This is a genomic window from Pseudomonas sp. SB113, from assembly GCF_040754745.1.
GTDB classification, from domain to species: Bacteria; Pseudomonadota; Gammaproteobacteria; order Pseudomonadales; family Pseudomonadaceae; genus Aquipseudomonas; species Aquipseudomonas grimontii.
Window position 1 is genome coordinate 1 of the sequence record NZ_JBFMHW010000030.1, and the last position, 57,671, is coordinate 57,671.

45 protein-coding genes and 1 other RNA gene (1 of these 46 running past the window's edge) are annotated in these 57,671 nt (G+C 60.8%); 26 read left to right on the forward strand and 20 right to left on the reverse strand.

Annotation, left to right across the window (positions count from 1 at the left end; genetic code table 11):
• The first annotated feature begins 220 nt into the window (after positions 1 to 220).
• Positions 221 to 1,708, forward strand: a complete 1,488-nt coding sequence (prpD, locus tag AB1462_RS27390; protein WP_367248466.1) for a 2-methylcitrate dehydratase — start codon at positions 221 to 223, stop codon at positions 1,706 to 1,708.
• 139 nt (positions 1,709 to 1,847) lie between these two features.
• On the opposite strand, the gene AB1462_RS27395 is transcribed toward prpD, so the two are convergent.
• The 5 genes from AB1462_RS27395 to AB1462_RS27415 are packed head-to-tail and all read right to left on the reverse strand — an operon-like array spanning position 1,848 to position 7,318.
• Positions 1,848 to 2,576, reverse strand: a complete 729-nt coding sequence (locus tag AB1462_RS27395; RefSeq protein WP_367248468.1) for an alanyl-tRNA editing protein — start codon at positions 2,574 to 2,576, stop codon at positions 1,848 to 1,850.
• A gap of 2 nt (positions 2,577 to 2,578) precedes the next feature.
• Complete coding sequence (locus AB1462_RS27400; protein ID WP_259193745.1) at positions 2,579 to 3,571, reverse strand: serine O-acetyltransferase; 993 nt, start codon at positions 3,569 to 3,571, stop codon at positions 2,579 to 2,581.
• 37 nt (positions 3,572 to 3,608) lie between these two features.
• Positions 3,609 to 4,523 (reverse strand): PLP-dependent cysteine synthase family protein, encoded by a 915-nt coding sequence (locus tag AB1462_RS27405; RefSeq protein WP_090400349.1) that lies wholly within the window; start codon positions 4,521 to 4,523, stop codon positions 3,609 to 3,611.
• A 15-nt stretch (positions 4,524 to 4,538) separates the two neighbouring features.
• Complete coding sequence (gene moeB / locus AB1462_RS27410) at positions 4,539 to 6,401, reverse strand: molybdopterin-synthase adenylyltransferase MoeB (RefSeq protein ID WP_367248470.1); 1,863 nt, start codon at positions 6,399 to 6,401, stop codon at positions 4,539 to 4,541.
• Between the two features lie 23 nt (positions 6,402 to 6,424).
• Positions 6,425 to 7,318: an EamA family transporter gene (locus AB1462_RS27415; protein WP_167361139.1), complete on the reverse strand. Its 894-nt coding sequence runs from the start codon at positions 7,316 to 7,318 to the stop codon at positions 6,425 to 6,427.
• 160 nt (positions 7,319 to 7,478) lie between these two features.
• On the opposite strand from AB1462_RS27415, the gene AB1462_RS27420 reads away from it, so the two are divergent.
• On the forward strand, positions 7,479 to 8,903 hold the full coding sequence (locus tag AB1462_RS27420; RefSeq protein WP_367248472.1) for a PLP-dependent aminotransferase family protein: 1,425 nt from the start codon (positions 7,479 to 7,481) through the stop codon (positions 8,901 to 8,903).
• Between the two features lie 52 nt (positions 8,904 to 8,955).
• On the opposite strand, the gene AB1462_RS27425 is transcribed toward AB1462_RS27420, so the two are convergent.
• On the reverse strand, positions 8,956 to 9,774 hold the full coding sequence (locus tag AB1462_RS27425; RefSeq protein ID WP_003193298.1) for a pyruvate, water dikinase regulatory protein: 819 nt from the start codon (positions 9,772 to 9,774) through the stop codon (positions 8,956 to 8,958).
• 177 nt (positions 9,775 to 9,951) lie between these two features.
• Here AB1462_RS27425 and ppsA point away from each other — a divergent pair, with 177 nt between their 5' ends.
• The 8 genes from ppsA to AB1462_RS27465 all read left to right on the forward strand — a co-directional run bounded on the left by ppsA (position 9,952) and on the right by AB1462_RS27465 (position 18,049).
• Positions 9,952 to 12,327, forward strand: a complete 2,376-nt coding sequence (ppsA, locus tag AB1462_RS27430) for a phosphoenolpyruvate synthase (RefSeq protein WP_090400342.1) — start codon at positions 9,952 to 9,954, stop codon at positions 12,325 to 12,327.
• 106 nt (positions 12,328 to 12,433) lie between these two features.
• A complete protein-coding gene (locus AB1462_RS27435; RefSeq protein ID WP_090400341.1) occupies positions 12,434 to 13,423 on the forward strand; it encodes an alpha/beta fold hydrolase in 990 nt (329 codons plus the stop codon).
• A 188-nt stretch (positions 13,424 to 13,611) separates the two neighbouring features.
• Positions 13,612 to 14,103: a ribonuclease E activity regulator RraA gene (gene rraA / locus AB1462_RS27440; protein ID WP_027603684.1), complete on the forward strand. Its 492-nt coding sequence runs from the start codon at positions 13,612 to 13,614 to the stop codon at positions 14,101 to 14,103.
• Positions 14,104 to 14,128: 25 nt separating this feature from the next.
• A complete protein-coding gene (locus AB1462_RS27445) occupies positions 14,129 to 15,124 on the forward strand; it encodes a zinc transporter ZntB (protein ID WP_090400339.1) in 996 nt (331 codons plus the stop codon).
• Between the two features lie 86 nt (positions 15,125 to 15,210).
• Entirely contained in the window at positions 15,211 to 15,456 is a 246-nt protein-coding gene (locus AB1462_RS27450; RefSeq protein ID WP_015885347.1) for a hypothetical protein, read from the forward strand.
• A 2-nt stretch (positions 15,457 to 15,458) separates the two neighbouring features.
• Positions 15,459 to 16,283, forward strand: coding sequence for a mechanosensitive ion channel domain-containing protein (locus AB1462_RS27455; RefSeq protein WP_003175519.1), 825 nt, complete (start codon positions 15,459 to 15,461; stop codon positions 16,281 to 16,283).
• Between the two features lie 87 nt (positions 16,284 to 16,370).
• The gene (sigX, locus tag AB1462_RS27460) at positions 16,371 to 16,961 is read left to right on the forward strand and encodes an RNA polymerase sigma factor SigX (RefSeq protein ID WP_057009210.1); all 591 of its coding nucleotides are present in this window, start codon (positions 16,371 to 16,373) and stop codon (positions 16,959 to 16,961) included.
• Positions 16,962 to 17,068: 107 nt separating this feature from the next.
• Complete coding sequence (locus AB1462_RS27465; protein WP_090400337.1) at positions 17,069 to 18,049, forward strand: OmpA family protein; 981 nt, start codon at positions 17,069 to 17,071, stop codon at positions 18,047 to 18,049.
• 60 nt (positions 18,050 to 18,109) lie between these two features.
• Here AB1462_RS27465 and cobA read toward each other — a convergent pair whose 3' ends face one another.
• The 5 genes from cobA to AB1462_RS27490 form a co-directional block, all read right to left on the reverse strand.
• Positions 18,110 to 18,853 carry a uroporphyrinogen-III C-methyltransferase gene (gene cobA / locus AB1462_RS27470; RefSeq protein WP_259193739.1) on the reverse strand — a complete coding sequence of 248 codons (744 nt, stop codon included), beginning with the start codon at positions 18,851 to 18,853 and terminating at the stop codon, positions 18,110 to 18,112.
• 26 nt (positions 18,854 to 18,879) lie between these two features.
• Positions 18,880 to 20,550 carry a bifunctional protein-serine/threonine kinase/phosphatase gene (locus tag AB1462_RS27475; RefSeq protein WP_090409768.1) on the reverse strand — a complete coding sequence of 557 codons (1,671 nt, stop codon included), beginning with the start codon at positions 20,548 to 20,550 and terminating at the stop codon, positions 18,880 to 18,882.
• Complete coding sequence (locus tag AB1462_RS27480) at positions 20,550 to 21,761, reverse strand: NarK/NasA family nitrate transporter (protein WP_090400334.1); 1,212 nt, start codon at positions 21,759 to 21,761, stop codon at positions 20,550 to 20,552. Before AB1462_RS27480 ends, AB1462_RS27475 begins: the two co-directional genes overlap by 1 nt.
• A gap of 356 nt (positions 21,762 to 22,117) precedes the next feature.
• Positions 22,118 to 22,693, reverse strand: coding sequence for an ANTAR domain-containing response regulator (locus AB1462_RS27485; protein ID WP_027603690.1), 576 nt, complete (start codon positions 22,691 to 22,693; stop codon positions 22,118 to 22,120).
• A 13-nt stretch (positions 22,694 to 22,706) separates the two neighbouring features.
• Complete coding sequence (locus AB1462_RS27490; RefSeq protein ID WP_367248498.1) at positions 22,707 to 23,906, reverse strand: CmpA/NrtA family ABC transporter substrate-binding protein; 1,200 nt, start codon at positions 23,904 to 23,906, stop codon at positions 22,707 to 22,709.
• Between the two features lie 331 nt (positions 23,907 to 24,237).
• On the opposite strand from AB1462_RS27490, the gene sctC reads away from it, so the two are divergent.
• The 3 genes from sctC to AB1462_RS27505 all read left to right on the forward strand — a co-directional run bounded on the left by sctC (position 24,238) and on the right by AB1462_RS27505 (position 27,586).
• Positions 24,238 to 25,632 carry a type III secretion system outer membrane ring subunit SctC gene (gene sctC, locus AB1462_RS27495; RefSeq protein ID WP_367248500.1) on the forward strand — a complete coding sequence of 465 codons (1,395 nt, stop codon included), beginning with the start codon at positions 24,238 to 24,240 and terminating at the stop codon, positions 25,630 to 25,632.
• A gap of 280 nt (positions 25,633 to 25,912) precedes the next feature.
• On the forward strand, positions 25,913 to 26,311 hold the full coding sequence (locus AB1462_RS27500) for a winged helix-turn-helix domain-containing protein (protein WP_090400327.1): 399 nt from the start codon (positions 25,913 to 25,915) through the stop codon (positions 26,309 to 26,311).
• Between the two features lie 252 nt (positions 26,312 to 26,563).
• The gene (locus AB1462_RS27505; protein WP_367248476.1) at positions 26,564 to 27,586 is read left to right on the forward strand and encodes a quinone-dependent dihydroorotate dehydrogenase; all 1,023 of its coding nucleotides are present in this window, start codon (positions 26,564 to 26,566) and stop codon (positions 27,584 to 27,586) included.
• 159 nt (positions 27,587 to 27,745) lie between these two features.
• On the opposite strand, the gene AB1462_RS27510 is transcribed toward AB1462_RS27505, so the two are convergent.
• Positions 27,746 to 27,961, reverse strand: a complete 216-nt coding sequence (locus AB1462_RS27510; RefSeq protein ID WP_002553055.1) for a ribosome modulation factor — start codon at positions 27,959 to 27,961, stop codon at positions 27,746 to 27,748.
• A 532-nt stretch (positions 27,962 to 28,493) separates the two neighbouring features.
• Here AB1462_RS27510 and rlmKL point away from each other — a divergent pair.
• Both rlmKL and AB1462_RS27520 read left to right on the forward strand, forming a co-directional pair.
• Positions 28,494 to 30,758: a bifunctional 23S rRNA (guanine(2069)-N(7))-methyltransferase RlmK/23S rRNA (guanine(2445)-N(2))-methyltransferase RlmL gene (rlmKL, locus tag AB1462_RS27515; protein ID WP_090400323.1), complete on the forward strand. Its 2,265-nt coding sequence runs from the start codon at positions 28,494 to 28,496 to the stop codon at positions 30,756 to 30,758.
• Between the two features lie 140 nt (positions 30,759 to 30,898).
• Positions 30,899 to 33,298: a diguanylate cyclase gene (locus tag AB1462_RS27520; protein ID WP_367248477.1), complete on the forward strand. Its 2,400-nt coding sequence runs from the start codon at positions 30,899 to 30,901 to the stop codon at positions 33,296 to 33,298.
• A 64-nt stretch (positions 33,299 to 33,362) separates the two neighbouring features.
• Here AB1462_RS27520 and dacB read toward each other — a convergent pair whose 3' ends face one another.
• A complete protein-coding gene (dacB, locus tag AB1462_RS27525; RefSeq protein WP_090400319.1) occupies positions 33,363 to 34,823 on the reverse strand; it encodes a D-alanyl-D-alanine carboxypeptidase/D-alanyl-D-alanine-endopeptidase in 1,461 nt (486 codons plus the stop codon).
• A gap of 237 nt (positions 34,824 to 35,060) precedes the next feature.
• Here dacB and AB1462_RS27530 point away from each other — a divergent pair, with 237 nt between their 5' ends.
• A complete protein-coding gene (locus AB1462_RS27530) occupies positions 35,061 to 35,405 on the forward strand; it encodes a YggL family protein (protein ID WP_090400317.1) in 345 nt (114 codons plus the stop codon).
• Between the two features lie 67 nt (positions 35,406 to 35,472).
• Here the strand turns inward: AB1462_RS27530 and AB1462_RS27535 are convergent, their stop codons facing one another.
• Complete coding sequence (locus tag AB1462_RS27535) at positions 35,473 to 36,660, reverse strand: benzoate/H(+) symporter BenE family transporter (protein ID WP_259193734.1); 1,188 nt, start codon at positions 36,658 to 36,660, stop codon at positions 35,473 to 35,475.
• A 245-nt stretch (positions 36,661 to 36,905) separates the two neighbouring features.
• Here AB1462_RS27535 and AB1462_RS27540 point away from each other — a divergent pair, with 245 nt between their 5' ends.
• The gene (locus tag AB1462_RS27540) at positions 36,906 to 37,670 is read left to right on the forward strand and encodes a GntR family transcriptional regulator (protein ID WP_015885332.1); all 765 of its coding nucleotides are present in this window, start codon (positions 36,906 to 36,908) and stop codon (positions 37,668 to 37,670) included.
• 138 nt (positions 37,671 to 37,808) lie between these two features.
• Here the strand turns inward: AB1462_RS27540 and guaD are convergent, their stop codons facing one another.
• From guaD to xdhA, 4 genes are all read right to left on the reverse strand, one after another.
• Positions 37,809 to 39,113, reverse strand: coding sequence for a guanine deaminase (guaD, locus tag AB1462_RS27545; protein WP_367248480.1), 1,305 nt, complete (start codon positions 39,111 to 39,113; stop codon positions 37,809 to 37,811).
• A gap of 7 nt (positions 39,114 to 39,120) precedes the next feature.
• On the reverse strand, positions 39,121 to 39,963 hold the full coding sequence (gene xdhC, locus AB1462_RS27550; RefSeq protein ID WP_090400310.1) for a xanthine dehydrogenase accessory protein XdhC: 843 nt from the start codon (positions 39,961 to 39,963) through the stop codon (positions 39,121 to 39,123).
• A gap of 118 nt (positions 39,964 to 40,081) precedes the next feature.
• The gene (gene xdhB, locus AB1462_RS27555) at positions 40,082 to 42,481 is read right to left on the reverse strand and encodes a xanthine dehydrogenase molybdopterin binding subunit (RefSeq protein WP_367248482.1); all 2,400 of its coding nucleotides are present in this window, start codon (positions 42,479 to 42,481) and stop codon (positions 40,082 to 40,084) included.
• A complete protein-coding gene (xdhA, locus tag AB1462_RS27560) occupies positions 42,474 to 43,922 on the reverse strand; it encodes a xanthine dehydrogenase small subunit (RefSeq protein WP_367248484.1) in 1,449 nt (482 codons plus the stop codon). The genes xdhB and xdhA overlap by 8 nt, the downstream gene beginning before the upstream one ends.
• 281 nt (positions 43,923 to 44,203) lie before the next feature.
• On the opposite strand from xdhA, the gene AB1462_RS27565 reads away from it, so the two are divergent.
• The 8 genes from AB1462_RS27565 (at position 44,204) to AB1462_RS27600 (ending at position 55,377) form a co-directional block, all read left to right on the forward strand.
• Entirely contained in the window at positions 44,204 to 44,863 is a 660-nt protein-coding gene (locus AB1462_RS27565; RefSeq protein ID WP_090400304.1) for a GntR family transcriptional regulator, read from the forward strand.
• A 2-nt stretch (positions 44,864 to 44,865) separates the two neighbouring features.
• Positions 44,866 to 48,354 (forward strand): chromosome segregation protein SMC, encoded by a 3,489-nt coding sequence (smc, locus tag AB1462_RS27570; protein ID WP_367248486.1) that lies wholly within the window; start codon positions 44,866 to 44,868, stop codon positions 48,352 to 48,354.
• A 292-nt stretch (positions 48,355 to 48,646) separates the two neighbouring features.
• Positions 48,647 to 49,510, forward strand: coding sequence for a cell division protein ZipA (zipA, locus tag AB1462_RS27575; protein ID WP_090400300.1), 864 nt, complete (start codon positions 48,647 to 48,649; stop codon positions 49,508 to 49,510).
• An 86-nt stretch (positions 49,511 to 49,596) separates the two neighbouring features.
• Entirely contained in the window at positions 49,597 to 51,954 is a 2,358-nt protein-coding gene (ligA, locus tag AB1462_RS27580; RefSeq protein ID WP_367248488.1) for an NAD-dependent DNA ligase LigA, read from the forward strand.
• 132 nt (positions 51,955 to 52,086) lie between these two features.
• Positions 52,087 to 53,253, forward strand: a complete 1,167-nt coding sequence (locus AB1462_RS27585) for a putative zinc-binding peptidase (RefSeq protein ID WP_315338832.1) — start codon at positions 52,087 to 52,089, stop codon at positions 53,251 to 53,253.
• A gap of 146 nt (positions 53,254 to 53,399) precedes the next feature.
• An RNA gene (gene ffs, locus AB1462_RS27590) (signal recognition particle sRNA small type) lies at positions 53,400 to 53,496 on the forward strand.
• Positions 53,497 to 53,741: 245 nt separating this feature from the next.
• Positions 53,742 to 54,788: an N-acetylmuramidase family protein gene (locus AB1462_RS27595; RefSeq protein ID WP_090400294.1), complete on the forward strand. Its 1,047-nt coding sequence runs from the start codon at positions 53,742 to 53,744 to the stop codon at positions 54,786 to 54,788.
• A gap of 1 nt (position 54,789) precedes the next feature.
• Entirely contained in the window at positions 54,790 to 55,377 is a 588-nt protein-coding gene (locus AB1462_RS27600; protein WP_259193726.1) for a hypothetical protein, read from the forward strand.
• A 58-nt stretch (positions 55,378 to 55,435) separates the two neighbouring features.
• On the opposite strand, the gene AB1462_RS27605 is transcribed toward AB1462_RS27600, so the two are convergent.
• Both AB1462_RS27605 and AB1462_RS27610 read right to left on the reverse strand, forming a co-directional pair.
• A complete protein-coding gene (locus tag AB1462_RS27605) occupies positions 55,436 to 56,338 on the reverse strand; it encodes a DUF2167 domain-containing protein (protein WP_090400290.1) in 903 nt (300 codons plus the stop codon).
• 61 nt (positions 56,339 to 56,399) lie between these two features.
• Positions 56,400 to 57,263: a LysR substrate-binding domain-containing protein gene (locus tag AB1462_RS27610; protein ID WP_259193725.1), complete on the reverse strand. Its 864-nt coding sequence runs from the start codon at positions 57,261 to 57,263 to the stop codon at positions 56,400 to 56,402.
• 102 nt (positions 57,264 to 57,365) lie between these two features.
• Here AB1462_RS27610 and AB1462_RS27615 point away from each other — a divergent pair, with 102 nt between their 5' ends.
• Positions 57,366 to 57,671, forward strand: partial view of a DMT family transporter gene (locus AB1462_RS27615; protein ID WP_367248490.1) — the beginning only. 654 nt of this gene lie beyond the right edge of the window; the window shows 306 of its 960 coding nt (coding positions 1-306); the start codon lies at positions 57,366 to 57,368; its stop codon lies beyond the right edge, outside the window.

A 57,671-nucleotide genomic window follows, 5' to 3' on the forward strand; every position in this document is an offset into this window, starting at 1 on the left:
GCCTTGGCGAGGCTGCGTTGGCATTGTGTCAGACGCGCCGCAAACGCAGCCTCGCCAAGGCTCGACAGCTGCTACGCGTTATCCTACTGAAGTTGTGTAGATACTTATGGCCATCGGGGGCAAGGCCCCTCCCACAGTCATAAACAGGCATTCAGACCTGCGAAACGATCAACCCTGACCCTGAGGATGCAACAAACCTAACTCACTTTGGAGATCTGCCATGAGCACCAACGTCGACCAGAACAACCGCCCCGACTACGACCAGGTCCTGCAGGACATTGCCGACTATGTCCTCAGTTACCGGATCGACTCCCGGGACGCCCTCGACACCGCCCGTAACTGCCTGATGGACACCCTCGGTTGCGGCCTGCTGGCCCTGCGTTTTCCCGAGTGCACCAACAAGCACCTGGGGCCGATTGTCGAGGGCACGTTGGTGCCGTTTGGCGCGCGGGTGCCGGGGACATCGTTGCGCCTGGACCCGGTCAAGGCGGCCTGGGACATCGGCTGCATCGTGCGCTGGCTCGACTACAACGACACATGGCTCGCTGCCGAATGGGGTCATCCTTCGGATAACCTCGGTGGCATCCTTGCCGTGGCTGATCACCTGTCGCAAAAACGCGTGGCCAATGGCGATGCGCCGCTGACCGTGCGCGCGGTGTTGGAAGCGATGATCATGGCCCACGAAATCCAGGGTGTGATTGCCCTGGAAAACTCGTTCAACCGCGTCGGCCTCGACCATGTGCTGTTGGTGAAAGTCGCCTCCACGGCGGTCACCGCCAAGCTGATGGGCGCCAATCGCGAGCAGCTGCTGTCGGCGCTGTCTCACGCCTTCGTCGATGGCCAGGCCTTGCGCACTTACCGGCATGCGCCGAATGCCGGCTCGCGCAAATCCTGGGCGGCGGGGGATGCGTCGAGTCGCGGCGTACGCCTGGCGGACATCGCCCTGCGCGGCGAAATGGGCATCCCCGGTGTGCTGAGCGCGCCGCAATGGGGCTTCTACGATGTGCTGTTCAGCCACACCAACAATGACCTGGCGCTTAAGCCCGAGGACAAGCGTGCGTTCAGCCTGTCCCAGCCTTATGGCACCTACGTGATGGAAAACGTGCTGTTCAAGGTCAGCTTCCCCGCCGAGTTCCACGCGCAAACCGCCTGTGAAGCCGCGGTGACCTTGCATCCGTTGGTCAAGGATCGCCTGCACGACATCGAGCGCATCGTGATCACCACCCATGAGTCGGCGATTCGCATCATCTCCAAGGTCGGGCCCCTGGCCAACGCCGCCGACCGCGACCATTGCCTGCAATACATGACCGCCGTGCCCCTGGCATTCGGCAACCTGGTGGCCGAGCAGTACGAGGATGAGTTTCACGCGGCGCATCCGATCATCGATGAACTGCGTAACAAGATGGTCATCGTCGAAGACCCGCGCTACAGCCGTGAATACCTGGAAGCCGACAAGCGTTCCATCGCCAATGCGGTGCAGGTGTTCTTCAAGGATGGCTCCAGCACCGAGCAGGTGGCGGTGGAATACCCGATCGGTCATCGCCGTCGTCGAGGGGATGGCATTGCGTTGCTGGAAGACAAGTTCAAGGCCAACCTGGCCACGCGGTTTACCGCGCAGCGCAGTGCCGAGATCTTTGCGTTGTGCAAGGACCAGGCGAAGCTTGAGGCGACGCCGGTCAACCGTTTCATGGACCTGTTCGTGATCTAGCAGGCGACGCAGGACTAAAAATGTGGGAGGGGGCTTGCCCTAATGCCAGTCAGTTAAGAGATAGAACGGGCAAACAGTAACCTGTGGCGAGCGGGCAAGTCGAATCGTCGCACCGCCCCTCCCACACTTTGAATCGTGTTCACTCAAACCGCAGGATCACCCGGCGGTTGTGCTTGCTCTTCTTCTCGATCTTCTCGCAGAACACCCGGCCGATTTCCTCGGTGTTGATCACATGGGTACCGCCGCACGGCTGGATATCGATCCCGCCGATTTCAATCACCCGTACCGAGCCCTGGATCACTGGCGGCGCAACCGCCTGGGTGCGGGTGATCTGCAGCAGGGTGGCGTACTCCGAAGCAGGCATCGACAGGGCTTTGACCTCGTGGGCCTGTTCGATCAGCGCGTTGAGGTCACGGGTGATGCTGTCCTTGTCAAGGGTCATTTCCGGCAGGTCGAAATCCAGGCGACCTTTGTCGGCACTGATGCTGCAACCGGTCACCGGTGCGTCGATGATCGAGCACAGCAGGTGCAGGCAGGTGTGCATTTTCATGTGCTGGTAGCGCCGTTCCCAATCCAGGCCGGCGTCCACCAACACTCCGGCGATCAACTGCTCGGGGCAGTGTTCCACCTGGTGCCAGATGATCGAACGCAGCACCGGGTCGCGCACCGTGCCGGTCACTTCGACCCGCGTACCGTCCGCCAGGGTCAAGTGGCCGGTATCGCCTGGTTGGCCGCCACCCGTGGGGTAGAACAGGGTGTGCTCCAGGGCGATGCCGTGTTCGCTGACGGCAATCACCCGGGCGCTGAAGGCGTTCTGGTAGGGCGCGCTGTCAAACAGCGCCAGGGTTTCCATGGTGTGCACGGACATGTTCAACCTCCGACGATCAGTGGGCTGGCTTGCAGCAGGTGGCGCACCATCGCGCTCAAGCCAGGGGGGGAGAGCAGGGTGATTTCGAATTCCGGCCCGCAGACTTTCAAGTTCAGCGGCAGGCGCGGCAGATGGTTGCCGGACTCGAGGCGATGCAGCCTGAATTGCAGGTGGTGACGCTCCTTCACCGTCGGCTCCAGCATCAAGCCTTGCAACGGGTGAAAGTCTGCGTCCAGCACCGTGACCTTGTGGCTGGCATTAACCTCGCCGACCACGTGCAGGCGCTCATCCAGGGCGAAGGCACCGAGGTAGTTACTGTGGTCCGATTCATCGTTTTTTTGCAGTTGGATCTGGTTCACCACCTTCACCTTGGTGCCGGCGGGTACGTCCTGGGTGATCACACAGGAGGGGCTGATAAACACGTTGTCGCCGATCAGCACATAGCCCAGCACACGGGCGCCGGAGCCGACCTCGACGTTGTTGCCCAGGCGCGGATGGCGCTTGCCGTCGGGGTTGTTGGCGATGCCACGGGCACCCAGGGTCACGCCGCAGAGGATGTAGCAGTCGTTGCCGATCTCGCAGGTTTCGCCGATCACCGTGCCGTAGCCGTGGTCGAGCACAAAGCGCCGGCCGATACGCGCCGCCGGGTGGATTTCGGCCCCGGACAAGACCTTGCCCTGGTTGCTGAGCTTGAGGGCGATGCGTGAAAACACGCCGTTGGTCTGGTCGGGGAAATTCCACACCAGGTGCGCAAGCCGGTAATAGAGCACCGCCTTGAACGAGGCGTAGGACTCCAGGATCAGTTCACCACGCCCACGCGACGCGGGGTCGCGATAGGCATACGCGATCAGGTCTTCGGCCACCGCCTGGGCGGCATTCTGGATCAGCGGCGCGAGGTGCGGCTCCAGCTGCTTCATCTGCATGGGGGTGAGGGTCTTGATGAGCTGGGTGAGCAACTCATCGTGCAACTGTTGCATGTCGATAAAGCCGCCCATGGAGGCACCCCCGCATTCTGGATGGTTGGAAAACCCGTTATTCGAAACTGGGCAGGTAGCTGTCGGCATTGTCGTAGACCATGGTCAACACCACCGTTTCGGGCGGCAATTCGGGGGCGAGCCTGGCGATGGCCACCATGTTGGCGGCGGAGGACAGGCCCAGGCTGATGGCGTCGGTGCGCATGATGCGTTTCATCATGTCGATGCAGTCCTGGCGCGAGACCTTGAGCATGCCGTCGATCACGTCCAGGTTGAGGATGCTCGGGATCAGGCCGATCGACAGGCCCTGGATATGGTGCGGCGCGTGCTGGTTTTTCAGCAGGTCGCATTCTTCCGGCTCCACGCCCATCACGCGCAGGGCGGGCCAGGCGACTTTAAGGGTTTCGCCGATACCGGTGATATGGCCACCGGTGCCGATGCCGCTGACGAAATAGTCAACACGGCGATCACCAAAGGCGCGGAGGATTTCCGGCGCGGTGGTGTCACGGTGGGTCTGCGGGTTAGCGCCGTTGCGTTGCTGGTTGAGCATCACGTAGCTGGGGTTTTCCAGCTGCAGCTCCATGCATTTTTCGCCGTGGGAGTTGTTGCCGAGGCGGCTGTCGGAGAGCACCACCTTGGCGCCGTACAGGCGCAGCAGCTTCTGTTTTTCGGGGCTGTAGTTGTCCGGGATCACCAGCACCACCTTGTAGCCCAGCACGTTGCCGGCCATCACCAGGCCGATGCCGGTATTGCCGCCGCTGGGTTCGATGATGGTTTGCCCGGAATCACGGATCAGCACGCCGCGCCGTTCGGCATCGAGGATCATGCCCAGGGCGATGCGCGCCTTGTGGCTGCCGCCAGGGTTGAGGGATTCGAGCTTGGCGTAGACCTCGATGCCGAGGTCTTCGGAAAACTGCGCCAGGCGGACGATCGGTGTGTGGCCGATGACGTCGAGGATCGAGTTATGCAACATCGGTCAGCCCCCGGATCAGTACAACGGCATGTCGGGTTCGACGTCGCGAACCCAGTGTTTCATGCCACCTTGCAGGACTTTGGTGTTGGCGAAGCCCGCCGCCAGCAGGGTGCTGGCCGCTTGCTCGGCGCGGGTGCCGGCGTAGCAGATCAGGTAATGGGTGTTGTCGCGGCTGAGGCGACCGAGTTGGCCATCCAGCTCGGCCAGGGGGATATGCACCACCCCCGGTAATTTGCACACCTCCAGTTCACTGGCGTCGCGCACATCCAGCAGCACGTCGGCACTGCTGTGGTGTTCGAGTACCTGCTTGAGTACGCGTGGCTTGATGTAGCGCTCTTCGGCCAGGGACGGTTGGCTGGGCATGGCATCTGCGCATACGGTCGGCGCCTGGATTTCACTGTGGCGCAGGTCGGAGCAGCACGGGCAGTCGGTGCGGCGCTTGAAGCGGATTTCGCTGAACTTCATGGCCAGCGCATCGAAACGCATCAACCGGCCGGAAAGGGGCTCGCCAATGCCGATCAACAGTTTGATGGCCTCGGTGGCCTGGATCATCCCGACCACCCCAGGAAGCACGCCGATCACCCCTCCGGCGCTGCAATTGGGCGCCAGCTCTGCGGGCGGTGCGCTGGGGAACAGGCAGCGGTAGCACGGCCCGCCTTTGTAATTGAGCACGCTGATCTGCCCGTCGAAGCGGTAGATGGCGCCGTACACCAAAGGTTTGCCCAATTGCACGCAAGCGTCGTTGACCAGGTAGCGGGTGTCGAAATTATCGGTGCCGTCGATCACCAGGTCGTAGGCGCCCACCAGTTCCAGGGCGTTATCGGCGTTCAGGGCGGTGTTGTGGGCGTTGATCTGGATATGGCGGTTGAGGTCCTGCAAGCGCTGTTTGGCGGACTCGACCTTGGGCATGCCCAGGGTGCTGTTGCCGTGGACGACCTGGCGTTGCAGGTTGCTGCTTTCCACCACATCGAAATCCACCAGCCCCAGGGTGCCGACACCGGCCGCCGCCAGGTACAGGCTGATGGGTGAGCCCAGGCCGCCGGTACCGATGATCAATACCTTGGCCTTCTTGAGGTTCAGCTGGCCTTCGCGGCCGACGCCGGGCAGGGTGATATGGCGCACATAACGTTGCACTTCCTCGTTGCTGAGGCCATCGACGTCCATCCCTCCGGACGTGGCAAGCAATACTTCGATCCTGGCTTTTTCCGGCAGCCGGTCATCGGCATCGATCAGCTCTTCCTCGGCGGTGAACAGGAAGTGTTCCTTGAGCTGGTTGTTCTTTTCGTGAAACAGGTGGGGGCGCAACTGCGGGTGGCTGCTGCAGAGGTTTTCAATGACTTCGCGCAATGTCGATCCGGCGCCCACGAGGGTCGATTCCGGCAGCTTGGCCACGCGAACCAGAATGTCGGGGAAAGAGACAGCGTTCATGGACAACTCCGTGTGCAGGTCGTTGAAGGGGTTAAGGGCGAAATGCTTGCCATCCCAGGCAAACAGCTTGGAGCCCAGGGCCTGGCCCTGGCGAACGTCGACCACCAAGTAGCTGACGGGGTAGATCGGCTCGCCCATGAACAGGGCCTTGTCCTGGTCTTCATCGCTGAAATAGGCGCCGACATCCGGGTGGGAGTGGTAGATCACCACCACCGGGTTGTCGCTGCGAAACGCCTTGTTCATCAGCAGGGTGTCGGCCACCGAGAAGGTGTAGCCATTGGCCGCGCTGCGCGGGTACATCTCGGGGTTCTTGCGGTGCAGTTCGTTCTGGATGTTGCTGCCCAGGTACACGCAGCCGTCAGCGAAGACAAAGCCGCAGCATTCCTCGGGGTAGCTGCGGCTGGCGTGGGCGTAGATCTGTTCCAGGGCTTTTGGGCGGAGGACGTCCATGTTTCTCTCGCGTTGATGGAAGGTCAATTTTTCTTGGCCAGGAGTTTTTCAACGGGCAACTTGGTGATCGCAAAGCCGGCCAGCAGGATGGCCGAATACAGCATCAGGTCGCGGGAAATCGCCACGCCTTCGTACCAGGCTCCGATGATCACCGCGAACACCGGAAAGATGATGAACACGAACGACAGGATGATCGGGCTCAAGCGCTTGAGCAGCATGAAATACACGATGAACCCTCCCACCGAAGCCACCAGCCCCAGGTAGAACAGTGCGCTCCAGGACCGCAGGGTGATGTTTTCGAAGGTCGGCGTTTCAAACCACAACCCGGCCACGAACAGCATCAGCCCGGCAATGCCGATGGGCAGGGTGTTGTAGGTGATCACGCTGATGGCACTGCCTTTTTGCTTGGTAATGACGTAGCACAAGGCATGCATGATCGCGGCAGTCAGGATCGCCAGCACCCCGAAGAACTCGGCGTGGTCCAGGTGCAGGCCCTGGCTCCTGATGATCATGTAGAGGCTGCCGAAGCCGATACCGATGCCGACCACCTGGGAAAAGTAGATGCGCTCGCGCAGGAACAACGCGGAGAAAATCAGGATAAACACCGGCATGCAACTGAACAGCAGGGCGGTGAGGCCGGATGACACATGCATCTCGCCGTAGTTGAGCAGGTAGTAGGGCACGCTGAAGTAGGACAGGGTCACGAACACGAAGAACCAGCGGCTCTCACGGGGAAACAGGATGGGCTCGCGGCGCACCATGGCGAAACACAGGAACAGCGGGAAGGCGATCAGGAAGCGCAGGCCGGCGGACGTCAGCGGCGGCACGCTCTCCACGGCGATCTTGATCCCCAGCCAGGTGGTGCCCCAGCTCAGGCACACGATCAGGAACATCACACTGGTCACCAGCCCGGCCAACCACTGTTTTTGCGTTTTGGTTTTGGCGGTGTTTTCGAGAACGGCTGACATTGGCATCGTTTATTGCTTCCCTGAGCCTGAATTGAACTCTATATTGAACTTGTAATGAGTTATGAAATTCGGCGATTGAACCCGTAAAAGCACACTATTAGGGCGAAAGATGGCTGTCAAAACAAATATTGACATGGTGTCAATTATGCGTGAGGGCTTGTCCAACGGGCAGGGCGTGAAGTACAAGCGCCTGTCCGATGTCATGGAACGGGGCATCCTCGAAGGCTTGATTGAGCCGGGACGAAAACTGCCGCCTCATCGGGTGCTTTCCGACAATCTGGGGGTGACCATCGGCACCATCAGCCGCGCCTACGGTGAGCTGGAGCGCCTGGGGTTGGTGGTGGCGCGCGTCGGTGACGGCACGTTCGTACGCAAGCGTGGGATGGAGCGCCAGCGTGATGAAGGCTTTCGTAACTTCAGTGAGGAGCCGCGCCAGTACTTCGACATGAGCCGCAACATGCATATCCCGGGTCAGGAAACCACCTTCCTGGCACAGAGCTTCCAAACCCTTGCGACTAACGCCAAGTTCCTCCAGGACATCAGCGCCTACACCCCGGACGCCGGCCTGCCGCGTTATCGCGACGCGGGCGCGCAGTGGCTGGTGCAGCGTGATTTTCATCCAATTCCCGAGCAGGTGATCTGCGTCAACGGCGGCCAGCATGGCCTGCTCTGCGCGATGATGGCCCTGCTGCGCGCCGGCGATACGGTGGTCACCGAGCAACTGACTTACCCTGGGCTGATCACCGCCGCGCGCATGCTGGGTATCCGCTTGATCGGCCTGGAGATGGACGAAGAAGGGGTGCTGCCGAGCGCGCTGGATGAGGTCTGTCGTAATCACCGGATTTCAGCGTTGTATTGCACGCCGACCATCCAGAACCCGACCACGGCGGTGTTATCGGTGGCGCGCCGCGAAGCACTGGTGAAGGTGTGCCGGGAACATAATCTGCTGATTCTTGAGGACGAAGCCCACGGCGTATTAGTTGAAGACCGTCCGCCGCCCCTCAGCCATTTCGCCCCCGAACGTACGATATTGATCAGCAGCCTGAGCAAGGCTGTGTCTGCCGGGCTGCGTGTGGGCTATGTGCATGCGCCCCCGGCGCTGGTCAGTCGAATCTCGGCGGCCTTGCGCTCCACCTGCTGGATGGCTACGCCAGTGACGCTGGAACTGGCGACCCAGTGGATCGAAAACGGTACGGCGGAATACCTGCTGCGCCAGCAGATCAACGAGATCAGCCGGCGCAAAGCCCTCGTGCAGGATTTGTTGGCGGGCCTGGCGTATCGCACCCATCTGAACAGCCCGCACTTTTGGATCGAAGTGCCGGAGCCCTGGCGCGCGTCGGAAATCGAGGCGGAGCTCAAGCAGAATAATTACCTGATCGCCACCGCCGAGGCGTTTGCCGTGGGGCAGACGGCGGTGCCGCAGTTTATCCGGGCGAGCATTTGCAATACGTCGGGCGATGATCAGTTGTTGCGGGCGGGGTTTGATGCGTTGGCGACGGCGTTGGGGCAGGGCGGGGGCAGGTTCCACCTGTAGATTTGAATGTACGCCGACCCAAATGTGGGAGGGGGCCTGCCCCTCCCTCAGGTTATTTGAAGCGCCGCTCCACACCTTTCTCCACCAGAATCTTCGCCGAAATCTCTTCCACCGAAAAATGCGTGGAATTGATGTGCGCAATATTCTCGCGACGGAACAGATTTTCTACTTCGCGCACTTCGAATTCGCACTGGGCATAGCTGGAGTAGCGGCTGTTGGGCTTGCGCTCGTTGCGGATGGCGGTGAGGCGGTCCGGGTCGATGGTCAGGCCGAACAGCTTGTGCGAATGGGCGCGCAGGGCCGCAGGCAACGTCAGGTGCTCCATGTCGTCTTCGGTCAGCGGGTAATTGGCCGCACGGATGCCGAATTGCATGGCCATGTACAAACAGGTGGGCGTTTTGCCGCAGCGCGACACGCCGACCAGGATCAGGTCGGCCTTGTCGTAGTAATGGGTGCGGGCGCCGTCGTCGTTGTCGAGGGCGAAGTTCACCGCCTCGATACGCTCCATATAATTGGAGTTATGCCCAATGGAATGGGACTTTCCGACCGAATAGGAGGAGTGTTCGCTCAACTCCTGTTCCAGCGGCGCCAGGAACGTCGAGAAAATGTCGATCATGAAACCATTCGACGTTGCGAGAATCTCACGGATGTCTTGATTGACGATGGTGTCGAAAATGATCGGCCGAAAGCCGTCTTTTTCAGCGGCCAGATTGATTTGTTGTACCATGGCCCGCGCTTTATCCACGCTGTCGATATAGGGCCGCGTGAATTTGGCGAAGGTAATGTTTTCGAACTGCGCGAGCAGGCTCTGACCCAGGGTTTCGGCCGTGATGCCGGTGCCATCGGAGATAAAGAAAGCAGATCGTTTCATTTGAGCCCTGGGCCTTAAGCTGATGACGAATCTTGGATATGATAGGCGCGATTTTGCCGTCCCATAGTGGGCTGCATTCTCACTTATTTTCCAGGTCCAGGCCACAAACGCGGGTAATCGCTCCTACGAGCAGCCAGCGTCCTGAGCTTTTCCAACACAGTTAGTGGAGAGATCACCTTGGTAGAGTACGTAGTTTCCCTCGATAAGCTCGGCGTCCATGATGTAGAGCACGTAGGGGGCAAGAACGCATCCCTCGGCGAGATGATCAGTAATCTTGCAGGCGCTGGTGTGTCGGTGCCCGGTGGTTTCGCCACCACGGCCCAGGCTTACCGCGATTTCCTCGAACTGAGCGGCCTCAACGCTCAGATCCACGCCGCGCTGGATGCCCTGGACGTCGATGATGTCAATGCCCTGGCCAAGACCGGTGCCCAGATCCGCCAATGGATCATGGAAGCCGAGTTCCCCGAGAAGCTCAACGAAGAAATCCGCAGCGCCTTCGCCACATTGTCGGCGGGCAACCCTGACATGGCCGTTGCCGTGCGCTCATCGGCCACCGCCGAAGACTTGCCGGATGCTTCTTTCGCGGGTCAGCAAGAGACCTTCCTGAACATCCGTGGCGTGGAAAACGTGATCCGCGCAGCCAAGGAAGTATTTGCCTCGCTGTTCAATGACCGCGCCATTTCCTACCGTGTGCACCAGGGTTTCGACCACAAGCTGGTGGCCCTGTCTGCCGGTGTGCAGCGCATGGTGCGTTCGGAAACCGGCACCGCCGGCGTGATGTTCACCCTCGACACCGAGTCGGGCTTCCGTGACGTGGTGTTTATCACCGGCGCCTACGGCCTGGGCGAAACCGTTGTACAAGGCGCGGTCAACCCGGACGAATTCTACGTACACAAGCACACCCTTGAAGCCGGCCGCCCGGCCATCCTGCGCCGCAACCTGGGCAGCAAGGCCATCAAGATGATCTACGGCGACGAGGCCAAGGCCGGTCGTTCGGTGAAAACCGTGGATGTCGACAAGGCCGAGCGCTCGCGTTTCTGCCTGAGCGACGCGGAAGTCAGCGAATTGGCCAAGCAAGCGATGATCATCGAAAAGCACTACAAGTGCCCGATGGACATCGAATGGGCCAAGGACGGTGACGACGGCAAGCTGTACATCGTGCAGGCGCGTCCGGAAACCGTGAAAAGCCGTACCTCGGCCAACGTCATGGAACGCTACCTGCTCAAGGAAACCGGCACCGTGCTGGTGGAAGGCCGTGCCATCGGCCAGCGCATCGGCGCCGGCAAGGTGCGGATTATCAAGGACGTGTCCGAGATGGACAAAGTCCAGCCCGGTGACGTGCTGGTTTCCGACATGACCGATCCGGACTGGGAACCGGTGATGAAGCGTGCCAGCGCCATCGTCACCAACCGTGGCGGGCGCACCTGCCACGCGGCGATCATCGCCCGTGAGCTGGGGATCCCGGCAGTGGTCGGTTGCGGCAACGCCACCCAACTGCTCAAGGACGGCCAGGGCGTGACTGTGTCCTGTGCCGAAGGCGATACCGGCTTCATCTTTGAAGGCGAACTGGGCTTCGACATCAAGCAAAACTCCATCGACGCCATGCCCGACCTGCCGTTCAAGATTATGATGAACGTCGGCAACCCGGACCGTGCCTTCGACTTCGCGCAGTTGCCGAACGCCGGTGTGGGCCTGGCCCGCCTGGAGTTCATCATCAACCGCATGATCGGCGTGCACCCCAAGGCCCTGTTGAACTACGACGGCCTGCCGCCGGACATCAAGGAAAGCGTGGACAAGCGCATCGCCGGCTACAACGACCCGGTGGGCTTCTACGTCGAGAAGCTGGTGGAAGGCATCAGCACCCTGGCGGCGGCGTTCTACCCGAAAAAGGTCATCGTGCGCCTGTCGGACTTCAAGTCCAATGAATACGCCAACCTGATCGGCGGCAAGCTCTACGAGCCGGAAGAAGAAAACCCGATGCTGGGCTTCCGTGGCGCCTCGCGTTACATCAGCGAAGCGTTCCGTGACTGCTTCGAGCTCGAATGCCGCGCCCTCAAGCGTGTGCGCAACGAGATGGGCCTGACCAACGTCGAGATCATGGTGCCGTTCGTACGTACCCTGGGCGAGGCGAGCCAAGTGGTCGACCTGTTGGCCGAAAACGGCCTGTCCCGAGGCGAAAACGGCCTGCGCGTGATCATGATGTGCGAACTGCCATCCAACGCCATCCTCGCCGAAGAGTTCCTGGAGTTCTTCGACGGTTTCTCTATCGGTTCCAACGACCTGACCCAGCTGACCCTGGGCCTGGACCGCGATTCCGGGATCATCGCTCACCTGTTCGACGAGCGTAACCCTGCGGTCAAGAAGCTGCTGGCCAACGCCATCCAGGCGTGCAATAAGGCCGGCAAGTACATCGGTATCTGCGGCCAAGGCCCTTCCGATCACCCGGACCTGGCCAAATGGCTGATGGAGCAGGGTATTGAAAGCGTCTCGCTGAACCCCGATTCCGTGCTGGAAACCTGGTTCTTCCTGGCGGAAGGCCAAGCGTCCGCCTAAGGTCGTTATGTCAAAAGTGCCGGTCACTCGTCGAGGGTGACCGGCATTCTTATCTGTGCAGGGCGGAACTCCTTCCGGACGCCGCCCTTTTTTGTGCAAGAGCATTATGCAAAGCAGCAGCAACCTGTTTCCCGTCGCCCTGATCAGCGCTGAACGTCGTGGCGACCTGAGTGAAGATGTGTACCGCCTCAAGCCCGGTAACAGCCCCGACGGTACCGTCGAGCTGGCCGTTACCCGTTTGGGCCTGGCCGATGTCCCGGAAAACCGGGGCATCCCGGTTATTTTGTTGCACGGCAGTTTTTCCAACCGGCGTTTCTGGTACTCGCCCAAGGGTATCGGCCTGGGCGCTTACCTGGCACGCCAGGGGTTCGATGTGTGGATCCCGGAAATGCGTGGTCATGGGCTGTCCCGGCGCAATCAGGACTACGCCCGCAACCGCGTCGCTGACTACGCGCGTTACGATTTGCCGGCCATTGGCGCGTTTGTGCGTGAGCAAAGTGCGCAGATTCCCCATTGGATTGGTCATTCTCTCGGCGGCACTACCCTGGCGGCGGCCCTGGGTGGGCAGCACCTTGGTGCGCCGGCGGTGGCCTCGGTGGCGCTGTTTGGCTGTCAGGTCAGTCGCAGCCACTGGCCATTGAAACTTCCGCCGGTGGAGTGGACCGGCCGTCTGCTTTTAAAGCGCTTCGGCGAAGTGTCCGGCTCGCGGCTCAAGCGGGGCCCGGAGGACGAACCGGCGGGTGTGCTGATCGAAGCCATGCGCTGGAATGGCCTGTTCGGTCGCTTTGGCGAAGGTAAGCGGGATTGGTGGAAAGGCTTGGCGGACGTCGACGTGCCGCTGTTGGCCGTCAGCGCGGCGGGCGATCAGCAAGATCCGGACTGGGCTTGCCGCAAGCTGTTCGAGCAGATTGGCTCCGAGCACCGTCAATACCTGTGCCTGGGGCGTCAGCAAGGGTTTACCGGTGATTTCGGACATGTGGAAATGCTGGTCAGCAAAGCCGCCCAGGCTGAGGTCTGGCCGCTGGTTGAGCAATGGTTAAACGATCCGTTGACACCTTTGTTGGGTGCCAAGCCTGAGGCATTAGTCGTAGTTTGACCCAAGGCTCTGCCAAGGGCGTTTCGCTCGTGTGTGGTTGCGGCTAATATATGACGCGTTAAACGCTTCTGGTCATATTCAGTCGCGCAGTGGTTATTGCGTTGCGCCGAAGCGGATGGGATGTTGCGCACCGGCTCCGGCCGGTGCTTCTTTCGAAAGACACTTCTTTGACGGAAAGGAATTTTTCAATGAACCATTACGTGACCCCCGACCTGTGCGACGCCTACCCGGACCTGGTGCAGGTGGTCGAACCGATGTTCAGCAACTTCGGCGGCCGAGATTCCTTTGGCGGCGAGATTGTCACCATCAAATGCTTCGAAGATAACTCCCTCGTCAAGGAGCAGGCCGACCAGCCGGGCGCCGGCAAGGTGCTGGTGGTCGATGGGGGTGGTTCCCTGCGCCGCGCACTGCTGGGCGACATGATCGCCGAGAAAGCCGCGAAAAATGGTTGGGAGGGGTTGGTGATCTATGGCTGCATCCGTGACGTCGATGTGATCGCCCAGACCGATCTAGGGGTCCAGGCGCTGGCCAGTCATCCGATGAAAACCGATAAGCGCGGCATCGGCGACCTGAACGTCGTGGTGACATTTGCGGGTGTAACGTTCCGCCCAGGTGAGTACATCTATGCCGACAATAATGGCGTAATCGTCTCGCCAAGCCCGCTGCAAATGCCTGAATAAACTGCAATAACCAACAGGGGTGAGGATGTTCGAGGAAGAAAACGCGCAGTGGGGGCTGGTGCATGCCCTGGTGCTTGATGGTAAAGGCGGTGCGCGTTCGATTGCCCGGACTGAGCTCGACGAGTTGCAACTGCAGCCCCAGGAAAGCCTGTGGCTGCATTGGGATCGCAGCCATCCCCAAACCCAGACCTGGCTGCGCAAGTCCAGCGGTTTGAGCGAATTCGCCTGTGACCTGCTGCTGGAGGAAAACACCCGCCCACGCCTGTTACCGCTGCCGGATGCCGAGTTGCTGCTGTTTCTGCGCGGGGTCAACCTCAATCCGGGGGCCGAGCCGGAGGACATGGTCTCGGTGCGTATCTTCGCTGCCGCCAGCCGCGTGATTTCCCTGCGTCTGCGCCCGCTGCGCGCCACCGATGAGTTGCTGGTGCAGTTGGCGGATGGCAAGGGGCCGAAAACCGCGTCGGAGCTCATCCTTTATATGGCTCAGTACCTGACCAACAAGGTCCAGGATCTGGTCACGGATTTGTCGGAAATCGTCGATGCAGAGGAAGAAAAACTCGATACCGACGAACGGTACACTCCTGAACATGGCAGTGTTTTGCAGATCCGTCGCCGAGCGGCCGGGCTCAAGCGTTTCCTGTCGCCGCAGCGGGATATTTTTGCCCAGCTCACGCGGATAAAATTGCCGTGGTTCTGTGACGACGATGCCGACTACTGGAACGAATTGAACAATAGCCTGACCCGCTACCTGGAGGAGCTCGAATTGACCCGGGAGCGCGTGGGGCTTGTGCTTGAGGCCGAAGACCGGCGCTTGAGCGTGCGCATGAACCGCACCATGTACCGCTTCGGGATCATCACGGGGATCTTTCTGCCGATGAGTTTCCTGACCGGCTTGCTGGGTATAAATGTGGGTGGCATACCATTCTCCGCCAGCCCCTACGGATTCGTGATTGCATGCCTGTTGATGGTATCGGTGGCGCTCGGACAATGGTGGCTGTTTCGACGATTGCGCTGGGTTTGAGCTGAATATGAGCTGAACGTAGGAAGGGTCCTATGTGACCCCAGGAATTTTACCCTCGTCTTTTAAAACACTTGCGAGAGGTCTTTATGCACGATCCGTTCGAACAGTCTTTGCGTGACATGCTCAATGCCTCGCCGTCCAACCGCGATGACGATGCCTGCCTGGGCCGCGTGTTGAAAACCGCTAACCGTCAGGTGGGCGCGGGTGACCTGTTCGGTCTGCTCGGCCGCTGGATGCCGGCGTTGATGATGGCCCTGAACAACGGTTCGGCCCACGTATCGCCCGTTTCCCGTCGTAAACCTCTTGCTCGCACTGCTGATAAGGCTGATTGAATATGGAACTTGATCTCTGGACCCAGAGCCTGGTCACCGCGATGACCGCATTGTGGACCAAGGTGGCGAATTTCATTCCCAACCTGTTTGGTGCCCTGGTACTGGTGTTGCTGGGCTTTGTCGTGGCCAAGCTGCTCGACACCCTGCTGTCCAAATTGCTCGCAAAACTGGGCCTCGACCGCCTGATGGCCGGCACTGGCCTGACCAAGTTGCTGGGCCGGGCAGGGTTGCAAGTACCGATTTCCACGTTGATCGGCAAGATCGTTTATTGGTTCGTTTTGCTGATTTTTCTGGTTTCTGCGGCTCAATCCCTTGGACTTGAGCGAGTTTCAGCTACGCTCGACATGCTGGCGCTGTATCTGCCGAAGGTTTTCGGTGGCGCACTGGTGCTTCTCGTAGGCGTGTTGCTTGCACAACTGGCCAATGGGCTGGTGCGCGGCGCCGCTGAAGGTGTGGGATTGGATTATGCCGCTGGCCTGGGTCGAATCGCCCAGGGGCTGGTGATCATCATCAGTATTTCGGTCGCGATCAGCCAGTTGGAGGTCAAGACTGACCTGCTCAACCACGTGATTGTGATCGTTTTGATTACCGTTGGTCTGGCCGTTGCGCTGGCCATGGGCTTGGGAAGCCGGGAAATTGCCGGCCAGATTCTTGCGGGAATCTATGTGCGTGAGTTGTATCAAGTTGGGCAGCAGGTGCGTGTGGGCGAGGTCGAAGGGCAAATCGAGGAGATCGGCACAGTCAAGACTACGGTGCTGACCGATGACGGCGACCTGGTGTCGTTGTCCAATCGGATTCTCCTCGAGCAGCAGGTCAGTAGCCGCTAATCCGGCAAACCCTGCTAATGTACGCCGCCGCAAACCCGGCTGACCGGGCTGTAGCGGACATTGACCTGACTGTCGGCACGACTTGTTTTGAATAAAGCCCAAACGCTGTCCACGCGCTATGACCCCCGTGAGCTCTCTGATGAGGAGTTGGTCGCGCGCGCGCACACGGAGCTGTTTCACATAACTCGCGCGTATGAAGAATTGATGCGCAGGTATCAACGCACTCTGTTCAACGTTTGTTCAAGGTATTTAGGGAACGATAGAGATGCGGATGATGTCTGTCAGGAAGTGATGCTCAAGGTGTTGTATGGCCTGAAGAACTTCGAGGGCAAATCGAAGTTCAAGACATGGCTCTACAGCATCACCTACAACGAGTGCATCACGCAGTATCGGAAGGAACGGCGAAAGCGTCGCTTGATGGACGCTTTGAGTCTCGACCCCCTTGAGGAGGCGTCTGAAGAAAAGGCGCCGGCACCCGAGGATAAGGGCGGACTTGATCGCTGGCTGGTGTATGTGAACCCGATTGACCGGGAAATTCTGGTGCTACGATTTGTCGCAGAGCTGGAATTCCAGGAAATCGCTGACATCATGCACATGGGTTTGAGTGCTACAAAAATGCGTTACAAACGTGCTCTTGATAAATTACGTGAGAAATTTGCGGGCGAGACTGAAACTTAGTGCGTGGCAAATATCTCTTACGTGTAGGCAAGTTCTGTTAGACTTGTCGCCGAGTTGTCCCCCGGTTTGTGGGACTGCTTTACAATCACCAGATGGGGATTTAACGGATGAAACTGAAAAACACCTTGGGCTTGGCCATTGGTACTCTTATTGCCGCTACTTCTTTCGGCGCGCTGGCACAAGGCCAAGGCGCAGTTGAAGGCGAGCTGTTCTACAAAAAGCAGTTCAACGATAGCGTTAAGCACATCGAAGACGGCTACAATCCTGGCGCTCGCATCGGTTACTTCCTGACCGACGACCTGTCCTTGAACCTGTCGTACGACAAAACCAACCACACCCGTTCGAACGACGGTACTGGCAACCAGAAGATCAAAGGTGATACCGGCAGCCTGACTGCTCAGTACCACTTCGGTCAGGCTGGCGTTGACAGCCTGCGTCCATACGTAGAAGGCGGTTTCGGTCACCAGAGCCGTACCAACGTACTGGCTGACGGCCACAGCGGTCGCGATCAGACCACTCAAGCCATCGTTGGTACCGGTGTTAAGTACTACTTCACCAACAACCTGTACGCTCGTGCCGGTGTTGAAGCTGACTACGGTCTGGACAACGGCAAGTGGGACTACTCCGCACTGGTCGGCCTGGGCGTGAACTTCGGCGGTAACGCTGGCGCAGTTGCTCCAGCTCCTACCCCAGCACCAGCTCCAGAGCCAACTCCAGAGCCAGAAGCTCCAGTTGCCCAGGTTGTTCGTGTTGAGCTGGACGTGAAGTTCGACTTCGACAAGGCCGTTGTTAAGCCTAACAGCTACGGCGACGTGAAAAACCTGGCCGACTTCATGGCTCAGTACCCAGCTACCAACGTAGAAGTTGCTGGTCACACTGACTCCGTAGGTCCAGACGCTTACAACCAGAAGCTGTCCCAGCGTCGTGCTGACGCTGTTAAGCAAGTCCTGGTTAAAGACGGCGTGGCTCCTAGCCGTGTAACTGCTGTAGGTTACGGCGAATCCCGCCCAGTTGCTGACAACGCAACTGAAGCTGGTCGTGCTGTTAACCGTCGCGTAGAAGCGTCGGTTGAAGCTCAAGCTCAGTAATTACTGAGTGGTAGAAAAAAGCCCGGCTCAGGCCGGGCTTTTTTTCGCCTGCTGTTTGCCTCAGGCGCTGGCCGCCGAGGCTATGCAGGCGGCCTGTTCGGTGGCGGCAACGGCGCCGATCACCAGGATTGCAGGGCTCTTCAAGGCAAATGCCTGGGCGTCTTCGTGCATCCGCGACAGCTCACTGCGGCATTCGCGCTGTTGGGGCAGTGATGCGTTTTCGATCATCGCCACCGGCATATCGGCCGCCATCCCACCTTCCAGCAATTGCTGGCGAATCTCTTCCAGCTTGGCCACTCCCATATACACCACCAATGTCGTGCCGCCTTCCGCCAGCGCGCGCCAATTAAGGCTGCTGTCGTCCTGGGTATGGGCCGTGACCAGGGTCACTCCGCGGCTGACACCGCGCAACGTCAGTGGAATCGCGCAATTTGTCGCGCCCGCTAACCCAGCGGTAATACCGTTGACCAGTTCAACCTCGACGCCACGTTCACGCAGCCACATCGCCTCTTCGCCACCGCGCCCGAAAATGCACGGGTCGCCACCCTTGAGCCGCACCACGCACTTGCCTTGGCGGGCGTAACGCAGCATCAGGCGGTGGATAAAGTCCTGCGGGGTCGAGCGGCAGCCGCCGCGCTTGCCGACCGTGATCACTCGCGCCTCGGCGCAATGCTCCAGCACCGCCGGGTTGACCAAGTCATCGATCAGTACCACATCGGCTTCGTGCAGGGCCCGTACAGCCTTGAGGGTCAACAGCTCCGGATCGCCAGGGCCCGCGCCCACCAGCCAGACTTTTGCGTTCATGGGGTTTTCCTCGTCTAGAGCCGACGTCAGTTGTGAAGGAGTGAATACAGAAGAATCAGATTGATCAGCATCGAGACCAGGCCCAGGGTGCGCCAGACCTTCAACGGTTCGCGCTCCAGCAGGGGCCTGGGGCGGATGCTCAGTTCCTGGCGGTCAGCCTGTTCCAGCACCAGCAGCCATTCCTCGGCGGTTTCGTAGCGATGCGCCGGTTGTGCGGCCACGGCCCGTTCAAGGCTCAGGGGGAGCCAATCCGGGAGATCCGGACGATAGCGACTGGCGCTGACCGCCTGGGTAAATCGAGGCCGTTGGAAGGCTTCGATTTCCCCGTAGGGGTAATGCCCGGTCAGCAGGTAGTACAAGGTGACACCTACGCTGTATAAATCCTGCTGGGCTGTCGGACGGTCGCCATTGAACGCTTCGGGCGCGATAAAGCTCGGGGTGCCAGGCAGTACATGGGCACGGTCCTCTGAAAGACCGGGGCAGTACGCCAGACCGAAATCAAGTACGCGCAATTCACCGTCGTCCCCCAGCAGCAGGTTTTCCGGCTTGATGTCGCGGTGCAGGATCTGTCGCCGATGCAGCATGCCCACTGCGCGCAGCAAACGCTCGGCTACGGACTGCCATTGCGCCAGGGGCAAGGGGCCCTGGTGCTGGAACAGCTCGGCCAGGGTTTGCCCTGGGTATTCACGCATCACGTAGTACAAATGTTGACGCCCGCTGGCGGCATGCACTTCAGGAAATGCACGGCCGGCTACCCGCCGCAAGAACCACTCTTCCGACAGCAATGCCTGGCCGGCGTCGCTGTCGTCGTCGCGGCTCAGTGGCAGGGTTTTCAGCAGCCAGGGTTGCTGTTGGGCGTCGCGCACCCGGTACAGCAATGACTGCCTGCTTTGCGCCAGCACGCTGTCCACCTGCCAGCCTTCGAAGCGTTGCCCGGATTTCAGCAGCGGGGGCAAGGGCCATTGCTGCAACTGCACCAGGGCGTCGCCGAGCGTGGCGGCGCCGAGTGTGTCGACGCGCACCAGCAAGGCGCTGGCATTGTCCTGGCTGCCCGCCAGGTGTGCGGCATTGACCAGCGTGGTCACCGCCAGGTCCAGGTCGGTTTGTTCGCGCAGGATCGCGCTGATGCTGTGATCGCCCAGCGTGGCCCAGACGCCATCGCTGAGCAGCAGGAAGCACTCACCTTGGCGCAATTGGCCGTCGAGAAAGTCCAGCACCAGGTGCTGATCCAGGCCAAGGGCACGCTTAAGCACGTGCTGCATGCCCGGTTGTTCCCACACATGGTCTTCGCTGATGCGCTGCAATTCACCGTCCAGCCAGCGATACGCCCGGCAATCACCGACATGGGCCAGGGTGAAGCGCTGACCGCGAAAGACCAAGGCACTGAGGGTGGTCAGCAACGGCTGGCCGCCGCCATTGGCCTGCAACCAGCGATTTTGCGCCAGCAGCAAACGCTCCAATGCCTGCGCCACCCCCCAGGTTTGCGGCGTGGCGTAGTAATCCAGGGCCAGGGCTTGCAAGGTCGAGCGTGCCGCCAGGCCGCCGTCGGCGCACTGGCTTACACCGTCGGCCATGGCGCACAGGTAGCCTTTGCTCGCCGCCAGTTCCGCTGCGGGGGTGACGACCCGCAGCGCATCCTGGTTTTCCGCCCGTGGGCCGATGGCGCTGGCATGGGCGACGCTCAGTTGCAGGCTCATCAGACGCGCGCAGCGGTCACTGCCGCCGAACCCCAGGTGGTTCTCCAACGACGCTTGACGCCATGCAGGCCGAACCAGGCCAGGACGCCCAGGCTGGCGAACAGCCACAGGGCCAGTTGATAGCTGCCGGTGCTCTGCTTGATTGCGCCCATGCCCGCGGCCAGGGCGAAACCGCCGATGCCGCCGGCCATGCCGATCAGGCCGGTCATCACGCCGATCTCACGACGGAAGCGCTGTGGCACCAGCTGGAATACGGCGCCATTGCCCGCGCCCAGACCGAGCATGGTGCAAACGAAGAGCGCCAGCGCCGCATAGGAATTCGGCAGGTTGAAACCCACTGCCGCAATGCAGATCGCCGCGACACTGTACATGCCGAGCAGGGTGCGGATCCCGCCGAAACGGTCAGCCAGGGCGCCGCCCAGTGGGCGCATCAGGCTGCCACCGAACACGCAGGCGGCGGTGTAGTAGCCGGCAGTCATGGGGCTCAGGCCGTATTGGTCGTTGAAATAGCCGGGCAGGGCGCTGGCCAGGCCGATAAAGCCGCCGAAGGTTACGCTGTAGAAAAACATGAACCACCAGCTGTCGCGGTCGCCCAGGGCCTTGAAGTAATCGGCCATGGACTTGGCTTTCGGCCGCTCGGGCGCATTGCGTGCCAGCCAGGCGAAGACGATCAGGGTCAGGATCAGCGGAATCAGTGCAAAGCCGAATACATTACTCCAACCAAACGCCGCCGCCAGCACAGGGGCCAGCAGGGCCGCGAACACCGTGCCCGAGTTGCCGGCACCGGCGATGCCCATCGCCTTGCCCTGGTGTTCGGCCGGGTACCACTGGGACGCCAGCGGCAGCGCCACTGCAAAGGATGCGCCGGCCATGCCGAGGAACAGCCCCAGCAACAAGGCTTGTTCGTAGCTGTGAATCCCCAGCTTCCAGGCGCCGAACAATGCGACGATCACAATCACCTGGCCAATCAGCCCGGCGGTCTTGGGCGACAGCTTGTCCGCCAGCATGCCCATCAGGAAGCGCAGCACCGCGCCGGCCAGGATCGGCGTCGCTACCATCAGGCCGCGTTGCTGGGTGGTCAGGTGCAGGTCGGCGGCGATCTGCACCGCCAGGGGACCCAACAAATACCAGACCATGAAGCTCAGGTCGAAATACAGGAACGCGGCAAACAGGGTCGGGGTGTGCCCGGATTTCCAGAAGCTTGATTTCATCACGCACCTCAACGGTTGGGAGTCTTGTAAGAAGGCCTGGTGATGGAACAGCCGGCTAGGGCCGCCCCACCGGCCCAGTGCTAGTGGGCCAAAACGAAAAAACGCCGCCACCGGGTTCGCGAGGGCAAACCGGGTGTGCGACGTCTTTGTCGTGGAGGGGCAACCGCCGTTGGCTACCTGTGATGATTACTTAGCAAGTCCTGCGCCAACATGCCGGCCGTAGGTCCCGTCTTCTCCAGCTCCGCGCAAACCCGTAGCAGCTGTCGAGCCCCAGCGAGGCTGCGTCAGGCGCGCTGCCGATTCACGCCCGAGTCGCGGCCGACGCAGCCTCGCTGGAGCTCGACAGCTGCGGATGTTTAACCGAGCAGTTCGCTCATGGCGATGATCTGCTCCGCCACCTGGATCAGTTTCTGCTGGCGGCTCATGGCTTGGCGGCGCATCAGGGTGTAGGCCTCTTCCTCATTGCAGGCCTTCATTTTCATCAGCATGCCCTTGGCCAACTCGATGCGCTTGCGCTCGGCCAACTGCTGGTCCCGCGCCTGAAGCTGGGCGCGCAAGGCCTGGTCGCTCTCGAAGCGGGCCATGGCGACGTCGAGGATCGGTTGCAGGCGCTGGGCCTGAATGCCTTCGACGATGTAGGCACTGACCCCGGACTTGATCGCCTGGCGCATCACGTCGGGGTCGTGCTCGTCGGTAAACATCACGATGGGCCGGGGTTGGTCGCGGCTTACCAGCACCACTTGCTCCATCACATCGCGGCCCGGTGACTCGGTATCGATCAGGATGACGTCCGGGCGCACCGTTTCGACGCGCGCAGGCAGGTCGATGGTCAGGCCTGACTCATCGATCACTTCAAAGCCAGCCTCGATCAGTGCTGTCCTCAAGCGGCCGACTTTGCGCGGAGTGTCGTTGATCAGCAGGATTCGCAGCATGGAAGTCCTCCTGTCAGCGCAAGGCTTGGCGGCTGGTGTGGTCGGCCATGGCATGCAGGCGGAAGCTGCGCGCGTAGACGGCGGGGTCCGAGCCGTCCCAGATTTTACCGTCGATCAGTTGGCTGCTACGCATGTCGTGCCCGTTGTCGCTGAGGCCCAGTGCCTCGGCTGCCTGACGATACAGCGCCAGTTGTTGCACTTGGCGAGCAACGCCCAGGTAGTCAGGGTCTTCGCGCAGCAGGCCCCAGCGTCGAAACTGGGTCATGAACCACATGCCATCGGAGAGGTAGGGCAGGTTGACCTCGCCATCGGCAAAAAAGCGCAGGGCGTGGGGGTCTTGCCACTGGTTGCCCAGGCCGTCGTCGTAGGCGCCCAGCAAGCGTGGCTCGATGCAGTCGAGCGGGGCATCGAGGTACTCGCGGCTGCTGAGCAATTGTGCGGTGGAGCGACGGTTTTCGGTGTTTTGCTCGATAAAGCGGCTGGCCTCCAGGATCGCCATCACCAGCACGCGTGCGGTGTTGGGGTATTGGTCGACAAAGGCCTGGGTGCAGCCGAGCACCTTTTCCGGATGGTTCGGCCAGATCGCCTGGGTGGTCGCCAGGGTAAAACCCTGGTTTTGCTTTACGGCGCTGGCGCACCAGGGCTCGCCGACGCAAAAGCCATCGATACGCCCGGCCTGCAGGTGCGCGACCATTTGCGGCGGCGGCACCACGACGCTGTCCACATCCTGCAACGGATGAATGCCTTGGCTCGCCAGCCAGTAGTACAACCACATGGCATGAGTACCTGTGGGAAAGGTCTGAGCGAAGGTCAGTTTTGTTCGGCTTTGGTGCACGTGGCGATCCAGTGCCTCAGGAGTGACCACGCCCTGCTGCTGCAGGCTGTGGGACAGGTTGATGCTTTGACCGTTCTGGTTCAGTCCCATCAATACTGCCATGTCGGTAGGTGCCACGCCGCCGATGCCCAGGTGCACGGCATAGACCAACCCGTACAGGCTGTGAGCCGCATCCAGTTCGCCGCTGACCAGTTTGTCCCGCAGGTTGGCCCATGAAGGTTGGCGCCTGAGGTTCAGGGTCAAGCCATAAGGCTGTGCGAAGCCCTGGGTCGCCGCCACTACCAGGGATGCGCAATCGCTCAAGGCCATGAACCCCAGGTCAAGGCTGCTCTTCTCCGGGGCATCACTGCCGTTGACCCAGGCCAGCGGGTCGTTCATCGGGCTTTTGCCAACCGAATCGTTCATCAACACCTACCTTTTCTTTCAAAAAAAAGCGTCGTTCCCTCAGATGGCGATGCAAGGCCATTGCGGGTAACGACGCCTTTGTCCGTAAGCCCGCTCCGCCGTTGGTGCGCGCTCTGTACAGAGTGCAAAGCAAGGCACATGCCACGGGCCGATGGGCGCAGCCAGCCGTCAACTTTCCATCAAGATTGAAAATGGGCTGCCTCTCAGTATGGCCGCTTCTTACTGCCAGGCCGCCCAGGAATTCAAGGTGTACGCTCACTTCTCCGTAACGACTGCCTGCCTCTGGCTACTGCTTGCCACGCTGATGTCAGGAAGTGTCGATGCCAGGGGCGAGACCTATCAGGCGCAGAACGAGAGCCTGCATACCGTCTTTACCGCCTTGTCCGTGCCCATGGGGCTGCCCATCGTTGTGAGCAGTGAAGCGGCGCGCATACGCATCAGCGAGGTCATTGACCTCGATACACCGCAACACGCCCTGGAGACGCTTTCACTGCAATACGGCTTGATCTGGTACAGCGATGGGCGGGCGCTGTACCTCTACGACGTGAGCGAGGCAAAAAGCTCGGCTGTGGAGTTGCAGCATATTTCTGTCGACAGGTTTCGTGTCCTCATGCGTCGTTCTGGGCTTGATGAAACACGCTACCCCCTGCGCGTCAGCGGGGAGCGGACGTTCTATGTGTCCGGACCACCTCATTATGTCGATCAGGTGCTACACCTGGCCCAACTGATGGATCGCGAGCGTGCTGAAATGCAGTTAGGCACCCAGGCGTTTGCTGTCGTTCAGGTCCTCAACACCCATGTGGAAGACCGTGGGTACGCCATCGGCGACGAACAGGTCACGGTGCCGGGAATCGCGTCAACGATCGAAGCCGTGCTGGCTTCTGAGGAGGAGGGAGCGCTGTCCGGCAAGAACCTGGTGGTGATTGCCTACCCGGATACCAACAGCCTGCTGATCAAGGGCGAACCTGCACAGCTGGGTTTTATCGAGCGCCTGGTGGCTGAGTTGGACACACCCAAGCGGGCTATCGAAGTTTCGCTATGGATGGTGGATGTGGAGAGTGACGAACTGAAAAAGCTGGACCCTGTCTGGGACAAGGAGGCGAAGGCCCAGGTCTCGCGAATTCTGGAGCCCATGGACGATAAGCGTTTGATGGAACAAATCGCCATGCTGGAGCGTCGGCGGCGAGCGAAGGTGATGACGTTGCCGGTCATACTCACCCAGGAGAATGTGCCGGCCGTGTTTCAGGATAACCACACCTTCTATCTGCCGGCTCCCGGAGATGACCGTACTGATTGGAAACCCGTGCAATATGGCTCCCAGGTCAGCGTGCTGCCGCGTTTTGCAGAAGCGAATCAGATCGAAATGCTCCTCCATGTTGAGGACGGCCGCCAAATGAGCCAGGCAAGGCGGCGCGGCAAACCGACAGCGGTCGGTCGGGTGAGTGCCAGCAGCGTGGTGCGGGTGCCGCAGGGTCAGCGCCTGTGGTTGGGATCGTTTAGTCGCGAGGCGCATTATCCGGGACGCCGCGCAGTCTCAGCGGGTTCGACCATGGTTCGCCTGTTTGTGATTCAGGCTCGGGAGGTAGGAAACGAGTTGAAGGCGTTGCCGACAGGCGTTGGTGCACCACCGTTGAGTCCGGCGCAATACGAGCGTGTGCACCGAGCGTTTGTTCACCCGCAGAGCGATATCGCTCCGTGAATCAGGTGTTAACTCATGCATTTTGAATTCTTCTACAGGACGTTGGGCGAGTGGGTGCAACGGGCGGATCAGTTGTGGGGGGAGTTGCACGAGGTCTATAAAAAGGGGCGTCTGACGGCTGTGCGTGAAGCGTCTTACAGCATGTTGCTTAAAAGCGCTGGTTGTATGAGTTTTCTCCTAGCGTGGGCTGCACGGTGGTTTTTTATAGTCGTGCCCTTGGCGCAAAAGCCAGTACTGGAAATAAGGATTTCAATGACAGTAGTCGGATGCCGAGGTCGATATGGTCGTCGTAAATGATGGGTTGACGGCGACTTTCCTGCTTTTTTCCCAGTGGACGCTGCATGGCGATGGTCGTCTGACCGGCGAAGGCCGCGATGTTCAGTTGCCACCTAAGGAGCTGCATGTTTTGCGGCTGCTGCTTGTTTCTGGCGGTGTACTGATGACCAAGGATCGTTTGCTGGAGTTGGCCTGGCCCCAGGGGGAGGTCGCCGAGGAGTCGCTGACCCGTTGTATTTACTCGTTACGCAAGTATCTTGGCGCTGACAAGGGGTTTATCAAGACCATCTATGGTCGGGGGTATCGTTTTACATGCCCGGTGAAGGTCGAGCGGCATGGGCCCGGGCCGATGGATGCCGTGCAGCATGTGTGTTCGGCCTGTGGCCAAGTCAGTCATGGCTAAGTTCTGCGCAGGTTGCTGTTGCCTGGCCAGGTGAGGAGTGGCGACCAGACAATGGCCTATCGCTGGTAGGAAACCGCCTGCCGCTACCTAGGTGGCGGCAGGGGCCTTTGTACTACGCAGAAAAATCCGGGCACGTTACGAGGCCCCGGTACAGCAACGCTGCTGACGTTTAGGCGGCACGCCTCGCGTGCACCCTGTCACCCCGGCTATAATCGCTGCCACCTTTCGCCGCCATCCGAGTCTAGCCTGCCCATGTATACCCTGGCCCGCCAGCTGTTGTTCAAACTTTCCCCGGAAACCTCCCACGATCTGTCCTTGGACCTGATCGGCGCCGGTGGCCGTCTGGGGCTCAATGGCCTGGTATGCAAGGCGCCGGCAAAAATGCCGGTGTCGGTGATGGGGCTCGACTTCCCCAACCCGGTCGGACTGGCCGCCGGCCTGGACAAGAACGGTGCGGCCATCGATGGCTTCGCGCAGCTGGGTTTCGGGTTTGTGGAGATCGGCACCGTGACGCCGCGACCGCAACCGGGCAACCCCAAGCCGCGTATCTTCCGCCTGCCGGACGCCGAGGCGATCATCAATCGCATGGGGTTCAACAACCTGGGCGTCGACCATCTGCTGTCGCGTGTCCAGGCCGCAAAGTACACGGGCATCCTGGGCATCAATATCGGCAAGAACTTTGACACACCGGTCGAGCGCGCGGTGGATGACTACCTGATCTGCCTGGACAAGGTCTACGCCCACGCCAGCTATGTCACCGTCAACGTCAGTTCGCCCAACACCCCAGGCCTGCGCAGCCTGCAGTTCGGCGATTCGCTCAAGCAATTGCTCGAAGCCCTGCGCCAGCGCCAGGAAGACCTGGCCGTGCGCCATGGCAAGCGCGTGCCGCTGGCAATCAAGATTGCCCCGGACATGAGCGACGAAGAAACCGTGCTGGTGGCCCAGGCCCTGGTGGATTCGGGCATGGACGCGGTGATTGCGACCAACACCACCCTCAGCCGTGTGGGCGTCGAGGGCTTGGCCCACGGCGATGAAGCGGGTGGTCTGTCGGGCGCGCCGGTGCGTGACCAGAGCACCCATATCGTCAAGGTGCTGGCCGCAGAGCTGGCCGGGCGTTTGCCGATCATCGCGGTGGGCGGCATCACCGAAGGCAAGCATGCAGCCGAGAAGATCGCTGCGGGTGCGAGCCTGGTGCAGTTGTACTCTGGCTTTATTTATAAAGGCCCGGAGCTGATCCGCCAGTCAGTGGATGCGATTGCGGCATTGCGCGTGTAGGAGCGAGCAAGCTCGCTCCTACGGTAGTCCTCATTATTTTCATGCCAATAAAAAGGGCTCCTTAAAAGGAGCCCCTGGGCCGAAGCCCGCCGCCTGGATAGGGCGTGCGTGGTTAAGTCATTACATATTCGTGGTGGTGTCGGAATTAAATGCCCTTGATTAGCCGACGGCGTGAAGTTCGTTGAGTCTGTGGATTCCCGCAGTGCCAGTCATACCGTCCCAGTTGTCGCCGCGTCCTTCTCGCCAGCCGTTGATCCAGGCTTGGCGTACCGACGGTAGAGTAAATGGGCAAAGCTCACGGGATTTGCCATGAACGCCATATTGATATCCGCGTAAAAATGCTCTTTCCAACGGATCACGCTTAAGTCTTCTCATAGGGTGTTTCCCTCACTTGTTGACTGTCTTGATATCCTTCGGCCTCGTCTGAGGCCGGGCAGAGTTTTTCTGCCGTTGGTGGGCTCGCTGCCGGCGTGGCGAGCCTAGGTGTCGGCGTCATTACGGCGCCAACCTGTGTTGAGTTCTAACCAATAGGTCACATGGATTCAATGATCGTTTTGTCATAAGCACGTAACGATAACGATGCTATAGCCATAAGCTGGGATGGCTTTTCGCCCCATTTGTTGGGCAAAGCCAGCTATGATGCACCCTGCAAAGAGGATGGGTTTAATCCTTTAGTGAGAATGTCCTTCTGTTGCTGTCGGTTATTATTCGACGAAGGGTCGGGATATTTCTTTTTGTTGCTGAAAATTCTTTTTCTGCCCCGTCAATAAAGGCCCTAAGGCCCGTCAGACGGGGTGGAACGGCACATTCGTGCCACGCGAGCACTCTTCAAGAAAAGTGCTTGCTTGAAAACCGAGCCGGCGATGCGTCGCCCGTTCATTTATTGCTGAAAAGCCTGGAATGCCCCATGTCGGACCGTTTTGAACTCTTCCTCACCTGCCCCAAGGGCCTCGAAGGCCTGCTGATCGAGGAAGCCGTCGGGCTTGGCCTTGAGGAAGCCCGCGAGCACACCTCGGCCGTGCGCGGCATGGCCGACATGGAAACCGCCTACCGCCTGTGCCTCTGGTCGCGTCTGGCCAACCGTGTGTTGCTGGTGCTCAAGCGCTTCCCGATGAAGGACGCCGAAGACCTCTACCACGGCGTGCTGGATATTGAATGGGCCGATCACATGGTCTCTGACGGTACCCTGGCAGTGGAATTCAGCGGTCACGGTTCGGGCATCGACAACACCCACTTCGGTGCGCTGAAGGTCAAGGATGCGATCGTCGACAAGCTGCGCACCCCGACCGGCGAACGTCCGTCCATCGACAAGATCAACCCGGACCTGCGCATCCACCTGCGCCTGGACCGTGGCGAAGCCATCCTGTCCCTCGACCTGTCCGGCCACAGCCTGCACCAGCGCGGCTACCGCCTGCAGCAGGGCGCCGCGCCGTTGAAGGAAAACCTGGCAGCGGCGATCCTGATTCGCGCCGGCTGGCCGCGTATTGCTGCCGAAGGCGGCGCGCTGACTGACCCGATGTGCGGCGTGGGCACCTTCCTGGTGGAAGGCGCAATGATTGCCGCCGACATGGCACCTAACCTGAATCGCGAATTATGGGGCTTCACCACCTGGCTCGGTCACGTCCCGGCGTTGTGGAAGAAGCTGCACGCCGAGGCCACTGAACGCGCGGCCATTGGCATGAACAAACCGCCGTTGTGGGTGCGGGGCTACGAAGCCGACCCGCGCCTGATCCAGCCTGCACGCAACAACATCGAGCGCGCCGGTCTCAGCCACTGGATCAAGGTGTACCAGGGCGAAGTCGGCACCTTCGAGCCGCGCCCGGACCAGAACCAGAAAGGCCTGGTGATCTGCAACCCGCCCTACGGCGAGCGTCTGGGTGACGAAGCCAGCCTGTTGTACCTCTACCAGAACCTCGGCGAGCGTCTGCGTCAGGCTTGCATGGGCTGGGAGGCGGCGGTGTTCACCGGCGCGCCGGACCTGGGCAAGCGCATGGGTATTCGCAGCCACAAGCAGTATTCGTTCTGGAACGGCGCGCTGCCGTGCAAATTGCTGCTGATCAAGGTCAACCCGGATCAGTTCGTCACCGGCGAGCGTCGTACCCCGGAACAGCGCCAGGCTGAACGTGAGCAGGCCGTTTACGACCAGGCCCCGACCGAGCCACAAGAGCGCCAGTACAACAAGAACGGCAACCCGATCAAGCCAGCCCCGGCCCCTGTGGTCGAGCAGGCGCGCCTGAGCGAGGGCGGGCAGATGTTCGCCAACCGCCTGCAAAAGAACCTCAAGCAATTGGGCAAGTGGGCCAAGCGTGAAGGCGTGGATTGCTACCGCGTGTACGACGCCGATATGCCCGAATACTCCATGGCCATCGACCTTTACCATGATTGGGTCCACGTCCAGGAATACGCTGCGCCGAAGTCCATCGACCCGGAAAAAGCCTCGGCACGCATGTTCGATGCCCTGGCCGCCATTCCCCAGGCACTGAACATCGACAAGAGCCGCGTGGTGGTCAAGCGTCGCGAGCGCCAGAGCGGTACCAAGCAGTACGAGCGCCAGAGCGCCCAGGGCAAGTTCACCGAGGTCAGCGAAGGCGGCGTGAAGCTGCTGGTCAACCTCACCGACTACCTGGACACCGGTCTGTTCCTCGATCACCGTCCGATGCGCATGCGCATCCAAAAGGAAGCGGCCGGCAAGCGTTTCCTCAACCTGTATTGCTACACCGCCACGGCCAGTGTGCATGCAGCCAAGGGCGGCGCGCGCAGCACCACCAGCGTTGACTTGTCCAAGACTTACCTGGACTGGGCCCGTCGCAACTTCTCGCTCAACGGTTTCTCCGACAAGAACCGCCTGGAGCAGGGTGACGTGATGGCCTGGCTGGACGCCAGCCGCGATGAGTTCGACATGATCTTCATCGATCCGCCGACCTTCTCCAACTCCAAGCGCATGGAAGGCATCTTCGACGTCCAGCGGGACCACGTGCAGTTGCTCGACCTGGCCATGGCGCGCCTGGCACCGGGCGGCGTGCTGTACTTCTCGAACAATTTCCGCAAGTTCCAGTTGGAGGACAACCTCAGCGAACGCTATGCGGTCGAGGAAATCAGCGACAAGACCATCGATCCGGATTTTGCGCGTAATGCGAAGATCCACCGGGCGTGGAAAATCATGGCTCGCTGATCACCGCCACAAAAAAGCCGCAAGCCTGGATTATTCACGGCTTGCGGCTTTTTTACGCTGGTCAAACTCATGGCCGATGGCTATAACTTAGGGCCTAACCAAAGTGGCCCCCCCGCAGGCTGGCGTTGTGAGTGTTGCCTATGCCGTTGCAAGCTGTTCGCCCGAAAATCCTAGGCTTTATCAGTGAACAGGCGTCGGCTTGGCTGGTGGCATCGGTGGTGTTATTGGCGGGTTTTGCGCTGACGGCTATCGTCGCCTGGGCTGCCTCCGACCTCTATCAGCAACAGGTACGCCAACGCTTTCAGTTGCTGGTCAACGAGCGTTATACCCGCTTGCAGGAACGCTTCGAGGATCAGGAACAACGCCTGAACAGCCTGCGGCGGTTCTTCGTCAACTCCGGTGAGGTGTCCCGCGAAGAGTTCGATGGGTTTGCCCAGCCATTGTTGTTGCGCGCTCGGGCCTACTCCTGGGCTCCCCGCGTGTTTCGCGAACAGCGCAGCCAGTTTGAACAAGAGGTGTCCCGCCAGCGTGGAGTACCCTTTGTCATCCGTGAGTTAAACAGCGCTGGAGAACTGGCCCCGGCGCCCGAGCGTGATGAATACGTCCCGGTGCTCTATACCCAGACTCAAAGTCTGCTGGGCTCGCCCCTGGGGTTTGATCTGCTGGCCCAGCCGCTGCGGCGCTCGGCCCTTGAGCGTGCGCAAAAGAGCGGCAAGCTGGCGGTGTCCCAACCCATGCAACTGGTAGGTGTCGAGCCTGCCTACGCGACTGGGGTGTTGCTGGTCGCGCCGGTCAGTCGCCTGCCCACCTACGAACAATCCCGGAATGAGCTTCATGGCTACGTGATGGCGGTGATCAGCATGCGCCAGTTGGTCGCCGATGGCTTGCCCAAGCCGGGACGGGACACCCTGGTGATGCAGATTGTCGATACCTCCGACCTGCAAAACCGCGTGCTCTACGAGTCCAGCAATGCGGTGGCCGAGAGTGACCTGCTAGCTGCGCGCCGCCTGACGTTGGGTGACCATGTCTATGCCCTGACCCTGCGACCGAGCCAAGTGTTCGACCAGGCCAACCATTCCTCGCTGACCAGCATCCTGACCATGGGTGGGTTGCTCAGCCTGTTACTCAGCGCCTTGCTCTATGTGCTGGTCAGCCAGCGTCAGCGTGCCTTGATACTGGTGGAGCAGCGCACGGCGCAGTTGCGTCTGCGTGAGCAGGAGTTGCGCGGTGCCCACGGCCAATTGCGCAGCGTGCTGAATGCGGCCACCCAGGTCGCCATCATTGCCACCGACCTGCGCGGCGTCATCAACACCTTCAACGCCGGTGCCGAACAGATGCTTGGGTTCAAGTCCGAGCAGGTGGTAGGCAAATTGACTCTGGAAAGCCTGCACCTGTCGCTGGAACTGGAAGCACGTTCCGCCAGCTTGAGCGTGACCCTGGGCAAGCGTATTCCTGCCGGCCAGGCGATGCTGGTGGAGAGCCCCGACAACCTGCATGAAGCTCGCGAGTGGACCTTGGTGCGCCAGGATGGCAGCCCGTTGACCGTGAACATGCTGGCCACTGTGCTACTGGATGATCACGGTTTGTGGATCGGGCACTTGGCGATCTATCTGGACATCACCGAGCAGAAACGGGCCTACGAAGCGCTGGCGGTACGCGATCGCCTGCTCAAGAAACTCAGCGCCCATGTGCCTGGCGGGATCTTCCAGTTCACCCTGGAACCCCAGGACAACTGGCGGTTTATCTACGCCAGCGATGGTATGCGCGACATTTATGAGATTGAAACAGGGGTATTGCAGCAGGATGCGAAGAAGGTATTCGAGCGAATCCACCCGCTGGACGCGGACCGGGTGCGGGCCTCGATTCGTCTGTCGGCGTTGCAGTTGAGCCACTGGCGCGAAGAGTACCGGGTGCAGTTGCCGCAACGGGGTTTGCGCTGGATTCGCGGCGAGGCCACTCCGGAAGAGTTACCGGGGGGCGGTACGCTGTGGCATGGCTATGTGTCGGACATTTCCGATTTGAAGCGGGTTGAAGAGGAACTGCGCGCGCTGTCCATCACAGATTCCCTGACCGGGATTCACAACCGTCGCTATTTCCAGGACCGCCTCAGGGCCGAGATGGCCAGGCTCAATCGGACCAGCGGGGCACTGTCGGTGATCATGCTCGATATCGATCACTTCAAGCGTATCAACGACCAGCATGGGCATGCGGTTGGCGACGGAGTGTTGCAGGAGTTGTGCAAGCGCATCAGTCAGCGTCTGCGCCGTACCGATGTGTTCTGCCGCCTGGGGGGCGAGGAGTTTATGGTGCTGTGCCCCAACACCAATGGCGAGCAGGCTTATGGCCTGGCGGTGGAGTTGTGGCAGTCGCTGCGTAGCCTGCCGATGGAACCGGTGGGCATCGTCACTGCCAGCTTTGGCGTGGCCAGTTGGCGGGCGAATGAAGGCATCGATGGGCTGCTGTTGCGCGCCGACTCGGCGGTGTATGTAGCCAAGCAAGCGGGCAGGGACCGGGTGGAGGCGGAGAGGGTGCGGGCTTGAGGGCCGACACAGGGTCCAATGTGGGAGGGAGCAAGCCCCCTCCCACAAGGGGATTGCGGTGTGTTTAGAGGACGGGAGCCGCCGCTGCCAATTTAGGCTGGCGGTACAGGTCCAGCAGCACCTGATCGAGCACCGACGACGCGCCCCACGGCTTCGGATCGTTGAGGATCGCCACTACCGCCCAGGTGTTGCCGTTGTTGTCGCGGCTGAACCCGGCAATGGCGCGCACGGTGTTCAAGGTACCGGTCTTGACGTGGGCTTCGCCACGCATGGCGGTGGTCTTCAGGCGTTTGCGCATAGTGCCGTCGGTGCCGGCGATCGGCATCGAGCTGATGTATTCCGCCGCGTAGGGGCTTTTCCAGGCGGCTTGGAGCATGGCCGCCATCTCGCGGGCGCTGACCCGTTCGGCACGGGACAGGCCCGAACCGTTCTCCATCACCAGGTGTGGCGCGGTGATGCCTTTCTTCGCCAGCCACTGGCGCACCACACGTTGCGCGGCCTTGGCATCGTCGCCGTCGGCATCGTTGCGGAACTGTGCGCCCAGGCTCAGGAACAACTGCTGGGCCATGGTGTTGTTACTGTATTTGTTGATGTCACGGATGATTTCCGCCAGGTCCGGCGAAAACGCGCGGGCCAGCACTTTGGCATCCTTGGGCACCGGCGCCTGAATATCGCGGCCCTGGATGCTGCCGCCCAGTTCCTGCCAGATCGCTCGTACGGCGCCGGCGGTGTAGGTGGCGTGGTCCAGCAGCGACAGGTAGGTTTGCGAACTGCAGCCATCGGCCAATTGGCCGCTGACGGTGATCGTCATACTGCCATCGGCGCCTGTGACCGGGTTGTAGCGTACGTCGCCGGTGCACTGCTTGGCGTTGGAGGCCTTGACCTGGTTGTCGATACGGATGCTGGCAATCGGCGGCTCGACCGATACGAGCACGCGGCCCGAGTCGTTGCGGGTCACAAAGCGCAGGGCCTTGAGGTTGACCAGCAGGGCGTCGGGCTTGACCAGGAACGGTTTGTTCTCGTCGTTGCCGTCATCATTGAATTCCGGCAACTGCGGTTGGTTGAAGAAACTGCGGTCCAGCACCAGGTCGCCGGTGACTTGCTGCACGCCATTGGCCCGCAGGTCGCGCATCAGCAGCCAGAGTTTTTCCATATTCAGCTTGGGGTCGCCGCCGCCCTTGAGGTACAGGTTGCCGTGCAACACGCCACCGCTGAGGGTGCCGTCGGTGTAGAACTCGGTTTTCCACTGGTGGTTGGGGCCGAGCATTTCCAGGGCCGCATAGGTGGTGACCAGCTTCATGGTGGAAGCCGGGTTTACCGAGACGTCGGCGTTGAATACCGTGGGGGTGCCGGGGCCGTTCAGCGGGATCATCACCAGGGACAGCGCAGTGTTTTGCAGCTTGGCCTTGGCGAGCGCCTGCTGGACGTTCGGGGGCAGGGTGTTATTGATCGGGGCAGCGGAAGTGGAAAAGGCCAGTGGCAGGAGAAAACCGGCGAGTAGCAATGGACGCAAAGATTTGATCATAAGAAGTAAAACCCTACTGCTGAGGAGGGTGAAAAAGGCGAGGGGTAAATAGGAAAATTCCCTCAATGGTCATGAAAGTGTCGGCATTATGCCCCAAGGTGAAGGCACTTGTAGCTGAACGATAGCTGGTAATCAGCGTTTTTTTAACGGCAAACTGCCGCCTGTCCCAGAGAGTCGGGCAATCGTCGCCTTAAACTGCTAAAGTGCCGCCCGTTATTACTTATGAGGATTGTTCCAATGGCGACTAACCGTTCCCAGCGTCTGCGCAAAAAACTGTGCGTTGATGAATTTCAAGAGCTGGGTTTCGAACTGAACCTGGACTTCAAAGAAGGCCTGAGTGAAGAAGCTATCGACGCTTTCCTCGAAGCATTCATCAAAGAAGCCATGGAAGCCAACGGTCTGGGCTATGTCGGCGGCGATGACTACGGTCTGGTTTGCCTGCAGAAGCGTGGCTCGGTCTCCGAAGAGCAGCGCGCTGCTGTCGAAGCCTGGCTGAAAACCCGTTCCGAGCTGACCAAGGCTGAAGTCAGCCCGCTGCTGGACGTGTGGTATCCGGAAAAGCCGATCAATTCCAAGAATTGAAGCGGTAAGTTACAAGCTTCAAGCCGCAAGCTCATGTGGCTTGAAGCTTGAAGCTTGAAGCTAATCCTCACTTCCGCCAGTTCAGAATCAGCAGCGTCAACACCCCCGCCACAATCCCCCAGAACGCCGACCCGATGGAAAACAACGTCAAGCCTGACGCGGTGACCATAAAGGTGATCAGCGCCGCTTCCCGTTCCTTCGGCTCATTCATGGCGATACTCAAGCCATTGATGATCGAGCCAAACAAGGCCAAGGCCGCAATCGACAGCACCAGCTCCTTGGGCAGGGCTGCGAACAATGCTGCCAGCGTCGCTCCGAACACCCCGGCGATGCCGTAGAACACCCCGCACCATACGGCGGCGGTGTAGCGTTTATTGCGGTCTTCGTGGGCGTGGGGGCCGGTGCAGATGGCTGCGCTGATCGCCGCCAGGTTGATACCGTGGGAGCCGAATGGCGCCAGCACCAGCGAGGCCAGGCCGGTGGTGGTGATCAGGGGCGAGGCCGGCACGTTATAGCCATCGGCCCGCAGTACCGCGACGCCGGGCATGTTCTGCGAGGTCATCGCCACCACGAACAGCGGAATCCCGATGCTGATGGTCGCCGCCAGCGAGAAGTGCGGCGTCGTCCACACCGGCGTCGCCACTTCCAGGTGGAAGCCGCTGAAGTCCAGCAAGCCCATCAGTCCCGACAACAGGGTGCCGATCACCAGCGCGGCCAGCACCGCATAGCGTGGCGACAGGCGCTTGATGATCAGGTAGGTGAAAAACATCCCCAGTACCAGGCCGGTGCGATGCTGCGCGGCGACGAAAATCTCGCTGCCGATCTTGAACAGGATCCCCGCCAGCAACGCTGCCGCCAACGACGCAGGAATACGCTTGACCAGTTTTTCAAAGCTGCCGGTGAGCCCGCAGAGCGTCACCAGCACTGCACAGGTGATGTAGGCGCCGATAGCCTCGCCATAACTCACACCGCCCAGACTGGTGATCAACAGCGCGGCGCCGGGGGTGGACCAGGCAATGGTGATTGGCGTGCGATAGCGCAGGGACAGGCCGATGCTGCACACCGCCATGCCGATGGAAATTGCCCAGATCCACGAAGAAATCTGCGCCGTGGTCAAGCCGGCAGCCTGGCCGGCCTGGAACATCAGGACCAGGGAGCTGGTGTAGCCGGTCATCATGGCGATAAAGCCGGCGACGACGGCCGACGCAGAAGTGTCGGCCAGCGGGCGCAAGGGCGCTTGGGTGGCGTCGGTCATGGAAAGGTGTTCCTTTTACCTGGGTGTTTGCCGGTGATGGCGCAGATTCAAGCCTAAACTCAAACGTAACGACTCATTGCAATACAGCCGAGGCCGCAAACAGCCGTACAGTGTGTTGGCGCAGTCGGTTGTGTACAATGTGCCGTGTTTTTAGGTGATACTTGCCAGCGACCCAGTGTTGCCGTATTACCTTAAAGTTGCCGTATTACCGTTAATTCGCCGCCGTTCTCCCGACCCGAGTGCCCATGAACGAACAGTTGCAACCTCTCAAGAAACAACCGCGAGCCGGCAAGGCCGGTCGCAGCGGAACCCAGGACGATATCGTCTATGCGCATATCTTCGAGGCGATCCTCGAGCAGCGCCTGGCACCCGGTACCAAATTGAGCGAAGAGGCACTGGGCGAAATCTTCGGCGTGAGCCGCACCATCATTCGCCGCGCCCTGTCGCGCCTGGCCCATGAAGGCGTGGTGTTGCTGCGGCCCAATCGTGGCGCGGTGGTGGCGAGCCCAAGCGTGGAAGAAGCCCGCCAGGTGTTCCTGGCGCGACGCCTGGTAGAGCGGGCGATCACCGAGTTGGCGGTGCAGCACGCCACCGCCGAGCAACTGGCCGAACTGCGCCAGATGGTCAACGACGAGCGCGACAGCTTCTCCCGCGGTGATCGCGGTGCGGGCATCCGCCTCTCCGGAGAATTCCACCTCAAGCTGGCCGAAGCGGCGAAGAACGCGCCGCTGATCAGCTTCCAGCGCAGCCTGGTGTCCCAGACCTCGCTGATCATCGCCCAGTACGAAAGCGGCAACCGCTCGCACTGCTCCTACGATGAGCACACCCAACTGATCGATGCGATCGAAGCACGGGACGCGGCGCTGGCGGTGAACTTGATGATGCATCACATGGATCACATCGACAGCAAGCTCAACCTCGACGAGGAAAGTGCGTCGGACGATTTGCATGCGGTGTTCTCGCATTTGTTGCAGACCAAGAAGCCGGGGCGTTCCTCGATAAAGCTGTAATTTCCCCGGCTCACCCGGGACAAAAGGTGGGAGGGGGCTTGCCCCCGATAGCGGTGGATCAGTTAACACATGACTAACTGAACCACTGCCATCGGGAGCAAGCCCCCTCCCACATTTGGTTGTGTGTGGCGTTAGAGATCAGCGTTGGTGCACCCGTTGGCCGGCCGCATACGTCTGCAACACCGTCCGATCGTCCCCCAGCGTCATCAACACAAACAACGTCTCGGCAATGTTATTCGCCTGCTTCAACCGATAGCTGAGCAGCGGCGTGGCATTGTAATCCAGCACCAGGAAGTCGGCATCGGTACCCGGATGCAACGTGCCGATCCTGTCTTCCAGACGCAGCGCCCGCGCGCCGCCCAGGGTCGCCAGGTACAGGGACTTGAACGGGCTCAACCGCGCGCCCTGCAACTGCATGACTTTGTACGCTTCGTTCAACGTTTGCAGCAGCGAGAAACTGGTGCCGCCGCCCACGTCCGTGCCCAGGCCCACGTTCAACTTATGCTTCTCGGCCATCGGCAGGTTGAACAGGCCGCTGCCTAGGAAGAGGTTCGACGTCGGGCAGAACGCCACCGCCGACCCCGTCTCCGCCAACCGCGCGCATTCGTCGTCACACAGGTGCACGCCGTGGGCGAACACCGAGCGCTCGCCCAGCAGCTTGTAGTGGTCGTACACATCCAGGTAGCCGTTTCGCTCCGGGAATAGCGCCTTCACCCACTCGATTTCCTGCTTGTTCTCGCTGATGTGCGTCTGTATGTACAGGTCCGGGTACTCGCCCAGCAGTTGCCCGGCCAGCGCCAGTTGCTCAGGCGTGCTGGTCGGCGCAAAACGCGGTGTGACCGCATAGTGCAGGCGACCCTTGCCGTGCCAGCGCTCGATCAGCGCCTTGTTTTCCTGGTAGCCGGATTCCGGCGTGTCGGTCAGATAATCCGGCGCATTGCGATCCATCATCACTTTGCCGGCGATCATGCGCAGGTCGAGTTTTTCCGCCGCTTCAAAGAAAGCGTTCACCGACTGCGGATGCACGCTGCCGAACACCAGCGCGGTGGTGGTGCCGTTGCGCAGCAGTTCCTTGATGAAAATGTCCGCGACTTCATCTGCGTGGGCCTTGTCGGCGAACTGGCTTTCGCACGGGAAGGTGTAGGTGTTGAGCCAGTCCAGCAACTGCTCGCCATACGCGCCGACCATGCCGGTTTGCGGCAGGTGGATATGGGTGTCGATCAGGCCAGGGGTGATCAGCGCGTCCTGGTAATGGGTGACTTCGATGTCGGCCGGCAGGGTCGGCAGCAGGTCGCCAGCATGGCCGACGGCGCTGATCCGGCCGTTATCGATGACCAGCAGACCGTCTTCGAAATACTCATAAGACGCTTCGATCCCCACTTCAGCGGGGTCGGCGATGCTGTGCAGGATGGCGGCACGGTAGGCTTTGCGAGTCAAAGGCATGGTTATCTCAATTCGTGGCTTGGCTGCGGCGTGACACCGGCAGTAACTTGGCAATGGGTTCGGCGCTCGCGGTGTGCTGGCCGAAATTGGCGTTATAGGTGGCGATGATTTCGCCGGCGATGGAGATGGCGATCTCCACCGGTAACTTGCCCTTCACCTCGGTGAGGCCCATGGGGCAACGCATGCGTTGCAACTGCGCGGCGTCGAAGCCGCGATCGCGCAGGCGGTGTTCGAACTTGACGCGTTTGGTCTTGGAGCCGATCAGGCCGAAGTAGGCGAAGTCATTGCGCTTGAGCAGGGCGGCGGTCAGTTCCAGATCCAGCGCGTGATTGTGGGTCATGACGATGCAGTAACTGCCCACCGGCAGGTCGGCAATTTCGTCCACCGGCTCTTCGCTGACGATTTTACGCACGCCCTGGGGGATATGTTCCGGAAACTCCTGCTCGCGCGAATCGATCCAGCGCACCCGACACGGCAGGCTCGCCAGCAGCGGCACCAGCGCGCGGCCGACGTGGCCGGCGCCGAACACCGCAATCTGCGCCTGCACCTGGCCCATGGGTTCGAACAGCAGCACGGTGACGCCACCGCAGCACTGGCCCAGGCTCGCGCCGAGGCTGAAGCGCTCCAGGTGGGTGTTCTGCTGGCCGCGCACGAGCATGTCGCGGGCGATCTGCATGGCCTTGTATTCCAGGTGGCCGCCACCGATGGTGTCGAAGGTCTGCGCGGCGCTGATCACCATCTTCGAACCGGCATTGCGCGGTGTGGAGCCAAGCTCTTCGATGATGGTCACCAGTACGCAGGGTTCGCCTTGGTTTTGCAGGTCGGCGAGGGCGCTGATCCAGTTGTTCATAGTCACCTCTTGTGGTGTCTGTCAGGCCGCTATCGGGAGCAAGCCCCCCTCCCACATTTTGATCTGTGAATACCGTCAAATGTGGGAGGGGGCTTGCCCCCGATGGCAGCGCCTCGGTCTAGAGCGAAGCCATCTCGGTTTCGGTTTCAACAGGTACAACCGCCTGCAACTGCCGCATCTGCTCACACCCCCACAACACCCGCTCCGGTGTCGCCGGCGCATCGATCTTGGGCTGATGGCGATAGTCACCCAGGCTTGCCACCGCATCCTTGATCGCGCACCACGAGGCAATCCCGAGCATGAACGGTGGCTCGCCCACGGCTTTGGAATGGAACACCGTGTCTTCCGGGTTCTTGCGGTTTTCCACCAGCTTCACGCGCAGGTCCAGCGGCATGTCGGCCACCGCCGGGATCTTGTAGCTGGCCGGGCCGCAGGTCTCTAGCTTGCCCTTGTTGTTCCACACCAACTCTTCCATGGTCAGCCAGCCCATGCCCTGGATAAAGCCACCTTCCACCTGGCCGATGTCGATGGCCGGGTTCAGTGAGGCGCCCACGTCGTGGAGGATGTCGGTGCGCAGCATCTTGTATTCGCCGGTCAGGGTGTCGACGATCACTTCACAGCAGGCCGCGCCGAAGGCGAAGTAGTAGAACGGCCGACCGCGCGCCTGGCTGCGGTCGTAGAAGATTTTCGGGGTCTTGTAGAAGCCGGTGCTCGACAGCGAGACCTGGGCGAAGTACGCCTGCTGGATCAACGCCTCGAAGGGCAGGATCTGGTCGCGCACGCGCACATGGCCGTTGTGGAATTCCACATCCGCTTCGCTCACGTCGTATTTGCGCGCGGCGAATTCCGCCAGGCGTTGCTTGATGGTTTCGGCGGCGTTCTGGGCGGCCTTGCCGTTCAGGTCCGCACCGCTGGAGGCGGCGGTCGGCGAGGTGTTCGGCACCTTGTCGGTGTTGGTGGCGGTGATTTGCACGCGGTCGATGTCCACCTGGAACACTTCGGCCACCACTTGGGCGACTTTGGTGTTCAAGCCCTGGCCCATTTCGGTGCCGCCGTGGTTCAGATGGATGCTGCCGTCGGTGTAGATATGGATCAGCGCGCCCGCTTGGTTCAGGAAGCTCGCCGTGAACGAGATCCCGAATTTCACCGGCGTCAGCGCGAGGCCTTTTTTCAGGATCGGGCTGTGGGCGTTGTACAGGCGGATCGCTTCGCGGCGCTCGGCGTATTGGCTGCTGGCTTCAAGTTCGGCGGTCATTTCCTCGAGCATGTTGTGCTCGACGGTCTGGTAGTAGTGGGTGACGTTGCGCTCGGTCTTGCCGTAGTAATTGGCCTTGCGCACCGCCAACGGGTCCAGCGCCAGATGGCGGGCGATGGCGTCCATCACTTCCTCGATGGCGACCATGCCTTGTGGGCCACCGAAGCCGCGATAGGCGGTGTTGGACGCGGTGTTGGTCTTGCAGCGATGGCCGTTGACCGTGGCGTCGCCCAGGTAGTACGCGTTGTCGGCATGGAACATGGCGCGGTCGACAATCGAGTTGGACAGGTCCGGCGAGCAGCCGCAGTTACCGGCCAGCTCCAGATTGATCCCGTGCAGGCGACCGCTGTCGTCGAAGCCCACGTCGTATTCGATATAGAAGGGGTGGCGCTTGCCGGTCATCAGCATGTCTTCGACGCGCGGCAGGCGCATCTTGGTTGGTTGGCCGGTAAGGCGCGCCACCACCGCGCACAGGCACGCCGGGCTGGCGGCCTGGGTTTCCTTGCCGCCAAAACCGCCGCCCATGCGGCGCATATCGACGACGATCTTGTTCATCGATACGTCGAGTACTTCGGCCACCAGCTTCTGCACTTCGGTGGGGTTTTGCGTGGAGCAATAGACGATCATGCCGCCGTCTTCGGTGGGCATCACCGATGAGATCTGGGTTTCCAGGTAGAAGTGTTCCTGGCCGCCGATATGCAGCGTGCCCTGGATGCGGTGCTTGGCGGTCGCCAGCGCGCCGGCCGAATCACCGCGTTGGTGGGTGTGGCTGTCGAGCACGAAATGCTTGTTGCGAAAGGCCTCGACCACATCCAGCACGGGCTCCAGGTCTTCGTATTCGATCACGGCGGCCATCGCGGCCTTGCGGGCGGTTTCCAGGTCGCGGGCGGCCACGGCCAAAACGACCTGGCCGACAAACTGCACCGTGTCGATGGCCAGCAAGGGGTCGCCGGGCATCAACGGACCGATGTCTTTCAGGCCCGGTACGTCTTCGTGGGTGATGACGATGCGCACACCGTCGAAGGCGTAGCAGGGCGCGGTGTCGATGCTGATGATCCGAGCGTGGGCGCGGTCGGACATGCGCGCATACAGGTGCAACTGGTTGGGGAATTCCAGGCGGTCATCGATGTACTGCGCTTCACCGAATACGTGCTTGGAGGCGCTGTCATGCTTGACGCTGCGGCCGACCCCGGAGGTCAAGTCCTGGGCAAACAGCGCGGCCAGTTCGGCCTGGGTTTTTTCCACGGCGTGATGGTTAGACATAAGCGGTCACCCGAGTCTCGATGTGCGGCGTTTGCAGTTCGATGAAGTATTTGCGCAGCAGGTTCTGCGCGCTGAGCAGGCGGTATTCCTTGCTGGCGCGGAAGTCCGAGAGCGGGGTGAAATCCTCGGCGAGGGCGGCGCAGGCTTTCTCGACGGTGGCGGCGTTCCAGGTGGCGCCGACCAACACGGCTTCGCAGTTTTTCGCGCGTTTTGGCGTGGCGGCCATACCGCCGAACGCAATGCGGGTCTCACTGATCACACCGTTGTCGATCTTCAGGTTGAAAGCCGCACACACCGCGGAAATATCGTCGTCCAAGCGCTTGGACACCTTGTACGCGCGGAACAGCGCATGGCCTTTGGGTACGATGATTTTCTCGATGAATTCGCTGTCCTGGCGAGCGGTGACGCGGTAGTCGATGAAGTAGTCTTCCAGCGCCAACGTACGGCGCACGTTGCCTTTGCACAGCACGATCTGCGCGCCGAGGGCGATCAGCAGCGGCGGCGAATCCCCGATAGGCGAGGCGTTGCCGATATTACCGCCCAGGGTGCCCTGGTTGCGGATTTGCAGGGAGGCGAAGCGGTGCAGCAGGTCGCCGAAGTCCGGGTATTCGTGGTGCAGCGCGGTGTAGCAGTCGGAGAGGGCAGTGGCGGCGCCGATTTCCAGGCGGTCATCGAAGGACTCGATGCGCTTCATCTCTTCAATATTGCCGACATAGATCATCACCGGCAGGGTGCGGTGAAACTGGGTGACTTCCAGCGCCAGGTCGGTGCCGCCGGCCAGCAGGCGGGCTTGCGGGTAGGCGTCATAGAGGTCGGCCAGGTCGGCCACGGTGAGTGGCACCAGGCAGCGTTTGTCGCCGCTGTTGAGTTCACCGGTTTGGGTCGGCGCGATGGCTTTGAGGCGGGCGATGGTCTCGGCCTGGCGGCTGTCGAACTGGTCCACCGGTTTGTTGCAACAGGCCTGCTCGGCGGCGGCCAGAATCGGCCGATAACCGGTGCAGCGGCACAGGTTGCCGGCCAGGGCTTCGTGGGCCTTTTGGCGGTCGGGAGCGTCGCTGTTCTTTTGCAGGGCGAACAACGACATTACAAAACCTGGGGTGCAAAAGCCGCATTGCGAACCGTGGCACTCCACCATGGCCTGTTGCACGCTGTGCAGTTGGCCCTGGTGCTTGAGGTCTTCGACGCTGATCAGTTGTTTGCCGTGCAGTGAGGAGACAAACGTCAGGCAGGAATTGAGGCTGCGATAACGGATCTGCTCAACACCCTGAGGGTCGGTGTGCAACTCGCCGACTACCACAGTGCACGCACCGCAGTCGCCGCTGGCGCAGCCTTCCTTGGTACCGGGTTTGCCCACATGCTCGCGCAGATAGTTGAGCACGGTCAGGTTGGGGTCCAGGGCGTGCTCGCTACGGAGTTCCTGGTTAAGTAAAAACTGGATCACGGAAGGCCTCGCAGACTCATTATTGTTGTTAACCGCTTTTGCGCCGAATCTAGTCATGTCTGACTTTTCGGTCAATGGTTTTCTGACTTAAGGGTCAAGAAAATGCGGTCGCAACACGTTCAATTATGGTCCAGTCTTCTGGAACCGGCGTTTTTGGCGGCTTTTGAGTGTTCAGAGCTGCTTATTTCATGCCAAATTCGCCACGGTGGGCGTAGCGCCATCAGCGGGCCAATGCGCTACACTGCGGCGCTTGTACCGATAGAAGATTTTGAAGGGAAAACATGACGTTCAAGGCGCCGGACAGTCTCGCCGAGCAAATCGCTCACCACCTCGCCGAACGTATCATTCGCGGCGATCTCAAGCCTGGGGAGCGGATCCAGGAACAGAAAGTCACGCTGGCGCTCAATGTCAGCCGTGGCTCCGTGCGTGAAGCTTTGCTGATCCTCGAACGCCGCCACCTGATCGCGATCCTGCCGCGCCGTGGCGCCCACGTGACCGAGCTCACGGCGCACAAGGTGCAGAGCCTGTGCACGCTGATGAGTGAGCTGTATATCCTGCTCGGTAATGCGGTCGCCCAGGGCTGGCAGACCCAGGTCGACATGGCGCCGTTCGTACAGATCCAGCAGCGCCTGGTGAGCAATTTCGAGCGCCAGGACATTCGCGCCTTTGTCGAAGAATGCTTCAATGTGATGCGCGCCGCGTACCCCTTTGCCAACAACCCGTATTTGCAGGAAACCGTCGAAAACCTGCAGCCGGCGATGAACCGTGCCTACTACCTGGCCCTGGATCAACGCAAGGCGTCCATGAGCGAGTACCTGGCGCTGTTCGAGCAACTGCTCGCCGCCGTGCTCGCCCGTGACCTGGAGCAGATCCGCCTGGTGCTGTCGGCCTACGGCCAGCGCAGCAGCTCGTTGGTCATCGCTGCATTGGCGGACGCCTAAGCGTGCGGCTCAAGTGCATCAAACTGGCGGGGTTCAAATCCTTCGTCGACCCGACCACGGTGAACTTCCCCAGTAACATGGCGGCAGTGGTCGGGCCCAACGGCTGCGGCAAGTCGAACATCATCGACGCCGTACGCTGGGTGATGGGCGAGAGCTCGGCAAAAAACCTGCGTGGCGAGTCGATGACCGACGTCATCTTCAACGGCTCCACCAGCCGCAAGCCGGTGAGCCAGGCCAGTATCGAACTGGTGTTCGACAACTCCGACGGCACCCTGATCGGCGAATACGCGGCCTACGCGGAAATTTCCATCCGCCGCAAGGTGACGCGCGACAGCCAGAACAGTTACTTCCTCAACGGCACCAAGTGCCGACGCCGGGACATCACCGACATCTTCCTCGGCACCGGCCTGGGCCCGCGCAGCTATTCGATCATCGAGCAGGGCATGATCTCCAAGCTGATCGAAGCCAAGCCCGAAGACCTGCGCAACTTTATCGAGGAGGCGGCCGGTATCTCCAAGTACAAGGAGCGCCGCCGCGAGACCGAAAACCGTATCCGCCGCACCCATGAAAACCTTGCCCGCCTCACCGACCTGCGTGAAGAGCTGGAGCGCCAGTTGGAGCGCCTGCACCGCCAGGCCCAGGCCGCCGAGAAGTATCAGGAATACAAGGGCGAAGAGCGCCAGTTGAAGGCGCAACTGTCGGCCCTGCGCTGGCAGGCGTTGAACGAGCAGGTGGGCCAGCGCGAAGCGATCATTGGCACCCAGGAAATCAGTTTTGAAGCGCTGGTGGCCGAGCAGCGCAATGCCGACGCCGCCATCGAGCGCCTGCGCGACGGGCATCATGACCTGTCCGAACGCTTCAATCTGGTGCAGGGCCGCTTCTATTCGGTGGGCGGCGATATTGCCCGGGTCGAGCAAAGCATCCAGCACGGCCAGCAGCGCTTGCGTCAGTTGCAGGACGATTTGAAAGAAGCCGAACGCGCACGCCTGGAAACCGAATCCCACCTCGGCCACGACCGCACCTTGCTGCTGACGTTGGGCGAAGAGCTGGACATGCTCACCCCCGAGCAGGAGATCACCAACGCCGCCGCCGAAGAGGCCGCCGCCGCGCTGGAAGAATCCGAAACCACCATGCACGGCTGGCAGGAGCAGTGGGACGCCTTCAACCTGCAATCCGCCGAACCGCGACGCCAGGCCGAGGTGCAGCAGTCGCGCATCCAGCAACTGGAAACCAGCATGGAGCGCCTGGCCGAGCGCCAGCGTCGTCTGCAGGAAGAGCGCGTGTTGCTTGCCGCCGACCCGGAAGACGCGGCGATCATGGAGCTCAGTGAGCAACTGGCCGAAAGCGAAATGACCCTGGAAGAGCTGGAAGCCAGCGAAGAACAACAAGTGGAGCGCCTGGAGCAACTGCGTCAGCAACTGCAACAGGCGACCCAGGCCCAGCAGCAGGCCCAGGGCGATTTGCAGCGGCTTAATGGCCGACTCGCGTCCCTTGAGGCCTTGCAGCAAGCGGCGTTGGACCCAGGCACCGGCACCGCCGAATGGCTGCGTGATCAGCACCTGGCCGAACGTCCGCGCTTGGCCGAAGGCTTGAAAGTTGAAGCCGGTTGGGAACTGGCGGTAGAGACCGTTTTAGGTGCCGACCTGCAAGCCGTCCTGGTGGACGATTTTGGTGGCTTTGACCTGGCCGGTTTCGCCCAGGGCGATCTGCGTTTGCTCAGCCCCGCCGCTGATGGCACGCGAGTGCCGGGCAGCCTGCTGGATAAGGTCGAGGCGGCGATTGACCTGTCGCCGTGGCTGGGCCAGGTGAAACCAGTGGATACCCTGGAGCAGGCCCTGGCCCAGCGCGGTCAACTGGCTGTCGGCGAAAGCCTGATCAGCCGCGACGGTTACTGGGTTGGCCGCCACTTCCTGCGGGTGCGCCGCGCCAGTGAAGCGGAAAGCGGCGTTCTGGCCCGTGGCCAGGAAATCGTCAACCTGATCGCCGAGCGTGAAGAGCGCGAGGCCACCCTGGAAAGTCTTGAAACCGAACTGCAAACCCTGCGCGCCACCCAGCGCCAGCAAGAGACCGGCCGCGAACACCTGCGCCGCCTGTTGCAGGACGAAGCGCGCCAGCAAGGCGAATTGAAAGCCCAGCTCTCCGCGAGCAAAGCCAAGGCCGAGCAACTGACCCTGCGCCGTACCCGTCTGGATGAGGAAGTGTCCGAGATGGGCGAGCAGCGCGCCCTGGAACACGAACAGATCGGCGAAGCGCGCCTGCAGCTGCAGGAAGCCCTCGACAGCATGGCCCTGGACACCGAGCAGCGCGAACTGCTGCTGGCTCAGCGCGACAGCCTGCGCGAACGCCTCGACCGCGTGCGCCAGGAAGCCCGCCAGCACAAGGATCACGCCCACCAATTGGCCGTGCGCCTGGGTTCGCTCAAGGCCCAGCACAATTCCACTGCCCAGGCCCTTGAACGCCTGGAGATGCAGTCCGAGCGCCTGACCGAAAAGCGCGAGCAACTGAGCCTCAACCTGGAGGAGGGCGAAGCGCCGCTGGAAGAGTTGCGCCTCAAGCTTGAAGAGTTGCTCGACAAGCGCATGACCGTCGACGAAGAACTCAAGACCGCGCAGATCGCCCTGGAAGACGCCGACCGCGAACTGCGCGATGCGGAAAAACGCCGGACCCAGGCCGAGCAGCAATCCCAGCTGATTCGCGGCCAGCTCGAACAACAGCGCATGGAATGGCAAGCCCTCACCGTGCGCCGCAAGACCCTGCAAGACCAATTGCTCGAAGACGGCTACGACTTGCACGGCGTGCTCAATACCTTGACCGCCCAGGCCAATGAGAAAGACGCCGAAGAAGAACTTGAGCGGATTGCCGCACGTATCCAGCGACTTGGCGCGATCAACCTCGCGGCCATCGATGAGTACCAACAGCAGTCCGAGCGCAAACGTTATCTGGATGCCCAGGACGCCGACCTGGTGGAAGCCCTGGACACCCTGGAAAACGTGATCCGCAAGATCGACAAGGAAACCCGCAACCGCTTCAAAGATACCTTTGATCAGATTAATGGCGGTTTACAGGCGTTATTCCCGAAAGTTTTCGGTGGTGGCAGCGCTTACTTGGAACTGACGGGCGAAGATCTACTCGATACAGGGGTAACGATCATGGCGCGGCCTCCGGGCAAGAAGAACAGCACCATCCATTTGTTGTCCGGCGGCGAGAAAGCCCTGACCGCGTTGGCCCTGGTGTTTGCCATCTTCAAGTTGAACCCGGCACCGTTCTGCATGCTCGATGAAGTTGACGCTCCGCTGGATGACGCTAACGTTGGACGCTATGCGCGACTGGTCAAGGAGATGTCCCAGACGGTGCAGTTCATCTATATCACCCACAACAAGATCGCCATGGAAATGGCTGATCAGTTGATGGGGGTGACAATGCATGAACCGGGCTGTTCACGTTTGGTTGCAGTGGATGTCGAAGAAGCGATGGCGATGGTGGACGCCTAGCGGCAAGCTTCAAGCGGCAAGTGAGTTGGCTTGAAGCTTGTAGCTCAGGGCTTGTAGCTCACAGTCGGCGCCTGCTGTAGGAGATTGCCTACTATGCCTGAAAGCTGGCAATTCGACACATTTCGCGTCAACTGTGTAAAGTTATCTTTGGTCGTGCTAGTTTAATGTCAATTTTTCGTATGCGTGGGCAAAACGTCAGTCAGAACATAGAGTTGGCGCCACGTTTTAAAGCGGTTTGCACGGTGCTAAACCCCTTATTTTTCAGCATTTTTTATTAGAGGCACGGGATTACATGGAAATCGGTCTGCGCGAGTGGCTGATCGTCATCGGCATCATTGTCATTGCCGGTATTCTTTTTGATGGCTGGCGCCGCATGCGCGGTGGCAAGGGCAAGCTCAAATTCCGTCTGGACCGTAACCTGTCCAACTTGCCCGACGACGACGGCAGCGCCGAGCTGCTGGGGCCGCCCCGTGTGCTGGATACCCACAAAGAGCCGCAATTGGATGAGCACGATTTGCCGTCGATGAGCGCGCCGCTGCGTGAAGCCCGCGAGCCATCCTCCAAGCGTGGCAAACGCGCCAGCGCAGCCGTTGCCGAACCGCATCAGGGTGACCTCAACCTCGACGTGGATGAAGGCCCGAGCTTCAGCAGCCGCGACGATGATTTCCCGGATGAAAACGCCGGCAAGAATGCGCCGCGCCAAACGGTCAACGATCAGCCTGCCGCCGAAGAAGTGCTGGTGATCAGCGTGATCTGCCGCGACGCCGCCGGCTTCAAGGGCCCGGCGCTGTTGCAGAACATCCTCGAAAGCGGCCTGCGTTTTGGCGAGATGGATATTTTCCACCGCCACGAAAGCATGGCCGGCAACGGCGAAGTGCTGTTCTCCATGGCCAACGCGGTCAAGCCAGGCACCTTCGACCTGGACGACATCGACCTGTTCAGCACGCCGGCGGTGAGTTTTTTCCTCGGCCTGCCGGGCCCGCGTCACCCGAAACAAGCGTTCGACGTGATGGTGGCCGCCGCCCGCAAGCTGTCCCAGGAACTCAACGGCGAGCTCAAGGACGACCAACGCAGCGTCCTGACCGCCCAGACCATCGAACACTACCGTCAGCGCATCGTCGAATTCGAGCGTCGCGCCCTGACACAGAAACGCTGAGGATTGGTTCCCAGCGTTGTCATTAGAATAAGCGCACCAACATTTGAGCAGCTTCGGCTGCTCTTTTGCTTTATGAGAGAACACCGATGACCGCCGCCCACACCCGCATCCTCGAACTGCGCGCTGAACTGGATCAGCACAACTACCGTTACCACGTGCTCGACGAGCCGAGCATCCCGGACGCCGAGTACGACCGGCTGTTCCACGAACTCAAGGCCCTGGAGGCCGAGCATCCGGACCTGGTAACGCGTGATTCGCCGACGCAGCGGGTCGGCAGTGCGGCGCTGTCGGCCTTTACCCAGGTGCGCCACGAGATCCCGATGCTCAGCCTGGGCAACGCGTTTGATGAAACCACCATGCTTGAGTTTGATCGCCGGGTCACCGAGGGTCTCGACCTGCCGGTGGGCGATCTGTTTGGCGGTGGCGCGGCGGTGGAGTACAGCTGCGAGCCGAAGCTGGATGGCCTCGCGGTCAGCCTGCTTTACCAGGATGGCGAATTGGTACGCGGCGCCACCCGAGGCGACGGCACCACCGGCGAAGACATCAGCGTCAACGTGCGTACCGTGCGCAATATCCCGTTGAAACTGCAGGGCAGCGGCTGGCCCGCGACCCTGGAAGTGCGCGGCGAGGTATTTATGTCCAAGGCCGGTTTCGAGCGGCTCAACGCCTCGCAACTGGAAGTCGGCGGCAAGACCTTCGCCAACCCGCGCAACGCGGCGGCCGGCAGCTTGCGCCAACTGGACTCGAAGATCACCGCCAGCCGCCCGTTGGAATTCTGCTGCTATGGCGTGACCACCGACATCAGCGATACCCATATCGGCAACCTGCAGCAGTTGCGGAAATGGGGCATGCCCATCAGTCATGAGCTGAAGCTGGCCAAGGGCATTCAGGATTGTCTGGATTACTACCGCGATATCGGCGAGCGACGTAACAGCCTGCCGTATGAAATCGATGGCGTGGTGTTCAAGGTCAACAGCATTGCCTCGCAGCGTGAACTGGGCTTCCGCGCCCGCGAACCGCGTTGGGCCATCGCGCACAAATTCCCGGCCATGGAAGAACTCACCGAGTTGCTCGACGTGGAGTTCCAGGTCGGCCGTACCGGCGCCGTGACGCCGGTGGCGCGCTTGAAACCGGTCAAGGTTGCGGGCGTGACCGTGTCCAACGCCACCCTGCATAACATGGATGAAGTCGCGCGGCTGGGCGTGAAGATCGGCGACACCGTGATCATCCGCCGCGCCGGCGATGTCATCCCGCAGGTGGTTTCGGTGGTCCTCGAACGCCGCCCGGAAAACGCCCGTGCGGTGCCGATCCCTGAGCGATGCCCCGTGTGCGGCTCCCATGTGGAGCGCACCCAGCTGGTCAAGCGCAGCAAGGGCAAGGAAACCCTCAGCGAAGGCGCGGTGTACCGCTGCGTCGGGCGTCTGGCCTGTGGTGCGCAGCTCAAGCAGGCGATTATCCATTTCGTCTCGCGCCGGGCCATGGACATCGACGGGCTCGGTGACAAAACCATCGAGCAACTGGTGGATGAAAAACTCATCGGTTCGCCGGCCGACCTCTACAAACTCAAGTACGAGCAGATCATCGACCTGGAAGGCTTTGCCGATATATCCAGCAAGAAACTGATCACCGCCATCGAAAACAGCAAGACCCCGACCCTGGCGCGTTTTATCTACGCACTGGGCATTCCTGACGTGGGCGAAGAGACGGCCAAGGTGCTGGCGCGCTCGCTGGCGTCCCTTGAGCGTGTGCAGAAGGCCTTGCCGCAAGTGCTGACGTACCTGCCGGATGTGGGCCTGGAAGTGGCGCATGAGATCCACAGCTTCTTCGAAGACAGTCATAACCAGGACGTGATCGGCGCGCTGTTGTCGCCTGATGAATGCGGCCTGCAATTGCAGGATCAGGGTGAGCTGAGTGCCGAGTTCGCCGCCAGCACTACCCTGGGCGGTTTGCTCGACAAGCTGCACGTACCCTCCGTAGGACCCGGCGCCGCGCAGAAGCTCGCGGATAAGTTCGCCAGCCTGGAAGGCGTAATCAAGGCGGACTGGCTCGACATGCGCCAGGCGTTGCCGGAGAAGCAGGCCAAGGCCGTGCGGGAGTTTTTCGATAACCCGGACAACGCCCGCCACGCCCTGGCCATCGAACAGCAACTGCGGGATTTCGGCATGCACTGGCAGAGCGAGAAGAAGGTGGTCGAAGGCCTGCCCGAAGCAGGGCATACCTGGGTGCTCACCGGCTCCCTGGAGCTGATGAGCCGCGACGTGGCCAAGGACAAGCTCGAAAGCCTCGGCGCCAAGGTAGCCGGTTCCGTGTCGGCCAAGACCCACTGTGTCGTGGCGGGCCCAGGTGCCGGTTCAAAACTGGCCAAGGCCAGCGAACTGGGGTTGAAGGTGCTGGACGAAGAGGCCTTTGTCGCGTTCCTTGCCAAACACAACATTTCGGTCTGACGCCGCGCCGGGGGGGGCGGGCTTGTCGAATCGTCGCACCGCCCGCGCCGGGCTGCGAAGCAGCCCCTGAAGAAAGTGGAACGATCCTGAGTCCTAAATGATCTAGTCTCAGTCACCCAGGGAGAGATGGTCATGTTCCGCTACTTCGAGCAACTCAGTTCGCGCATCGCCGCACCGTTCATGGCCGAAACCTCACGCAGCAGCAAGGTGTGGCAGTGTCGGTGCGGGCAAGCGCTGTTCTTTCGCAACAGCCAATGCCTGGCTTGCCAGGCGCTGCTGGGCTATCAGCCGCAGCAAAGCCGCTTGTCCTCCCTGCAGCCCGGGCCTGTGGAAGGCACCTGGCTACAAGACGACAACCTCGACGCCGGCGCTTTTCGCCGTTGTGCCAACCTCGAGACGGCGGCGGCCTGTAACTGGTTGATTCCCGCCCACAGCACTGCGCCGCTGTGTGTGGCGTGCAGCCTCAACCGCACCATTCCCGACCTGTCGGTCCCGGAGAACCCCGAGCGCTGGCGCAAGGTGGAGACCGCCAAGCGCCGGCTGGTGGCGCAATTGATCAGCCTCGGCCTGCAAGTGGTGCCCAAGAGCGTCGACGAGGACAACGGCCTGGCGTTCGATTTCGTCGGCATCGATCTGGAAGGCAACGCGCCCATGACCGGGCATGCCAACGGCCTGATCACCCTCGACATCAAGGAAGCCGACGACGCCCATCGCGAAAAAATCCGGGTGCAGATGCGCGAACCCTACCGCACCTTGCTGGGCCATTTTCGCCATGAGGTCGGCCACTATTATTGGGATCGCCTGATCGCCAACAGCCACTGGCTGGAGCCTTTTCGCAACCTGTTCGGCGACGAACGCGCCAGTTACGCCGACGCCCTCGACCAGCACTACCAGAACGGCCCACGCCCCGACTGGCAGCAAACCAGCGTCAGTGCCTACGCCACCATGCACCCGTGGGAAGACTGGGCCGAAACCTGGGCGCACTACCTGCACATGATGGACGCCGTCGACACCGCCCTGGGCTTTGGCATGAGCGCCCGTGAGATGGACCTGGATTACCAGCCATTCCCCCTCACCACCCTCTACGACCCCGAACATCCCGGCGGCGCGGCATTCCTGTCCTTCGTCAACGCCTGGATCGAACTGGCCGGCATGCTCAATGAACTGTCCCGCGCCATGGGCCAGCCGGATTTCTACCCGTTCGTGTTGCCACCGGCGGTGATCGCCAAGCTGCACTTCATCCACCTGGTGATCCAGGAAGAGGGCGGCCGGGCGGATGAGGTGTTGCAGGCACAATGATCAGCCAATGTGGGAGGGGAAGCTGATGGCCATGGCAAGTGCTTGAACCCCATCATATTTTTAATCCGCCACCAATGGTTGTAACTTCCGATGAGATCGGTACAATGGCCCCGCTTGCCGAGAGGCCAGCGTCGTTATGGTGACCCCATCGGTCCCCCCGCAACGATTACCCGTGAACCTGGTCAGAGCCGGAAGGCAGCAGCCACAGCGGGAACATTGTGTGCCGGGGTGTGGCTGGTGGGGTTGCCTCCATAACGCTCTTCCCTTGCATCACCCCCTTCGATTCAAATCCAAATTGCTTATTCTCAGTCAACTGCCGATGGTTTATTGCGCAGTCGATGACGGCTGTTTCACAACTTTCCAAGCCTTCTCTGGACAACCTCAAACCGCCTTGTTAGTTTCCGCCGGCCACTTGTTTCAGAATATGACATTGGCGCCGACTTGATATTGAAGTGCTATCACTTCTTTAACTAACAAGGATGTCTGTGATGAAAAGCCTGCAAGGGTTACCCCGTCTTATCAGTGCTTCGGTAGGTGCGCCCGGTAAAGCCCGCAACTTGCCCGCCGATGTGCAGTGCATCCAATACTTATTCAATTTGATCATTCCCAAGATGGGTTTCCCGTTGGCCGAAAACGGCAAATCCGATGGTCAGTTGGTGCAGTGCATCAGCCAATACCAGTTCCGCCATCTCAAATACGCCCACCCCGATGGCGTAATCGACCCCACTGGTCGCACCTTCAACAGCCTGATCGAAGAAGCAGTGAAAGTGCCGGTGAAGGCCTTCCCGAACTTGCGTATTCCCACATTTCTCAACGTCTTCGGCAACAACCAGGGCGATGCGGTACAGGCCACGGTCAATGTGTACCTGGACCGCATGCGCGCGATGATCGAGGCCGAGCGGCGTAACCGGCAACTGATGCTCCAGGCCACGTGCGACGGGGGCATGACCCTCAGCGAAACGGACTTCCAGAACGCCGCCACGCAGTTGGGTAGTGGTATTTCGGTGAATATCATCAAGGCCTTCGCCACTGTGGAATCAGGTGGGCGGTCGGGGTTCGGTCCGGCCAAGTTGCCGGTGATCGCGTTTGAAGGGCACCTGTTTCGCAAGTACACCAAGCACATTTACGACCAGGCGCACCCGCTGCTGTCCTACCCCTACAAGAAAAAGGCCGGGCCGCAGTGGCAGGCCAATAACAAGGACCAGGCCAAGGCTTGGGAAACCATGGCCACCGCGTTTGCGCTGGATCAGGAAGCTGCACTCATGTCGGCTTCGTGGGGCATGTTCCAGATCATGGGTTTTAACTTCGCCTCGTGCGGTTACAAGACGGTGTTTGAGTTTTCGGCAGCATTAAAGGTGAATGCCGGCAACCAACTAAAAGCGTTCCTCGGTTTTTGCAGCAAGAGCCCGGCATTGATGAAGGCCATGAAAGCCAAGGATTTTACCGGCATGGCACGTAACTATAACGGCGAGGACTACGGCAACTACGACGTCCTTATGCAAAAAGCCTACGAAAAACTTGAAGGGAAAAAATAGGATGATCCGTTTTCTAGCGATAGGTGTGTTGTCGTTGTGCGCCGCGGGCCCTGCGTTGGCCGGTTCGGCTGCGTTGCATTCGGGCAAGTACGAAGGGCTGATGCTGGCAGTGACGCCGGAGCATCAGGTCGAAGGGTTCTATTCGGAAGCAATGGGCGAGGGCGTCACCCGCAGTTGCGCGTTTTATCTGCAAGGCAAGCCTGAGGCGCTCACCACTTGGCTCGATGCGGCTCATCCCGGCAGCCTGGCGCCTTCGTCCGATGGCGTGACCCTGACGGTGGAAGAGGGCCGCCAGCACCCCGGTTGCCTGAATGTACTGATGCCGGAGATTGCCACCGGCCTGGACCTGACCCAGACCGCCAGCAAAAAATGGATCGGCCTGGTGACGGTGTCCGCCGACAAGGCTTACCTGCTGAAAACCCCAGGCGCCAAGGCCGCCAAACGTCCGTATATCGTCAAGCGCGATGTGGTCGGTGTGCTGGCCTTCAAGGACGGCTGGGCCCAGGTCGAGTTCATCAATGCCGACGACCGTTCGTTCAGCGGCTGGATCAGTCAGGATCAATACACTCGTCTAGCGGCGCCTCACTAAGACATCCCCATAACGCCGCAGTGTGCCAGGCATACTGCGGCGTTTTTGCGGCCGGGGTTCAGGCCTTGTTGCGGTTGAACAACTTGCGAATCACTGCGAACAGCGCCACCACGCCGATCACCAGGAACTTCTTCGCGGCCAGCAGGAAGATACCGATCTTGGCGAACAGTCCGGCCTTGGCGGCAATCCCGCCGGCAACCAACGCGGCGAGGCCGTAAGTGGCGAGCTTGTCGGTTTTCGGGTTGAAGTCGGTATAGAGGTTGCCGTCGGTGAAGTTGGTAAAGGCCAGCACCTTGGGCAATTCCTGCTGGATGGTGGGCAGGTCGGCCATGGCGGCGACGGCGTTGAGTTCGAGTACGCCTTCACGGCCGAGCACGCGGATGCTGTAGTTGAGGGTGTTCTGGTCGGCGTCGTCGGCCTTCAGTTCGCGGGCCCAGTACATCTTGTGGGTGGTGTCGTCGTAGCGCGGCGGCTCGGCCCAGCCCAGCAGGTGCAGGCCGGCGTAGCCTTGTTTCTGGCGTTCCTTGTTCTCGGCTTCGTCTTCTTCCTGCATTTGCTTGAGCAGGTCGGCGTAGTCGATTTTCGCGGCATCTTCGTCGGAGATGTGCCCGTCGGCCTTGTAGCTGACGATCACGCCCCAGCCGCGTTCCGACAGCGGGCTGACGGCTTTGGGCACGATCATGCCCAGGGTCTTGAAGCCCGGCGGGTTGCCCCAGCCATCGGTCAGCAAGCGCTCGGTATCGGCAGGGTCGAGGTAGTAGAACTCGTCGTTGAGCTTGAGGGTGGCAATGCCGCTGGGCAGGGTGACCGTGCCGGTCTTTTGCTTGAGTGACGCCAGAAAGTGCTCGGCCGTTTCGGCAGGTGCAGCGGCTTCAACGGGGGCCGGAGAGGACGCGGCAAAGGCGGGTGCGGCAGGCAGGCTCAGGGCCGCCGCCGCCAACAACAGGCGGAAGTAATTCATGGTAGTCCCTTACATTTTGAATTAATTTCGCGAGAGCATAACCGAAACAACATGTTGCGAGTTAGCCGAAAGTCTCCCGCAACAACCCGGCAAATGCGTCCCGTGCCAGATGGCGTTGGGTGTCCTTGTGCCAGAACAGCAGGTTATCCACCGCCGCCAGCTCTTCAAATCGATAAGACGCCAGCTGATTGGCCTGCTCGTAGCGGGCGAGGATGCCCTCCGGCGCCAATGCCACGCCAATCCCCGCGCTGACGCAGCCGATGATCGTGCCCCAGCTGGCATAACTGGCGATGGTCGGCTTGAAGTCATGGGGCTTGACCCAGTTTTCCAGGGCTGCGCGATACGGGCAGCCGGGCGGCCATACCAGGAGGGTGCGGCCGGCGAGGTCCTCGGCGCCATTGATGGGGGCACTGGACGCGCTGGCGATCAGCACCAGGCGCTCGCTGTAGACCACGCTGTGTTCGAGCTTGGTGCGCTTGTTGCCGGCGGCCACCAGCGCCACGTCGAGGCGATGGTGTTGCAGGTCGTCGAGCAGCGGGCCCCAGGCGCCGGTCACCAGTTCCAGGCTGACATCGGGGTAGCGCCGGTGATACTCCGCCAGCAGCGGCGGCAAACGCCCGCTGGCGCTGGACTCCACCGCGCCGATACGCAAGGTGCCACGGGGAATCGCGTTGGCGTCCACGGCGCGTTTGGACTCATCCACCAGCGCGAGAATGCGCTCGCAGTAATCCAGGAAAATCTCCCCGGCGGCACTGATGGCCAGCCCACGCCCGGCGCGGATGAACAGCGGTGTGCCCAGCTCGCCTTCCAGCTGCTTGATGCGCGTGGTGATGTTGGACGGCACGCAATGCAACAGCACGGCCGCTTGGGCCACGCTGCCGGTTTGCGCCACGGCTCGCACCATTTTCAGTTGGGCCAGTTCCATTGCTCAGTTCCAGTGATTGCAGAAGTCAGAAACGGTTAATTGTCCTGCGCCTTACCGGGGCCAAGACTGACGGCATACCTTCTCAGTTTCTGGACGCCATCGATGAATGCCCCTTCACCCGTAAAGCTTACGCTAGTCATCGCCAGCGTCATCCTGTGTTGGGCCTATTCGCCGATTGGCGTACACATCGGGCTGCACAGCTACAGCCCCGGCCAGCTGGCGTTGTTAAGGTTTTTGATTGCGTCGGTGTTCATGGGCGGTGTGGCACTGGTGATGGGCATCGGCCGGCCGCGCCTGCGGGATTTTCCGTGGCTGCTGGTGCTGGGGTTCTTCGGCGTGTTCCTGCACCACACTGCGATCAATTACGGACAGCAATGGGTAACGGCAGCGGCGTCCAGCGTACTGGCG

Bases quoted from the DNA above. Each gene is read 5' to 3' on its own strand.
- prpD (WP_367248466.1), top strand. From the start codon at position 221: ATGAGCACCAACGTCGACCAGAACAACCGCCCCGACTACGACCAGGTC.
- AB1462_RS27395 (WP_367248468.1), bottom strand. From the start codon at position 2,576: ATGTCCGTGCACACCATGGAAACCCTGGCGCTGTTTGACAGCGCGCCC.
- AB1462_RS27400 (WP_259193745.1), bottom strand. From the start codon at position 3,571: ATGGGCGGCTTTATCGACATGCAACAGTTGCACGATGAGTTGCTCACC.
- AB1462_RS27405 (WP_090400349.1), bottom strand. From the start codon at position 4,523: ATGTTGCATAACTCGATCCTCGACGTCATCGGCCACACACCGATCGTC.
- moeB (WP_367248470.1), bottom strand. From the start codon at position 6,401: ATGGACGTCCTCCGCCCAAAAGCCCTGGAACAGATCTACGCCCACGCC.
- AB1462_RS27420 (WP_367248472.1), top strand. From the start codon at position 7,479: ATGGCTGTCAAAACAAATATTGACATGGTGTCAATTATGCGTGAGGGC.
- AB1462_RS27425 (WP_003193298.1), bottom strand. From the start codon at position 9,774: ATGAAACGATCTGCTTTCTTTATCTCCGATGGCACCGGCATCACGGCC.
- AB1462_RS27435 (WP_090400341.1), top strand. From the start codon at position 12,434: ATGCAAAGCAGCAGCAACCTGTTTCCCGTCGCCCTGATCAGCGCTGAA.
- rraA (WP_027603684.1), top strand. From the start codon at position 13,612: ATGAACCATTACGTGACCCCCGACCTGTGCGACGCCTACCCGGACCTG.
- AB1462_RS27445 (WP_090400339.1), top strand. From the start codon at position 14,129: ATGTTCGAGGAAGAAAACGCGCAGTGGGGGCTGGTGCATGCCCTGGTG.
- AB1462_RS27450 (WP_015885347.1), top strand. From the start codon at position 15,211: ATGCACGATCCGTTCGAACAGTCTTTGCGTGACATGCTCAATGCCTCG.
- AB1462_RS27455 (WP_003175519.1), top strand. From the start codon at position 15,459: ATGGAACTTGATCTCTGGACCCAGAGCCTGGTCACCGCGATGACCGCA.
- AB1462_RS27465 (WP_090400337.1), top strand. From the start codon at position 17,069: ATGAAACTGAAAAACACCTTGGGCTTGGCCATTGGTACTCTTATTGCC.
- cobA (WP_259193739.1), bottom strand. From the start codon at position 18,853: ATGAACGCAAAAGTCTGGCTGGTGGGCGCGGGCCCTGGCGATCCGGAG.
- AB1462_RS27475 (WP_090409768.1), bottom strand. From the start codon at position 20,550: ATGAGCCTGCAACTGAGCGTCGCCCATGCCAGCGCCATCGGCCCACGG.
- AB1462_RS27480 (WP_090400334.1), bottom strand. From the start codon at position 21,761: ATGAAATCAAGCTTCTGGAAATCCGGGCACACCCCGACCCTGTTTGCC.
- AB1462_RS27485 (WP_027603690.1), bottom strand. From the start codon at position 22,693: ATGCTGCGAATCCTGCTGATCAACGACACTCCGCGCAAAGTCGGCCGC.
- AB1462_RS27490 (WP_367248498.1), bottom strand. From the start codon at position 23,906: ATGAACGACCCGCTGGCCTGGGTCAACGGCAGTGATGCCCCGGAGAAG.
- sctC (WP_367248500.1), top strand. From the start codon at position 24,238: ATGTCAGGAAGTGTCGATGCCAGGGGCGAGACCTATCAGGCGCAGAAC.
- AB1462_RS27500 (WP_090400327.1), top strand. From the start codon at position 25,913: ATGGTCGTCGTAAATGATGGGTTGACGGCGACTTTCCTGCTTTTTTCC.
- AB1462_RS27505 (WP_367248476.1), top strand. From the start codon at position 26,564: ATGTATACCCTGGCCCGCCAGCTGTTGTTCAAACTTTCCCCGGAAACC.
- AB1462_RS27510 (WP_002553055.1), bottom strand. From the start codon at position 27,961: ATGAGAAGACTTAAGCGTGATCCGTTGGAAAGAGCATTTTTACGCGGA.
- rlmKL (WP_090400323.1), top strand. From the start codon at position 28,494: ATGTCGGACCGTTTTGAACTCTTCCTCACCTGCCCCAAGGGCCTCGAA.
- AB1462_RS27520 (WP_367248477.1), top strand. From the start codon at position 30,899: ATGCCGTTGCAAGCTGTTCGCCCGAAAATCCTAGGCTTTATCAGTGAA.
- dacB (WP_090400319.1), bottom strand. From the start codon at position 34,823: ATGATCAAATCTTTGCGTCCATTGCTACTCGCCGGTTTTCTCCTGCCA.
- AB1462_RS27530 (WP_090400317.1), top strand. From the start codon at position 35,061: ATGGCGACTAACCGTTCCCAGCGTCTGCGCAAAAAACTGTGCGTTGAT.
- AB1462_RS27535 (WP_259193734.1), bottom strand. From the start codon at position 36,660: ATGACCGACGCCACCCAAGCGCCCTTGCGCCCGCTGGCCGACACTTCT.
- AB1462_RS27540 (WP_015885332.1), top strand. From the start codon at position 36,906: ATGAACGAACAGTTGCAACCTCTCAAGAAACAACCGCGAGCCGGCAAG.
- guaD (WP_367248480.1), bottom strand. From the start codon at position 39,113: ATGCCTTTGACTCGCAAAGCCTACCGTGCCGCCATCCTGCACAGCATC.
- xdhC (WP_090400310.1), bottom strand. From the start codon at position 39,963: ATGAACAACTGGATCAGCGCCCTCGCCGACCTGCAAAACCAAGGCGAA.
- xdhB (WP_367248482.1), bottom strand. From the start codon at position 42,481: ATGTCTAACCATCACGCCGTGGAAAAAACCCAGGCCGAACTGGCCGCG.
- AB1462_RS27565 (WP_090400304.1), top strand. From the start codon at position 44,204: ATGACGTTCAAGGCGCCGGACAGTCTCGCCGAGCAAATCGCTCACCAC.
- zipA (WP_090400300.1), top strand. From the start codon at position 48,647: ATGGAAATCGGTCTGCGCGAGTGGCTGATCGTCATCGGCATCATTGTC.
- ligA (WP_367248488.1), top strand. From the start codon at position 49,597: ATGACCGCCGCCCACACCCGCATCCTCGAACTGCGCGCTGAACTGGAT.
- AB1462_RS27585 (WP_315338832.1), top strand. From the start codon at position 52,087: ATGTTCCGCTACTTCGAGCAACTCAGTTCGCGCATCGCCGCACCGTTC.
- AB1462_RS27595 (WP_090400294.1), top strand. From the start codon at position 53,742: ATGAAAAGCCTGCAAGGGTTACCCCGTCTTATCAGTGCTTCGGTAGGT.
- AB1462_RS27600 (WP_259193726.1), top strand. From the start codon at position 54,790: ATGATCCGTTTTCTAGCGATAGGTGTGTTGTCGTTGTGCGCCGCGGGC.
- AB1462_RS27605 (WP_090400290.1), bottom strand. From the start codon at position 56,338: ATGAATTACTTCCGCCTGTTGTTGGCGGCGGCGGCCCTGAGCCTGCCT.
- AB1462_RS27610 (WP_259193725.1), bottom strand. From the start codon at position 57,263: ATGGAACTGGCCCAACTGAAAATGGTGCGAGCCGTGGCGCAAACCGGC.